Source organism: Luteimonas sp. Soil_C_5, assembly GCF_057656615.1.
Genome location: NZ_JBDGKA010000005.1, coordinates 111,275 through 168,945 on the forward strand (window position 1 = coordinate 111,275; position 57,671 = coordinate 168,945).

The 57,671-nt window shown below is 68.9% G+C and carries 49 protein-coding genes (1 of these 49 cut by a window edge); 27 read left to right on the plus strand and 22 right to left on the minus strand.

Annotation, left to right across the window (positions count from 1 at the left end):
• The 4 genes from AC3A5K_RS14855 to argS form a co-directional block, all read right to left on the minus strand.
• Positions 1-414, minus strand: partial view of a methyltransferase family protein gene (locus tag AC3A5K_RS14855; RefSeq protein WP_487618327.1) — the 5' portion only. The gene continues 150 nt to the left of window position 1, outside the view; the window shows 414 of its 564 coding nt (coding positions 1-414); the start codon lies at positions 412-414; its stop codon lies beyond the left edge, outside the window.
• 38 nt (positions 415-452) lie between these two features.
• Positions 453-812 carry a hypothetical protein gene (locus AC3A5K_RS14860; RefSeq protein WP_487618328.1) on the minus strand — a complete coding sequence of 120 codons (360 nt, stop codon included), beginning with the start codon at positions 810-812 and terminating at the stop codon, positions 453-455.
• Positions 813-1,071: 259 nt separating this feature from the next.
• On the minus strand, positions 1,072-1,854 hold the full coding sequence (locus AC3A5K_RS14865; RefSeq protein ID WP_487618329.1) for an SPOR domain-containing protein: 783 nt from the start codon (positions 1,852-1,854) through the stop codon (positions 1,072-1,074).
• Positions 1,854-3,554: an arginine--tRNA ligase gene (argS, locus tag AC3A5K_RS14870; protein ID WP_487618330.1), complete on the minus strand. Its 1,701-nt coding sequence runs from the start codon at positions 3,552-3,554 to the stop codon at positions 1,854-1,856. The genes AC3A5K_RS14865 and argS overlap by 1 nt, the downstream gene beginning before the upstream one ends.
• Positions 3,555-3,668: 114 nt before the next feature.
• Between argS and AC3A5K_RS14875 the strand changes: the two genes are divergently transcribed.
• On the plus strand, positions 3,669-4,445 hold the full coding sequence (locus tag AC3A5K_RS14875; RefSeq protein WP_487618331.1) for a sulfite exporter TauE/SafE family protein: 777 nt from the start codon (positions 3,669-3,671) through the stop codon (positions 4,443-4,445).
• Positions 4,446-4,465: 20 nt separating this feature from the next.
• On the opposite strand, the gene folE is transcribed toward AC3A5K_RS14875, so the two are convergent.
• Positions 4,466-5,074 (minus strand): GTP cyclohydrolase I FolE, encoded by a 609-nt coding sequence (gene folE / locus AC3A5K_RS14880; RefSeq protein ID WP_487618332.1) that lies wholly within the window; start codon positions 5,072-5,074, stop codon positions 4,466-4,468.
• Positions 5,075-5,140: 66 nt separating this feature from the next.
• A complete protein-coding gene (locus AC3A5K_RS14885) occupies positions 5,141-5,521 on the minus strand; it encodes a hypothetical protein (RefSeq protein WP_487618333.1) in 381 nt (126 codons plus the stop codon).
• Between the two features lie 244 nt (positions 5,522-5,765).
• Here AC3A5K_RS14885 and AC3A5K_RS14890 point away from each other — a divergent pair, with 244 nt between their 5' ends.
• Positions 5,766-7,622 carry a DUF885 domain-containing protein gene (locus AC3A5K_RS14890; protein ID WP_487618334.1) on the plus strand — a complete coding sequence of 619 codons (1,857 nt, stop codon included), beginning with the start codon at positions 5,766-5,768 and terminating at the stop codon, positions 7,620-7,622.
• A gap of 85 nt (positions 7,623-7,707) precedes the next feature.
• Here AC3A5K_RS14890 and AC3A5K_RS14895 read toward each other — a convergent pair whose 3' ends face one another.
• Positions 7,708-8,892, minus strand: a complete 1,185-nt coding sequence (locus tag AC3A5K_RS14895; protein ID WP_487618335.1) for an alpha/beta hydrolase — start codon at positions 8,890-8,892, stop codon at positions 7,708-7,710.
• Positions 8,893-9,097: 205 nt separating this feature from the next.
• On the opposite strand from AC3A5K_RS14895, the gene dbpA reads away from it, so the two are divergent.
• Together dbpA and AC3A5K_RS14905 are read left to right on the plus strand one after the other, a co-directional pair.
• Positions 9,098-10,477, plus strand: a complete 1,380-nt coding sequence (gene dbpA / locus AC3A5K_RS14900; protein WP_487618336.1) for an ATP-dependent RNA helicase DbpA — start codon at positions 9,098-9,100, stop codon at positions 10,475-10,477.
• An 817-nt stretch (positions 10,478-11,294) separates the two neighbouring features.
• Entirely contained in the window at positions 11,295-11,609 is a 315-nt protein-coding gene (locus tag AC3A5K_RS14905; protein WP_487618337.1) for a hypothetical protein, read from the plus strand.
• Between the two features lie 241 nt (positions 11,610-11,850).
• Here the strand turns inward: AC3A5K_RS14905 and AC3A5K_RS14910 are convergent, their stop codons facing one another.
• The gene (locus tag AC3A5K_RS14910; RefSeq protein WP_487618338.1) at positions 11,851-12,399 is read right to left on the minus strand and encodes a YaeQ family protein; all 549 of its coding nucleotides are present in this window, start codon (positions 12,397-12,399) and stop codon (positions 11,851-11,853) included.
• Between the two features lie 253 nt (positions 12,400-12,652).
• Between AC3A5K_RS14910 and AC3A5K_RS14915 the strand changes: the two genes are divergently transcribed.
• The gene (locus AC3A5K_RS14915) at positions 12,653-14,737 is read left to right on the plus strand and encodes a putative bifunctional diguanylate cyclase/phosphodiesterase (RefSeq protein ID WP_487618339.1); all 2,085 of its coding nucleotides are present in this window, start codon (positions 12,653-12,655) and stop codon (positions 14,735-14,737) included.
• 189 nt (positions 14,738-14,926) lie between these two features.
• Here the strand turns inward: AC3A5K_RS14915 and AC3A5K_RS14920 are convergent, their stop codons facing one another.
• Positions 14,927-15,667 carry a hypothetical protein gene (locus AC3A5K_RS14920; RefSeq protein ID WP_487618340.1) on the minus strand — a complete coding sequence of 247 codons (741 nt, stop codon included), beginning with the start codon at positions 15,665-15,667 and terminating at the stop codon, positions 14,927-14,929.
• A gap of 163 nt (positions 15,668-15,830) precedes the next feature.
• Between AC3A5K_RS14920 and AC3A5K_RS14925 the strand changes: the two genes are divergently transcribed.
• From AC3A5K_RS14925 to AC3A5K_RS14935, 3 genes are all read left to right on the plus strand, one after another.
• Entirely contained in the window at positions 15,831-16,391 is a 561-nt protein-coding gene (locus AC3A5K_RS14925) for a DUF1190 domain-containing protein (protein ID WP_487618341.1), read from the plus strand.
• Entirely contained in the window at positions 16,391-17,572 is a 1,182-nt protein-coding gene (locus AC3A5K_RS14930; protein ID WP_487618342.1) for a glutathionylspermidine synthase family protein, read from the plus strand. The genes AC3A5K_RS14925 and AC3A5K_RS14930 overlap by 1 nt, the downstream gene beginning before the upstream one ends.
• A gap of 327 nt (positions 17,573-17,899) precedes the next feature.
• On the plus strand, positions 17,900-18,373 hold the full coding sequence (locus AC3A5K_RS14935) for a hypothetical protein (protein WP_487618343.1): 474 nt from the start codon (positions 17,900-17,902) through the stop codon (positions 18,371-18,373).
• Between the two features lie 114 nt (positions 18,374-18,487).
• On the opposite strand, the gene AC3A5K_RS14940 is transcribed toward AC3A5K_RS14935, so the two are convergent.
• The 3 genes from AC3A5K_RS14940 to AC3A5K_RS14950 form a co-directional block, all read right to left on the minus strand.
• Positions 18,488-18,880 carry a barstar family protein gene (locus AC3A5K_RS14940; protein WP_487618344.1) on the minus strand — a complete coding sequence of 131 codons (393 nt, stop codon included), beginning with the start codon at positions 18,878-18,880 and terminating at the stop codon, positions 18,488-18,490.
• Between the two features lie 107 nt (positions 18,881-18,987).
• Positions 18,988-19,542: a YdeI/OmpD-associated family protein gene (locus AC3A5K_RS14945; protein WP_487618345.1), complete on the minus strand. Its 555-nt coding sequence runs from the start codon at positions 19,540-19,542 to the stop codon at positions 18,988-18,990.
• A 255-nt stretch (positions 19,543-19,797) separates the two neighbouring features.
• Positions 19,798-20,067, minus strand: a complete 270-nt coding sequence (locus AC3A5K_RS14950) for a hypothetical protein (protein ID WP_487618346.1) — start codon at positions 20,065-20,067, stop codon at positions 19,798-19,800.
• Positions 20,068-20,249: 182 nt separating this feature from the next.
• Here AC3A5K_RS14950 and AC3A5K_RS14955 point away from each other — a divergent pair, with 182 nt between their 5' ends.
• Together AC3A5K_RS14955 and AC3A5K_RS14960 are read left to right on the plus strand one after the other, a co-directional pair.
• A complete protein-coding gene (locus AC3A5K_RS14955; protein ID WP_487618347.1) occupies positions 20,250-20,690 on the plus strand; it encodes a DUF3597 domain-containing protein in 441 nt (146 codons plus the stop codon).
• Positions 20,691-20,892: 202 nt separating this feature from the next.
• The gene (locus tag AC3A5K_RS14960) at positions 20,893-21,762 is read left to right on the plus strand and encodes a type II toxin-antitoxin system RelE/ParE family toxin (protein WP_487618348.1); all 870 of its coding nucleotides are present in this window, start codon (positions 20,893-20,895) and stop codon (positions 21,760-21,762) included.
• 87 nt (positions 21,763-21,849) lie between these two features.
• Here AC3A5K_RS14960 and AC3A5K_RS14965 read toward each other — a convergent pair whose 3' ends face one another.
• Entirely contained in the window at positions 21,850-22,347 is a 498-nt protein-coding gene (locus tag AC3A5K_RS14965) for a hypothetical protein (protein ID WP_487618349.1), read from the minus strand.
• A gap of 76 nt (positions 22,348-22,423) precedes the next feature.
• Here AC3A5K_RS14965 and AC3A5K_RS14970 point away from each other — a divergent pair, with 76 nt between their 5' ends.
• The 9 genes from AC3A5K_RS14970 to AC3A5K_RS15010 all read left to right on the plus strand — a co-directional run bounded on the left by AC3A5K_RS14970 (position 22,424) and on the right by AC3A5K_RS15010 (position 35,389).
• The gene (locus AC3A5K_RS14970; RefSeq protein WP_487618350.1) at positions 22,424-29,467 is read left to right on the plus strand and encodes a YadA-like family protein; all 7,044 of its coding nucleotides are present in this window, start codon (positions 22,424-22,426) and stop codon (positions 29,465-29,467) included.
• A 94-nt stretch (positions 29,468-29,561) separates the two neighbouring features.
• Positions 29,562-30,005 (plus strand): outer membrane protein assembly factor BamE, encoded by a 444-nt coding sequence (locus tag AC3A5K_RS14975; protein ID WP_487618351.1) that lies wholly within the window; start codon positions 29,562-29,564, stop codon positions 30,003-30,005.
• A gap of 264 nt (positions 30,006-30,269) precedes the next feature.
• Complete coding sequence (locus tag AC3A5K_RS14980; RefSeq protein WP_487618352.1) at positions 30,270-30,914, plus strand: glutathione S-transferase family protein; 645 nt, start codon at positions 30,270-30,272, stop codon at positions 30,912-30,914.
• A 202-nt stretch (positions 30,915-31,116) separates the two neighbouring features.
• Positions 31,117-31,443, plus strand: coding sequence for a nuclear transport factor 2 family protein (locus AC3A5K_RS14985; RefSeq protein ID WP_487618353.1), 327 nt, complete (start codon positions 31,117-31,119; stop codon positions 31,441-31,443).
• Between the two features lie 54 nt (positions 31,444-31,497).
• Positions 31,498-32,298: a helix-turn-helix domain-containing protein gene (locus AC3A5K_RS14990; RefSeq protein WP_487618354.1), complete on the plus strand. Its 801-nt coding sequence runs from the start codon at positions 31,498-31,500 to the stop codon at positions 32,296-32,298.
• Positions 32,299-32,313: 15 nt separating this feature from the next.
• A complete protein-coding gene (locus tag AC3A5K_RS14995) occupies positions 32,314-32,448 on the plus strand; it encodes an AraC family transcriptional regulator (protein ID WP_487618452.1) in 135 nt (44 codons plus the stop codon).
• A gap of 180 nt (positions 32,449-32,628) precedes the next feature.
• Complete coding sequence (locus tag AC3A5K_RS15000; protein WP_487618355.1) at positions 32,629-34,218, plus strand: GMC family oxidoreductase; 1,590 nt, start codon at positions 32,629-32,631, stop codon at positions 34,216-34,218.
• A 39-nt stretch (positions 34,219-34,257) separates the two neighbouring features.
• On the plus strand, positions 34,258-35,049 hold the full coding sequence (locus AC3A5K_RS15005) for an alpha/beta fold hydrolase (RefSeq protein WP_487618356.1): 792 nt from the start codon (positions 34,258-34,260) through the stop codon (positions 35,047-35,049).
• A gap of 82 nt (positions 35,050-35,131) precedes the next feature.
• Positions 35,132-35,389, plus strand: a complete 258-nt coding sequence (locus AC3A5K_RS15010; protein ID WP_487618357.1) for a hypothetical protein — start codon at positions 35,132-35,134, stop codon at positions 35,387-35,389.
• Positions 35,390-35,545: 156 nt separating this feature from the next.
• On the opposite strand, the gene AC3A5K_RS15015 is transcribed toward AC3A5K_RS15010, so the two are convergent.
• From AC3A5K_RS15015 to AC3A5K_RS15050, 8 genes are all read right to left on the minus strand, one after another.
• Positions 35,546-36,418: a hypothetical protein gene (locus tag AC3A5K_RS15015; protein WP_487618358.1), complete on the minus strand. Its 873-nt coding sequence runs from the start codon at positions 36,416-36,418 to the stop codon at positions 35,546-35,548.
• A gap of 129 nt (positions 36,419-36,547) precedes the next feature.
• A complete protein-coding gene (locus AC3A5K_RS15020) occupies positions 36,548-38,386 on the minus strand; it encodes a UvrD-helicase domain-containing protein (protein ID WP_487618359.1) in 1,839 nt (612 codons plus the stop codon).
• Positions 38,383-40,698: an AAA family ATPase gene (locus tag AC3A5K_RS15025; protein ID WP_487618360.1), complete on the minus strand. Its 2,316-nt coding sequence runs from the start codon at positions 40,696-40,698 to the stop codon at positions 38,383-38,385. The genes AC3A5K_RS15020 and AC3A5K_RS15025 overlap by 4 nt, the downstream gene beginning before the upstream one ends.
• A 54-nt stretch (positions 40,699-40,752) precedes the next feature.
• The gene (locus AC3A5K_RS15030) at positions 40,753-41,049 is read right to left on the minus strand and encodes an excalibur calcium-binding domain-containing protein (protein WP_487618361.1); all 297 of its coding nucleotides are present in this window, start codon (positions 41,047-41,049) and stop codon (positions 40,753-40,755) included.
• 55 nt (positions 41,050-41,104) lie between these two features.
• Positions 41,105-41,938, minus strand: coding sequence for a restriction endonuclease (locus AC3A5K_RS15035; RefSeq protein WP_487618362.1), 834 nt, complete (start codon positions 41,936-41,938; stop codon positions 41,105-41,107).
• Positions 41,939-42,081: 143 nt separating this feature from the next.
• Positions 42,082-43,665 carry a hypothetical protein gene (locus AC3A5K_RS15040; protein ID WP_487618363.1) on the minus strand — a complete coding sequence of 528 codons (1,584 nt, stop codon included), beginning with the start codon at positions 43,663-43,665 and terminating at the stop codon, positions 42,082-42,084.
• Positions 43,662-45,350, minus strand: coding sequence for an Hsp70 family protein (locus tag AC3A5K_RS15045; RefSeq protein ID WP_487618364.1), 1,689 nt, complete (start codon positions 45,348-45,350; stop codon positions 43,662-43,664). The genes AC3A5K_RS15040 and AC3A5K_RS15045 overlap by 4 nt, the downstream gene beginning before the upstream one ends.
• A 200-nt stretch (positions 45,351-45,550) precedes the next feature.
• Positions 45,551-46,456 (minus strand): AraC family transcriptional regulator, encoded by a 906-nt coding sequence (locus AC3A5K_RS15050; RefSeq protein WP_487618365.1) that lies wholly within the window; start codon positions 46,454-46,456, stop codon positions 45,551-45,553.
• 173 nt (positions 46,457-46,629) lie between these two features.
• Here AC3A5K_RS15050 and AC3A5K_RS15055 point away from each other — a divergent pair, with 173 nt between their 5' ends.
• Together AC3A5K_RS15055 and AC3A5K_RS15060 are read left to right on the plus strand one after the other, a co-directional pair.
• On the plus strand, positions 46,630-47,607 hold the full coding sequence (locus AC3A5K_RS15055; protein ID WP_487618366.1) for an aldo/keto reductase: 978 nt from the start codon (positions 46,630-46,632) through the stop codon (positions 47,605-47,607).
• Between the two features lie 209 nt (positions 47,608-47,816).
• Complete coding sequence (locus tag AC3A5K_RS15060; protein WP_487618453.1) at positions 47,817-48,794, plus strand: aldo/keto reductase; 978 nt, start codon at positions 47,817-47,819, stop codon at positions 48,792-48,794.
• 340 nt (positions 48,795-49,134) lie between these two features.
• On the opposite strand, the gene AC3A5K_RS15065 is transcribed toward AC3A5K_RS15060, so the two are convergent.
• Positions 49,135-50,043: a LysR family transcriptional regulator gene (locus AC3A5K_RS15065; RefSeq protein WP_487618367.1), complete on the minus strand. Its 909-nt coding sequence runs from the start codon at positions 50,041-50,043 to the stop codon at positions 49,135-49,137.
• Between the two features lie 154 nt (positions 50,044-50,197).
• Between AC3A5K_RS15065 and AC3A5K_RS15070 the strand changes: the two genes are divergently transcribed.
• The 6 genes from AC3A5K_RS15070 to AC3A5K_RS15095 all read left to right on the plus strand — a co-directional run bounded on the left by AC3A5K_RS15070 (position 50,198) and on the right by AC3A5K_RS15095 (position 57,561).
• Entirely contained in the window at positions 50,198-51,253 is a 1,056-nt protein-coding gene (locus AC3A5K_RS15070) for an SDR family oxidoreductase (protein WP_487618368.1), read from the plus strand.
• A 43-nt stretch (positions 51,254-51,296) separates the two neighbouring features.
• Positions 51,297-52,610: an NTP/NDP exchange transporter gene (locus AC3A5K_RS15075; protein ID WP_487618369.1), complete on the plus strand. Its 1,314-nt coding sequence runs from the start codon at positions 51,297-51,299 to the stop codon at positions 52,608-52,610.
• A gap of 121 nt (positions 52,611-52,731) precedes the next feature.
• Positions 52,732-53,631, plus strand: a complete 900-nt coding sequence (locus AC3A5K_RS15080) for a helix-turn-helix domain-containing protein (RefSeq protein WP_487618370.1) — start codon at positions 52,732-52,734, stop codon at positions 53,629-53,631.
• 139 nt (positions 53,632-53,770) lie between these two features.
• The gene (locus AC3A5K_RS15085) at positions 53,771-54,376 is read left to right on the plus strand and encodes a (2Fe-2S)-binding protein (protein WP_487618454.1); all 606 of its coding nucleotides are present in this window, start codon (positions 53,771-53,773) and stop codon (positions 54,374-54,376) included.
• The gene (locus tag AC3A5K_RS15090) at positions 54,376-55,365 is read left to right on the plus strand and encodes an FAD binding domain-containing protein (RefSeq protein WP_487618371.1); all 990 of its coding nucleotides are present in this window, start codon (positions 54,376-54,378) and stop codon (positions 55,363-55,365) included. The genes AC3A5K_RS15085 and AC3A5K_RS15090 overlap by 1 nt, the downstream gene beginning before the upstream one ends.
• A 3-nt stretch (positions 55,366-55,368) precedes the next feature.
• Positions 55,369-57,561: a xanthine dehydrogenase family protein molybdopterin-binding subunit gene (locus AC3A5K_RS15095; RefSeq protein WP_487618372.1), complete on the plus strand. Its 2,193-nt coding sequence runs from the start codon at positions 55,369-55,371 to the stop codon at positions 57,559-57,561.
• Positions 57,562-57,671 lie beyond the last annotated feature (110 nt).

Here is a 57,671-nt window from a genome sequence, read left to right on the forward strand (position 1 = left end):
GCTGCCGAGCGCGCAGACGAAGCCGACGAAGGTCACCAGCAGGCCGGTGTAGGACGGATGGCGCAGCTGCCGGTACGGACCGCTGCGGATCAGACGGTGGTCGGCGGCGATCGCCACGTCGACCGTGAAATGTTCGGCGAGCACGCGGATCGCCCACCAGCGCAGCAGCATGCCCGCCAGCATCAGCGCGCAGCCGCCCCATAGCAGCGCGGGCTGCCAGGCCGGCGGGAAACGGCCGGGCGGCCAGATCGAGATGAGCATCGCCGCGGTCACGCAGCCGCCGATCACCAGCACCAGCCGCGCCAGCGTGCCGGCATCGCGGCTGCGATCTGCGGCGCGGTGACGCAGCCCGATCCACAGCTCGCTCAGGCACCACAGTGCACTCAGGGCGGCGAAGACGAGGATGCCGGCCATGGGCGGGCTCCGGAACAGGGACGTCGAGCGTTGCAGGCTCAGTGTGACGTGGGGGTGCCGGCGGGCGGCTTGCGCGCAGGTGGCTCGCCTTCGACGGGTTCGGTCCGCGCGCGCCGGCGACCCGTGGTCGATTTGCCGCGTGTCCGCGCCTTCGTGGCGCGGTGTTTCTGCAGCATGTCCTCGGCCAGCACCACATCCTCGGACAGGATGCCGGCCGCGCGGGCCACGGCGATCCGGGCCGCAGCCCGGTTCTCGTCGGGATTGGCCTGCAGCAGTTCGCGGATCGCCTCGCGCAGGGCCGCCTGGGCGGTGTGCTTGAGCTTGAGATCGCTGCCCTGCTGGAACAGGGCCAGCAGAACGTCGACGACGGGTTTGACGAAAGCAGCTTCGATGGCCATGGCGGGTCTCCCTTGGCCACCCATTCTCCGCAGCGGCATCGCGCCGGCTGCGACCGCATTGCGACGTGCGCCACGGAACGACAGGCGGGCGTTCGCGGCGGCGCGCAGCGTTCATGTGCAGCGCGGCCGCGTCGTCATCGATGGACGCGCGGGCGAGAACGGATTGAAGCGGAACGGCGCCGCAGGTGCGCCGCGTACGACGCACGCAACGCGGCCGGCGATGAATCGCGCGCCCGCGAACGGGCGTCGCCGTCCGGCGTTACTGGGCCTTGATCGCCATGGCCGGCAGACCGCCGTTGCCGAGCTTCTGCTTGGCTTCGGCCAGATCGGTCGCCGTGCCGTACGGCCCCATGCGCACGCGGTAGACGGTGCGGCCGCCGGCTTCGCCGGATTCGACGCGCGCGGTCAGGCCGAGCAGCGCGATGCGCGCCTTCAGCGCTTCCGCATCGCCCGAGGCGCTGAACGAACCGGCCTGCAACAGATACCGGGCGTCGCTGGCCACGGGCGTTGCGCGCGCCGTCGGTGCCGGCGTGGCGGGCGTCTGCGCCGGCGTGGTGCGCTCTTCCGACAGCGGCGTCGGGCCGATCGGGGCTGGCGTCGAGGTGCCGCCCGCCAGGTCGGCGGCGTCCGGATGCCGCGCCTGCAACGCCTGCTGCGCGGCCTCGGCCTGCTTCTGCCGCTCGGCCTCGGCGCGTGCGCTCGCCGCCAGTTCGGCGTCGCTCATCGGCACTTCCTGGTCGGGCAGCATCGTATAGAAGTCGTAATCGGTGGTCCGGCCCGAAGGCTGGCCCGCCGGACGCGGACGCTCGTCGGCAGGCGCCGGCAGATCGGCATCGTCGGACGTCGCCACCGCGGGCTGCGCATCCGGATTGGGACGCGGACGGAAGAAGCCGTCGTCGGCGTCGGGCTTGAACAGCCGCGGAAGCGCCAGCACCACGCCCAACGCGAGCACGATACCGATGACCATCCACGCCCAGCCGGGCAGGCCGCCGGAGCTGCCGCCACTGCGTCGGGCCTGGGATTTGCCGCGTCTTGCCGCCATTACATCGCCTCCGGAGCCTGCACGCCGAGCAGCGCGAGACCATTGCGCAACACCTGCCGAACGGCAGTGGCCAACGCCAGGCGCGCGTCGCGCACCTCTGCATCGTCGACCAGGAACTGGTGATCGTTGTAGTACGTCTGGAAGGCCTGTGCCAGCTCCAGCAGGTAGGTCGCGATCAGGTGGGGTTCAAGCTGCGCGCCGGCCGCGGCCACGATCTCGGGCCAACGCGACAGGTCGATCAGCACGTCGCGCAGCGCGACATTGCCGAGGTCCAGCGGTTGGGCCAGGCCGTGCTGCAGATCGAACGTCTGGCCGGCCTCGTCGAGCTTGCGCAGCAGGCCGCAGATGCGCGCGTGCGACAGCTGTACGTAGTACACCGGATTGTCGAGCGACTGGCTGCGCGCGAGGTCGATGTCGAACACCAGCTGCGAATCCGGCTTGCGCGCCACCAGGAACCAGCGCGTTGCATCGCGCCCGGCTTCCTCGATCAGGTCGCGCAGCGTCAGGTAGCTGCCGGCGCGCTTGCTGAGCTTCACTTCCTCGCCGCCGCGCATGACGGTGACCATCTGGTGCAGCACGTATTCCGGCCAGCCCTGCGGGATGCCGGTGTCGAGCGCCTGCAGACCGGCCTTCACCCGGGCCAGCGAGCCGTGGTGGTCGGCGCCGAGTTCAGTGATCGCGCGCGTGTAGCCGCGCTGCCACTTCGACAGGTGATAGGCCACGTCCGGCACGAAGTAGGTATAGGTGCCGTCGGACTTGCGCATCACGCGGTCCTTGTCGTCACCGAAATCGGTGGTGCGCAGCCACAGCGCGCCGCCTTCCTCGTAAGTGTGGCCGTGTGCCACCAGTTCACGCACGGTCTCTTCCACCTTGCCGTCGGCGTACAGCGACGATTCGAGGAAATACACGTCGAAGCCCACGCCGAATGCGGCGAGGTCCGCGTTCTGCTCGCGGCGCAGCCAGGCGACCGCGAAGCGGCGGATCGCGTCCAGATCGTCGGCATCGGGCACACCGGCCACGACGTGGCCGTCGACCTCGACCGTCGCACCGTCGAGATACGCGCGTGCGACCTCGGCGATGTAGTCGCCGTTGTAGGCATTCTCCGGCCAGTCCGCATCGCCCGGGCCGCAGCCCTTCGCACGCGCCTGGGTGGAGCGGGCGAGATTCTCGATCTGCACGCCGGCGTCGTTGTAATAGAACTCGCGCTTGACGTTCCAGCCGTTGGCATCGAGGACGCGCGCGATGCAGTCGCCGATCACCGCCGCGCGGCCGTGGCCGACGTGCAGCGGACCGGTCGGATTCGCCGACACGTACTCGATGCCGGCCGTGCGCGCGCCGCCGCTGGTGTTGTGTCCGAAGCTGTCGCCCTGCGCATGCACGGCCAGCAGCTGCTCGCGCCAGGCGGCCGGCGTCAGGCGGAAATTGAGGAAGCCGGGTCCGGCGATCTCCACCGAGGCGATGTGCGCGTTGTCCGGCAACGCATCCACCAGCGCCTGGGCCAGCGCGCGCGGATTCGATTTCGCCGGCCGGGCCAGCAGCATCGCGGCATTGCTCGAGAAATCGCCATGGCTGCGCTCCTTCGGTCGTTCGACGACGAAGGCGGGCGTGGCGAGGTCGGCGGGCAGCGTGCCCTGGTCACGCAGGCGGGCAATGGCCTGGCCGACGAGCGATTCGATCAGGTCGCGGAGCGGGGAATTCACGGGCGGCGGTGTCGCGGTTCAACGGCCCGACATTGTACGCGAGCCGTCGTGCCGGGCTTTGCGCGACGCTGGCGACCGCTATCATGGCCGCCCCCTGCATCTCTGGCCGCCCGCGTGGACGCGCTGCTTCCCGAACTGGCCTGGCTGGTCTGCATCGCCTTCATGGCCGGTCTGGTCGACGCGGCGGTGGGCGGCGGTGGCCTGGTGCAGCTGCCCGGTCTGTTCACGGCGTTGCCGCAGCACACGCCCGCGGCGCTGCTGGGCACCAACAAGTTCAGCTCGCTGTTCGGCACCGCGGCCGCCGGCTGGCGCTATGCGCGCAATGTGCGGTTTCCGTGGGCGCCCGTGCTGTTTGCAGCCGCGACCGCGTTCGTGTTCTCGTTCCTCGGTGCCACCGCGGTGAGCCTGCTGCCGCGCGATGCGGTCCGGCCGCTGATCCTGGCGCTGCTGATCGCGATGCTGGTCTACACGCTGGTCAAGAAGGATTTCGGCGCGCTGCACCGGCCGCGCGATGTCGGCCGCCGGGAACTGGGGCTGGCCCTGCTGATGGGCGCGGCGATCGGGTTCTACGACGGCCTGTTCGGCCCCGGCACCGGCAGCTTCCTGATCTTCCTGTTCATCCGCTTCTTCGGGCTGGATTTCCTGCGCGCCACGGCCGCATCGAAGATCGTCAACATCGCGACCAATCTGGCCGCGCTGTCGTACTTCGTGCCCTCGGGCCATGTGCTGCTGGCATTCGCGGTGCCGATGGCGGTGGCCAACATCGGCGGCGCGTTCGCCGGTACCCGCCTGGCGCTGCGCGGCGGCACGCCGGTTATCCGCAAGCTGTTCGTGCTGCTGGTGATCGTGCTCATCGCCAAAATGGGCTGGGACACGATCAGCGGCGCCTGACGCAGGCGCGACACAACGGCTCAGCGCCGGTTGCCGACCTCGATGAAGCGCAGGAACTCGGCGCGGGTGCGGGCGTCATCGCGGAAGCTGCCCAGCATCGTGGAGGTGATCATGCTCACGCCGCGCTTGTGCACGCCGCGCGTCGTCATGCACTCGTGTGCGCCTTCCACCACCACGCCCACGCCCAGCGGCGACAGCGCGCGCTGGATGCAGCCGGCGATCTGCGCGGTCATCTTTTCCTGCACCTGGAAGCGCTTGGAATAGGCCTCCACCACGCGTGCCAGCTTGCTGATGCCGACCACCCGGCCCGAGGGCAGATAGCCGACGTGGACCTTGCCGATGATCGGCGCCATGTGGTGTTCGCAATGGCTTTCGTATTCGATGTCGCGCAGCACGATCATCTCGTCGTAGCCGGCGACTTCCTCGAATGTCCGCGCCAGATAGGCGTCGGCATCGACCGCGTAGCCGCTGAACCATTCGCCGTAGGCCTTGGCGACGCGCCGCGGCGTATCGAGCAGGCCCTCGCGCGTCGGATCCTCACCCGCCCAGCGCAGCAGGGTGCGCACCGCGGACTCGGCATCGTCCCGGCTCACGCCATGGCGGCTGTCGTCTTCGGTGGTTTCGGACATGGATCGCGACTCGCGGCTGCAGGGCGCGCAATGGTAGCGCGCGTATCGCCAGGCCGCCTCGACCGGTCAGCTGTGCTCGTAGCCGGTGGTGCCGTGGCGACCGTCGTCGGCCGCCCGGGTCTGCTGCAGTTCGTGACGGGACCACGCGTCTTCCACCGCGCCGCGGGCCTCCACCCAACCCAGGCGCGACTGGTCACGGGCGCCGTCCCATTCCCGCTCCAGCTGGGCCTCGACGTCCTCGAAGCGCAGACCGGCGTGACGCCGCTGGCTGCGTTGGCCGAAGCGGTAGGCAGGCACATAGTCCTCCCAGATCCGCCCGGTCGAGTAGTAGGGCGCCTGGACGAGGCCATCCTTGAAGCGGCGTGCGAGCACCTCGTCGCTGTCGGCCCGTTCGGGGCCGCGGTTGGACGGACTCAGCTGCTGCTGCTGTCGATTGATGGGGGCCATGGAAGGTGTCCTGCGTCGCAGCGCATCGTGGAACGGCGGGAGCGCTGGACGCGACGCTGCTGGGTTAGGCGGCACGTTACGGAGCCGATCGTGCGCCACGGGTGAAAAATGCGAGGGTCGGACTTGGTGTGCAGCCCGTGTTCATTGCACCGCGGCGGGCGTCCCGGCCCGTGACTCCCAGCAGGGGCGTCGGCGGCGACTTCCCCTGCACAATGCGGTTCTTGATCGTTCATGGAGTCGTCGAATGCGTCCCACCCTCGCCTGCAGCACCCTGGCACTCGCGCTGGCACTGGCCGCGTGTGCGCCCGCGTCCACCGATGCGACCGCCACCGGCAACACGACCGCGCAGGCGGAGAACGAGTCCGCCCGGCTCAACGCCTGGTTCGACAGCCAGTACGAGGAACTGCTGCAGCTCAGCCCGCTGCAGATGACGATGCAGGGCCGCAAGGACCGCTACGACGAGCTGGACGACGCCTCGCCCGAGGCCGACGCCCGGCGCCTGGCATGGCTGAAGACCTCGGCCGAGACGATGGAATCGACCTTCGACCGCGATGCACTCGACGACGAGACCAAGCTGTCCTGGGACCTGTGGAAGCGCCAGTACGAAAGCGCGCGTGACGGCGAGGCCTTCATCGCCGACGGCTACGTGTTCGACCAGATGAACGGCATGCACAGCTTCCTGCCGACCTTCCTGATCAATTTCCACAAGGTCGAGACCGAGCAGGACTATCTGGCCTACATCGCCCGCCTGAACGCCGCGCCGCGGCTGTTCGACCAGCTGATTGCGCGGGGCCAGACCTCGGCCACCCAGGGCATCCGTCCGCCGAAGTTCGCGTTCGAAGGCGTCATCGACCAGTCGCGCAAGGTGATCGCCGGCGCGCCGTTCGACGACGGCGAGCCCAGCGCGCTGTGGGCCGATCTCAACGCCAAGGCCGATGCCCTGGTCGAGGCGGGCACGATCGATGCCGCGCGCGCCGATGCGCTCAAGGCGCAGGCCCGCACCGCGCTGCTCGAGCAGGTCGCGCCGGCCTATGGCCGCGTCATCGCCTGGAGCGAGAGCGAACTGCCGAACGCGCTGGAGAATCCCTCCGGCGTGGGCGCCACCCACCCCAACGGCGCCGCGTACTACGCCTGGCAGCTGCGCGAGAACACCACCACCGGCATGAGCGCGGACGAAGTCCACCAGCTGGGCCTCGACGAGGTCGCGCGTCTGCGCGGCGAGATGGAGGCGGTCAAGACGCAAGTCGGCTTCGACGGTGACCTCACCGCGTTCTTCGAGTTCATCAACACCGATCCGCAGTTCCGCTTCCCCAACACCGATGACGGCCGCCAGGCCTATATCGACGGCGCCAGCGAGGCGATCGCCAACATCAAGCAGCATCTGCCCGAGTACTTCGGGCTGCTGCCGAAGGCGGATCTGGTGGTGCGCCGGGTCGAGGCCTTCCGCGAACAGGACGGCGCCGCCCAGCATTACTTCCCGGGCACGCCCGACGGCTCGCGTCCGGGCATCTACTACGCGCACCTGTCGGACATGGGCGCGATGCCCAAGACCGAACTCGAGGTGATCGCGTACCACGAAGGCCTGCCGGGCCATCACATGCAGATCTCGATCGCCCAGGAACTCGAGGGCGTGCCGACGTTCCGCACCCAGATGTTCACCACCGCCTACACCGAAGGCTGGGGCCTGTATTCGGAATGGCTGGCCAAGGAGATGCCGGGCACCTACGAGGATCCGTACTCCGAGTACGGCCGCCTGATGTCGGAGATGTGGCGCGCGATCCGTCTGGTGGTCGACACCGGCATGCACGTCAAGGGCTGGACCGAGTCGCAGGCGGTCGAATACTTCCAGCAGAACGCATCGATTCCCGAGGCCGCGATCCGCTCCGAAGTGCGCCGCTACCTGATCATGCCGGGCCAGGCCACGGCCTATAAGGTCGGCATGATCGAGATGCAGCAGCTGCGTGCCAAGGCCGAGACCGAGCTGGGCGACGCGTTCGACATCCGCGGCTTCCACGACACGATCCTGGGCGGCGGTGCGATGCCGCTGGACCTGCTGGAACGTCGCGTCGACCAGTGGATCGCCACCCGGAAAGCCGGCTGACGCCAGCGTCCAAGCGTGGTGCGCGAGGCCCGGGCATGCCCGGGCCTCGCCGTGTCCGGCGCAGGGACAGGGAACGTCGCCGCGCTCAACGTGGCGGGACGTCTCCGGCGCGTTCGGCGATCGGCAGGGCGTACTGGACCAGCGAGACCAGGGTCTTGCCCGGCTCCTCGTTCAGCACCTCGTGCGCGGATTGCTCGAACCACACCAGCCGTTTCGACGGCGCCTGTACCTGCCCGAACCAGTCCGCGGCCACACTCGATGACACGTTGTAATCGTGGCGTCCGAGGAACAGCAGCAACGGCACTTCCAGCCGGTCGATCTCGCGCAGGTCCAGGGCCAGGACCTGCGACAGCAGCCGGTCCATCGAGAACCGGTTGGCCGTCCAGACCGCGGCGAGGTCGGCATCGGTGTATTCCGGCGACAGGGCGATCGCGGCGGCCTCGGCCTGGCCGCCGGTCCGGTTGTGGACCATGCCGCCGTACTGGTTGAGCCAGCGGCGCTGCACCATCAGGTCCGCCAGCGCCACCGCTTGCGTGCCCTCGGCATAGGGCGCGATCGACCGCAGCTCGGCCATGGCCTCCGCATTACCGTCCCGCTCGGCCTGTTCGAACGCGAACGCCCAGCCCCGGCGTTCGCTTTCCGGCGCGTCGGTCAGCTGGCCGACACCGATGTAGGCGTGCAGCCACTCCGGGCGCGCCTGCGCCAGCTGCAACCCCAGATAGCTCCCCCAGGAGTGGCCGAGCACGAAAATGCGCTCCTTGCCGAACTCCTGACGCAGCCAGGCCGCCATCTCTTCGGTGTCTGCGACCATCCGCTCGAGGGTCATGGTCGGTCCGATCAGCTCGGGATCGTGTTCCCGATAGGTCTTGCCGGCGCCGCGCTGGTCCCACTGGACGACGGTGAAGTATTCCTCCCATCCACGCTGGAAGTACCAGCTGATCGGCATCGAGACCCAGCCGGGTCCCCCGTGCAGCATCAGCAGAACCGGGTTGCGCCGGTCCTGGCCACGGATCGAGACCCACTGGTCGATGTCGCCGATGCGCACCGTCTCCAGCCGCTCGATGCCGTGATCGGCCACGACACGGCGCATGTCGGCAACGATCGCCGTCGCCTCGGCCCGGTTGCCGGGCGTGGCGGCCGTGGCCGGTGCCGCGAGGCCGGTCAGCATCCACAGCGCCGCGACGAGTCCACCGGCCTGCGCAACCAGCGTGGACCGCCAGTGTGCGGGTCGTCGCGCCGCGTTGCGTTCGATCGTCCTGCCCGTCTGCATGCTGCGCTCCCGTTTCAGCCGGGTGCGATTCTAGAAGCCGGGTGCGCTGCGCTTCCACATCTGCCGTCCGAAGGGTGGCAACGGCCGGCGTTACCCGCATGGACGGCATATCCGCGCGCTAAGAAAGCTTGTTCACGAGCGGCGAATGCGCTGGCTCCAGGGCCGCCGATGACCGGCCGGCCGCGCCACCTGCGATCATGCGCACATGACCGCATCCACCGACTTCTCCAGCCTCGCGCTGACGCCCGCCCTGCTGCAGGGCGTCGACGCCCTCGGCTACACCGCGATGACGCCGATCCAAGCGCAGGCGCTGCCGCACATCCTCGAAGGCCTCGACGTGCTGGCCCAGGCGCCGACCGGCAGCGGCAAGACCGCGGCCTTCGGCCTCGGCGTGCTGCACCGGATCGATCCGGCGCTGATCGAAACCCAGGCGCTGGTGCTGTGCCCCACGCGCGAGCTGGCCGACCAGGTGGGCAAGCAGCTGCGCAAGCTCGCGCTGGGGATTCCGAACCTGAAGCTCTCGCTGCTGTGCGGCGGCATTCCGCTGGGACCGCAGCTGGCCTCGCTGACGCATCCGCCGCATGTCGTCGTCGGCACGCCCGGCCGCATCCAGGAACTGGCGAAGAAGAAGGCGCTGCACCTGCGCCATGTGCGCACGCTGGTGCTGGACGAAGCCGACCGCATGCTCGACATGGGCTTCGAGGAATCCATCCGCGACATCGTCAAACGCGTGCCGCCGACGCGCCAGGGCCTGCTGTTCTCGGCGACGTTCCCCGATGCCATCCGCGATCTCGGCACCGCGATGCTGCGCGAGCCGGTGCAGATCGGCGTCGAAGGCGGCGCGCCTGCGCCGAAGATCGAACAGATCTTCCATGAGGTCGAGCCGTCGCGCCGTGCGCCGCAGCTGGCCGCGCTGCTGCTGCGCCATCGGCCCGCCTCGGCGGTGGTGTTCTGCAACACCCGCGCCGACGTCAACGAAGTCGCCGGCTCGCTGGCGCACTACGGCTTCAACGCGCTGGCGCTGCACGGCGACATGGAGCAGCGCGACCGCGACGAGGTGCTGGTGCGCTTCTCCAACCGCAGCTGCAACGTGCTGGTGGCCAGCGACGTCGCCGCGCGCGGGCTGGATGTCGAGGACATCGGCGCGGTCGTCAACTACGAGCTGCCGCATGACGCCGATACCTACGTGCACCGCATCGGCCGCACCGGTCGCGCGGGGCGTTCGGGCCTGGCGCTGAGTCTGGTCACGCCGCGCGAAATGCCACGCACCGCGCTGGTCGAGGCGCAGTTCGGCGCGCTGCGCTGGGACAAGCTGCTGCCGCTCAGCGGCAAGGGCAGCGACGTGCCGGTCGCGCCGATGGTCACGCTGCGCATCGATGCCGGACGCACCGACAAGCTGCGTCCGGGCGACATCGTCGGCGCGCTGACCGGCGAGGCCGGGCTGCACAAGGATGCGATCGGCAAGATCGACGTCTTCGCCACGCGCAGCTATGTCGCCATCGCCCGCGGCCAGGCCGACCGCGCGCTGCTGCGCCTGCGCGAGGGCAAGATCAAGGGCCGCCGGTTCCGCATCGCGCGTTTCTGAGTGGGTGATGGCGGCGGAGTGTCCGCCGCCAGCGCGGTGATGATCCGCCGACGCTGCGCCGTGCCACTTCGCGCGGTGTCGGGGCCGCCCAATCGGCGATGCGGCACGCCCGATGCTCCGATCAGAATGCGGCCGCTGCGTGCGCGGACCGTGTCTGCGCAGGTGCACCTGCCGCGCACGGGGCGTCGATCTTCTTTGTTTCAAGGCGTCCGCGGATTCCCGCATGTCGTTTCCACGATGTGACCCGCGGTCCGGCGCCGCGCACCCCGCCTGATCCGTGCACAGCGTCCGCGCGCTGCCGCGCAGCGTTATGCCGTGCGCGGCGCAGGGGCGCGTCTGACACCGGATGCCCGCCACCGGGCCTCGCCGGCCGAGCGCCTGCTGCAGCGCAGAATGCGGGCGGTGCCGCGCTGGGCTAGCGTCGGGCAGGCGACGACAGGGGGGAGCCCGGGCCCAGGCCGGTTCCGGTCGTCGACATCGAACTTCGCGTTTTGTCGTACCGCCAGCGGGGATCCGCTCCTGGCGCACACAGGTCGAAGGGAACACCGCATGGAGACCCGGTCCCGCACCGCGGTATGTGACGCGCTGTCGGCCGTCGCGCAGGGCTGTGCCCGCGATACGCGCCGTCGGCAACCGGCATCGCCGGACGGCACCCGCGCAGGGCCGCGTCATCGCGCACGGATGCCGTGCGCATGCCCCTGATGTCGAACGCCGCGACGCGCGCTGTACCGCGCCGCGCCGCGCTGCCGGCACCCACCGGGTGCCCCGACCTGTCCTGATTTCCGCCCCATTCCGATCCGCCGAAGGAGACGCGCGCATGACCGCACACCAGGATTCGACCCCGCCCGTGAACGCAGGAACGCCGCAGACCATCGCCCCACCGGTCCGTGACCATCGCACCGCGGTCTGGCTGCTCGCCGGGGCAGCTGTCGTGGTGGTCGTGGGCCTTACCGGATGGCGCATGGCCTCGCCGGCGTCCGTCGCAGGGACGCCGGCATCGTCGGCGCCTGCCACCGCGCAATCCGGCTACGCCGCGACCGCGATGGCGGCTGCCGGCAAGACCGGCACGGCGCCGGCGGCCGAAGTGGCCGTCGCCGAGCCTGCGGATCCCGCGGTGCCGGGGCGTCCCTGACAGCTGCACTGGATCGACGCGTGCAGACGCGTCGATCCAGTGGTGATCGCGCGGCGCGCTGCGCTCGCGCCCGAACCCGGTGTTCGATCAAGGCCGCTGTCTTAATTAGAGCAGGGGCGCTGCCGGTTGCACTCGCTGACACCGGGCCGTGCCTGGCGGTCGGTCCAGGGCCGCGGACACCGTGCGGCCATGGCCACATGCCGAGGCCCGTGCGGACCCGCAGGTCCGCGCGCGTCGTGCGTCAGGGCTTCGGCGCCTGCAGCACGCGCGGGGTCAGGGCGGCGCTGGCCTTCTCGCTCATCAACTGGAGTTCGCCGTCCTGGATCAGCGCGGTCAAACGCATGCCGCGTTCGAGCAGTGCGGTCGCCGCTTCCAGCGCATCGGGGTCGAGGTCGATCACGGTCAGGTTCTTCACCCGCGACAGCGCGGCCGCGTTCTTCTCCCACCAGATCGCCGCACTGCCGCCGCTGTAGCTGACTACGGCGATCTCGCGCGCGCGGCCGGCCGCCTTGCGGATCCGGGTTTCCACGGGCTGGCCGAGGTCGATCCACTGCTCGATGTCGCCGGTGTAGTCGCGGCGCCACAGGTCGGGTTCTTCCTCGTTGCTCAGGCCGCGTCCGAATTCGAGACGCTCATCGGCGAACAGCACGAACGCGATCAGCCGCGCCATCAGCCGCACCGGCGTTTCCGACGGATGCTGGGCCAGCGTGAGGTTGTGTTCCGCGTAGTACTGCCGGTCCATGTTGCTGACCTGCAGCTCGGCTTTGTAGATCGTCGCGTTGGGCGCCATGGGCCGGGCCAGCTCGAAGGGCGGGCAAGTGTATGCCCCGGGCGTCCTGTCTGCGTCCCTGCACGCCTGGTTGCTGGCCAGGACGCAGGGGGATCGCGCATCACACGGCGATTGCGACTGTCTGCATAAATTGCCGGGGTGGACACAAACTGCGCAGCCTGCTTCCTGTAAAACGCTGCGACGGCGTCCGGTGCAGCGCCGTTCGGGTCGATCGGGGGTGCACAGGGACGCAGCCTAGGACAGGGGGGCTGTGATGCAAACAGGATTGGTCGGGTCGTATGCGTGGCCTTTGGTCGCGACGTCGCTCGCAGTCGCGGTCGCGGCGTCGTATACCGCGCTGACGACGCTCGGGCGCATCCGCGCCGCCACCGATGCCACGGTGCGCGGCGGGTGGCTGGCGGGCGGGGCGCTGGCGATCGGTGTCGGCATCTGGTCGATGCACTTCATCGGCATGCTGGCGTTCCGGCTGCCGATTCCGATGGGCTACGACCCGTGGATCACCGGGATCTCCTTCGCCATGTCGGTCGGTGCATCGGGCTACGCCCTGTGGCTGGTGACGCGCGGGCCGCTGACGCGCCGGCGGCTGGCCGTCGGTGCGGTGGTCATGGGGCTCGGCATCGCGGCGATGCATTACGTGGGCATGGCGGCGATGCGCATGCATCCGGCCATCGAGTACCACGCGGGCTGGTTTCTGGCGTCGATCCTCATCGCGATCGCCGCGGCCGCCGTCGCCCTGGCCATCGCCGACCGCATCCGCGAAGGCGGCTGGCGCCAGCATCTCGACCATGCACTCGCCGCACTGGCGATGGGCACGGCGATCGCCGGCATGCACTACACCGGCATGGCGGCCGCCCGCTTCGAGGACGGCGCCGTCTGCGGCGCGGCGCTGCGCAATGGCCTGACGCCCGACACCTTGGCCACGTTGATCGTCGTGCTCACCGTCGCCGTGCTGGGCACCGCGATCACCGTCAGCACGCTCGACCGCCTGCTGCAGGAACGCACCGGTCGCCTGTCGGCCTCGCTGCGCGATGCCAATGCGCAGCTCACGCATCTGGCCCTGCACGACACGCTGACCGGCCTGCCGAACCGGCGTCTGCTGCTGGAACGGGTGGACGGCATGATCGAACGCGCAGTGACCGACGGCAGCACCTTCGCCACGCTGTTCATCGACCTCGACGGCTTCAAGGGCGTCAACGACACCTTCGGCCATGCCGTCGGCGACCAGCTGCTCACGCGTGTCGCGCGACTGCTGCGCGCGCTGCCCGGCGATGGCGGCACCGCGGCGCGGCTGGGCGGTGACGAGTTCGTGCTGGCGGTGTCGGTGGCCTCGCGTCTCGATGCCGCGCAGACCGCCAACGACGTGCTGCGCCAGCTCGGCGGTGCACTGCATCTGGACGGCTACGACGGCGTGCGCGTCAGCGCCAGCATCGGCGTCGCGGTGTATCCCGAAGACGGCGCGACTGCGCCCGCGCTGCTGACCCACGCCGATGCCGCGATGTACCACAGCAAGCAGACCGGCCGGAACGTGGTCAGCCTGTATCTGCCCGGCATGTCCGAGAACGCGCAGGACCAGGGCCAGCTGGCGCACGAGCTGCGTCGCGCCATCGAGCGCGGCGAACTCGTCCTGCATTACCAGCCGCAGGTCGACGGCATCGACGCGCGCGTGGTCGGCGTCGAGGCGCTGGTGCGCTGGCGGCATCCGCGGCTGGGCCTGCTCACGCCGGACCGCTTCATCGCCGTGGCCGAGCGCATGGGTCTGATCGTCGAACTCGGCCACTGGGTGCTGGAGGAGGCCTGCCGCCAGCGCGCGGCCTGGATCGCCGACGGTCTGGACGTGCCCAGCATCGCGGTCAACATTTCGCCGGTGCAGTTCCGCAGTGGCCAGCTGATGGCGCAGGTCGAAGCGGTGATGCGCGACCACGCCATGCCGCCGCGTGCGCTGACGCTGGAGATCACCGAATCGATGGCCATGCAGGAGCCCGACCGCGCGGTCGAACTGCTGGAGCGGCTGGACCGCGCCGGCGTGCGCATCGCCATCGACGATTTCGGCACCGGCTATTCCAGCCTCGCCTACCTGGCCCAGCTGCCGGCGCACGAGCTGAAGATCGACCGGCGCTTCGTCGCCAACCTGGACCGCGGTCCGCGCGATGCCGCGATCGTGCAGTCGGTCATCCTGCTCGCCGATCAGTTGGGCATGGATGTCGTCGGAGAAGGCGTGGAGACCGCCGCCCAGGCGCAGCGGCTGATCGCGATGGGCTGCCGCCGGCTGCAGGGCTATCACTTCGGCCGGCCGCAACCGGCCGATGCGTTCCGCGCTGTGGCGGACGCCGTGGTCTAGCGAAGCGAATGCGATCGGCCGCACCGGCGGGTCGCCACGGTGCGAAGCCGGTCCGGGCTGCCGGCGATCGCCGTGCCCGACGTCTGCCCAGGCATCGCGCGCGCGTCGATGCGCGGTCTTACGGGCGCCAGTGCGCGTGCGTTAACGCCAGCCGCGCGCGCGGCGACGGCATGACGTCGGAAGCGTCGTCTATCGCGTCGCGGTGAGCGCCGGCTCGAATCCGAAGCCGTTGCCGATGTCGGTGATGCACACCGGCGCCTTCGATTGCAGACGCATCGGCTGCTGCGGGCCCGGGGCGTCCGAGATCGTGCCCGCCTGCGTCCACGCCCGACCCGTCAGGTAGTTCACGCTTTCGGTCAGGGTCGCGCCCGATGCCCGGTGCACGCTGTTTTGATCGAAGCCCACCAGCCGCATGCAGTCGCCTTCAAGCCGGAACGTGAAGGTCCGGTTGCTCATCGTCCAGGACCCGGCGCTGGCAAAGCTGTCGAGCGAAACCACCCAGGTGCGGTTCGCGCGGATGGCGACCGCGGCGCTGGCATCGCCGCCGAGGTAATCGTCCATCACCGGCGACTCCGGGCGCGGCACCAGGGTGTGGTCGACCATCACCCGACGCCAGCGGCCGTCCGCCTCCGCCACCAGCGCCAGCAACATGCGCGGATTGGTGTCGAAGCGCGGCGGTCCCATCCCGTCGTTGTCCACCACGTTGGCGGCCGCGTCCATGCGCAGGACCAGCAGTGCGTCCTCGCGCGCATCGGTGTCCAGCCGGCCGCGGGCCAGATGTTCCACGCGCCAGCCCGGCGGCACGAAGGCTTCGGGCGTGGCCGCGCGTTCGGCGATCCGCGGCACCGTCACCTCGGGCAGCTCGAAGGCCTGCGCGGACGCGGCTGACACGCCGCACGCGGCGACCACAACGAAAAGAAACTGGCGCATGCGGACTCCCGATGTTGGGCTGGCATTGTCGTACAGCCGCGCCGGCGCGTCCGCCGTCCGTGCAGGTGCTGCAGACCGGAGGCCACCGGCCGTGCATCCGTTTCTTTGCCCATGCATCCGCGGGCGGGCATCATGACGGGCTGCCAGAGACCGGATCACGCGCATGAAGCGATCGAAGACCACTGCCCTGCTGCTGATGGGCGCCGCGCCGCTGCTGTTCACCGCCTGCGAGCCCAGCGCCTCCATCCAGCCGCCGCTCGATACGGTGCAGGAAGGCCTCTACACCTCGGTCGACCGCTGCGCCGAAGCCACTGGCGATGCCTCGACCTGCCAGGCCGCGTCCGAGCATGCCAAACAGCAGGCCGCCGACGCCGCGCCGCAGTACGCCACGCGCGCCGAATGCGAGCGTGACTATCCGGCCGAGCAGTGCGCCGAACAGCGCACGACCGCCGGGCATTCCTTCATCGGTCCGCTGATGGCGGGCTTCTTCCTGTCGCAGATGATGGGCGGCAACCGCGCGGGCATGGCCCAGCGCGCGCAGGCGACGCCGGCGTTCCGCGACAACACCAACGGCTGGCTGCGTTCGACCGGTGCGCCGGCGGCAGGCGCCGCTGCGGGCCGCGCCGGTCTGACCCCGGTGGCTGCAACGCCCGACCGCGCGACCACCGTCAATCGCGGCGGCTTCGGCGCCCAAGGCCGCAACCGCAGCAGCGCCGGCGGCTGATGCGCCGCGTTCCGATCGTCGAGCGCGGCGACTGGCGCGCGCGCGCTGCCGACTGCGGGTTCCGCTTCCACACCATCGACGGCGAACGCTACTGGGACGAACGCGCCTATTACGCGTTCACCCTGCAGCAGATCGAACGCGACCTCGAAGATCCCAGCGTCGAGCTGCACGAGATGGCGATCGCGCTGGTCGACGAGATCGCCGGCAGCGATGCGCTGATGCACCGGCTGGCGATTCCCGAGCCGTTCCGCGACTGGATCGCAGAGAGCTGGCGCCGCCGCGACGGCCATCTCTACGGCCGACTGGATTTCGCCTACGACGGGCAGGGCCCGGCCAAACTCTACGAACTCAACTACGACACGCCGACCTCGCTGTTCGAGGCCGCGTTCTTCCAGTGGCAGTGGCTCGAGGACCAGCGCGAGTCCGGCCGCCTGCCGGCCTCGGCCGACCAGTTCAATTCGATCCACGAGGCGCTGGTCGAGCGCTTCGGCACGCTGTCGTCGCAGCTGCCGCCGCCGCTGGTGTTCGCGGCGATGCGCAGTTCCGAAGAAGACCAGGGCACGGTCGAGTATCTGCGCGACTGCGCGGCGCAGGCGCATCTGCACGGCGCCGCGATCGCGCTGGAAGACATCGGCCTGTCGGATGACGGCCGCTACACCGATCCGGACGACATCGTCATCGGCTCGCTGTTCAAGCTGTATCCGCTGGAAGACCTGTTCGAGGACGACTTCGGCCGCGCGCTGCCGACGTCCGGGCTGCGCCTGCTCGAGCCGCCGTGGAAGGCGCTGCTCAGCAACAAGGGCGTGCTGCCGTTGCTGTGGGCGCGCCATCGCGGTCATCCCAACCTGCTGGCCGCCGAATTCGACGACGGCAGCGCCCTGCCTGCGGGCTGGGTGCGCAAGCCGCTGCATTCGCGCGAGGGCGCCAATGTCGCGATGCATCTGCCCGACGGCCGCTGGGTGGAAAGCGCGGGCCCGTATACCGGCGCGTGCATCCGCCAGGCCCTGCATCCGTTGCCCGAGTTCGACGGCCACTACCCGCTGATCGGCAGCTGGGTCGTCGGCGATGCCGCCTGCGGCATCGGCATCCGTGAGGACGACGGTCCGATCACCCGCGACACCGCGCGCTTCGTGCCGCACGCCATCGTCGAGGACGGCGCGCAGAGCGTGTTCTACGCCTGAGTGCGGCGCGGGCCGGTGTCGCCCGCGCACGCGCTGGAACGGTCCGCCGTCGCGGCATTGCCTGTTCGATGCGTCGTGGCGCGCGTCTAATGCCCCGCGTCCAGTGCGGGTGCAGTCTGCATCCGCTGCACGGCGCCGCGCATCCGGCGGCGTGGCAGCCTGTGTCGGTGCGCGCCGCACACCCCGATCCGACGCGTGCCAACGGCCGATGAAGCAGGAGCGCACCCCTCGGGTTGACCCCAGGTGCCATGCGCCGCGACGCCCGGCACAGTGCACACCGGGCTGCGCATGGCCCGCGATCCTCCCCCAACTTCTGGAGCAGATGGCATGAGCGACGGCACTTCGGGCGTCTCCGGCAACGACGGCAGCAGCGCTTCCAACGACGCGCGCGGCACTGCCGCCGAGGCCGCCGCCCAGCACGATCTCGACACCGCCGGCAATGCCGCCAGCGAAGCCGGCACGGCATCGAAAGCCGCGGTCGATGCCGCCGCTGCCGGCGATGTCTGCAATGCCGAAGCCGCGACCACCCGCGCAGAGGCCGCCGCGGTCGATGCAGAGGCCGCTGCCGCCGCACTCGCCGACATCGCCGAACAGACGCCGACGCCGGCCACCCAGGCGATGGCGGCCTTCGGTGCGGACTACGCCGCCGAAGCACGTTCCGCGGCCGATGCGGCGCGCAGCGCGCTCGATGGCGTCCAGGCGGACCAGGGTCTGGGCGCCTGCGTCGCCGAAGCGCCGACCTCGCCGACCCAGGGCCTGGCGCTGGGCACCATCAACCAGCTCGGCGCGATCTGGTCGTAAGCGTCGACGGCCCAGCTGTCGCGCGCACATCTGCACGCGGGCCTGGGCTGTTCGCCGACACAGCAACGCCACCACCTGCGTGCAGGCGTTCCAGCATCTCCGGCGCGCACTGCGTCAGCGCGGCAACAGCGTGATGTTCGGATGCGCTGCGATGATCGACAGCACGATGTCGAAATAGGTCTGGCCGGTGCCGGCATCCAGCGCCTCGAGTTCGGCCTGGAACCGCGCCCGGTCGAAGCGTTCGGGCGCGTCCAGCTTGCCTTGCAGATACTGCCGCGTGGCCGCGACGCCCAGTGCCGCGCGGCTCGCCTCGAAGTTCGTCCAGACCAGCGTCACCGGCGCATCGCCGTCGAGCGCGCCGTAGCCGCCGTAGAACAGGTCGTCGAGCGCGTCGAGGCTCGGTCCCAGCTGCCAGTCCTCGTTGGCCATGCACACCCGGTTGATCTCGTCGTAGAACGAGGCGATGTCGTGGATGCGGCGGCCGTCGAGGGTGAGGGTGGTGGGCATGGCGTGGGTCATGTCGGGTGCAGCACCGCACGTTAGCGGGCAGGGCGTGTCCGGGCTGGCGACGCGTGTCGAGCGCGACGCCGCCAGCGGCGTGCATGCCGCGTCGCTCAGTCCGCCGCGGCCTCGGGCGCGCCGATGTTGCCCGCGCTGTAGAGGCCCGAACGATCGAAGCAGCAGGCTCGGCGCTTGCCCGAGCCCAGCATGTCGCAGGCGGTGGCGAGGCGCTTCACGCGGGTCTCGGCTTTCTTGCCGGATGTGATCCAGTGGATCCAGTCGCGACGCTGCACCGCGGTCAGCGTGGCCCACTGCGTCTGCGCCGCCGGGTGCGCGGCAAAGGTCTTGCGCACGTCGGCGGGCACTGCAGGCTCGGGCTCGACCGCCACGGGGGTGAACACGAGGGCGACCGAGGCACCGGCCGTCACGCCGGCGGCTTCGGCCAATGCAGGCTCGACCTGCGTCCAGTGACTGCCGGCGCCGTCGGGCGACAGGGTGGTCTGGAACGGCTGGCCGTCGAATGTGCCCTCGACCGTGGTCATGCCGCGCGACGGCAGCTTCGCGCTGGCGGCAGCGGGCAGCACCAGGAACGTCCAGGTCGCGCGCGTCAGCGTGGCCGGACGCAGCAGGCGGGCGGTGCAGCGGATCGGGGCGGCGGATCGGGGCACCGATCGATAATAGTCCGCACGGATGTCGCGGCAGCGCTACCGGTCATCACGTGCGAGTCGGTCGCCCTGCACCTGTGCTCATAGACAAGCGCACCACAGCCACTACCGCCCCCGCGCGGCCAAGTGACACGTGCCGGCTCCCGGACAGGAGTGCACAACCGCGCTCCTCCGCGTCTGAAGCTGCGCGCGCCCGGTGATACAGCTTGGGGCATCAGGTGTTATTGGTGATCGCAGTGGTGCTGTATCCCGCAGAGCTCAGCCGAAGCGTTCTGGCGCATCCTGCAGCTGCAGCGTCGTCGTCGGTTCGATGTCGGGCAGATCGATGTCGATCGGCTTGCGCGCCACCCACGCCATGATCATCGTGAGCACGAACATGCCGACGAAGATCGCGGCAGCAAGTCCCACCAGAACCTTGAATGCCCGGTGGGTCCAGGGCGGGGGCCGGCGTGGATAGCCGCACTGCGCGCACGTTCTGGCGCGTTCGCTGATTGGCTGGCTGCATTCTTCGCATTGGATCAGGGCCATGGGCACGTCCTGTGGATGAAGGAAGCGCGTTGCGCGGGGACTCCACCGCGGCAAGCAGGGACAGCCTAACGCGGTGTGACATCCGGGCCGTGCACAGGCGACCGTCCCGATGCACACGCTTTCATTCGATCTTTCCGTCCCGGCCCACAGACTCGACCTCCCGTCACCCGGAGGTTTACCGCATGGGCCTGTTCTCCAAGATTTCCGATCGCATCTTCGGGCGCAAGACCGCGCCTGCCCCGGCGCCGGCCGCATCCAAGCCCGCGGCCGTGATCTTCACCGGCAGCGAGCACGACCCCAAGGTCTCGCCGACCGCGCGCAATCCCGCGCCCGCCGCCGCCCCGGCCGCTGCGCCGAAGGCCGAGCCGGTCGACGTCGAGGCCGTGCTCAGCGGCATCGCCGAGACCAAGGGGGGGCCGAGCGACTGGCGTCACTCGATCGTCGACCTGCTGAAGCTGCTGGACCTCGATTCCAACCTCGAAGCCCGCAAGGAACTGGCCACCGAGCTCGGCGTCAACGCCGGCGCCCATGGCAGCGCCGAGCAGAACATCGCGCTGCACAAGGCGGTCATGCGCAAGCTGGCCGAGAACGGCGGCAAGGTGCCGGACGCCCTGAAGGACTGATCCGCCGCGTGGTGCCGCAGAACGCGCCCCGGTCCCTGCGGCCGGGGCGCGTGCGTTCGGGACGGACAGCCCGGTCCCGTCGTAGATGCCTGTGCATCTGCGCGCAAGGGAACTCGCCCCACGCCGCGTTACGATGCGGCACTCCCCCGGTTCCGCTCAAATCCCGCATGAAGGCCCGCACCCCCGACGCATCGCCGGTGGCATGAGTACGACGTCGCGTCACGCGGAGCGCCGGGCCGCGCCCCGGATCGAACGTCTGCAGCCCTGGATTTCCGCCGTGCTCAGCGCGCTGCTGCACGTGCTGTTCGCGTGGCTGCTGCTGACCTCGCAGCCGATGGTGTTCACGACGCCGCAGGGCTCTTCGGCCGGCAGCCCGATGGTCGTGGAATTCGTCGGGGTCACGCCGCCGCAACCCGTGACCGCGCCGGTGCCCAGCCCACCGCTGACGACCCCGCCCGCCCGGCCTGCGCCTGCACCGTCACGCGTGGTGACCACACGGGTCGAGGAACCGGCCGAGCCGTTGCCCCCCGACGAAACTCCGCCTGCGGACATCGTGGCCGAACAGACCCCGCCACGGCCCGCGCCCCCGGCGGTGCCCACGCCGCCGCAGCCCGCGCAGTCGCAGGCTGCTGCCAGCCCGCCGGATGCGCAGCGTCGTACCCGTGTCTGGGGCCAGCCGCCCGGCATGCTGCCCGAGGCCACCGCGCCGGTGAACGCCGGCCGCGAACGCACCGCGCGCATCGGCCGGGGCCGTGGCCGCGATTCCACGTCCGACCAGCCCAGCCTCGAAGTGGGCGGCTACCAGGTGATCTACGACACCACCAGCGAGTCGCGCCTGCGCGAGTGGCGCGACGAGGGCGTCACCGAACTCTTCATTCCGCTGCCCGGCACCCGCGACTACATGGTCTGTCCGCTGGAAACGGCGCTGCGCCGCGAGTCCAGCGACTGCCGCATGCTCGCGCCCGAGGATCCGGAAATGGCCAACGTCCGCGACTCGCGCGAAGTCATCGGCTTCCATCGCGTCTACCGCCGCGGCGAAGTGGTCTGGCGCGGGCCGGGGCCGTACCGCTGAGTCGGGAGCGGCGTGCGCGGCGCCATTCGCCGGCATCCGATGGCGCCTGCGGGCAGGCAGGCTGTCCGCGTTCCGCCCGTCAGGCCGTTACAGGTCAGCCTGCGAAAACCGCTCGTTGAGGGTGTAGACGAGCCGCCCGATTGCAGGCGTGAGGCACTCGTTGAACGTGGCCGGATCCGGACAGCGCGCGTCGACCTCGGCCGCGCGCTGCCGCAGATCCGCGGTCGCGAGGATGGCGCGTGCCTCCGCATAACAGACGGCCGCCGGTGATCCCTGCCGCAACGGACCGTGGCGGGCGATGCAATACGTCATCGCACTCGCCAGCCCGGCGGCACTGACCGCGTGGATCGCCCGCGGGGCCGACGGTTGCGGGGGCGCTGCGGCCGCCGGACTGGCGCACAACACGGCCATGACGGTCAGAACGACACCGGTCAGACCGGTGCGTCGGGCGGATACGCGATGCATACGAAGGCCTCTTTGCGTCAAGGAGTGACGTGAGGGGGGCAGTCCTGCCCCGCGCTCGGATCGACACTCGTGTTGTGGAAACGTTAACAAATGAAGTGTGACCGAGTTGGCATCAAACATGCTTTGGTTCCGCGACATCCGTCACAGATAAATCGTGACATCGCATCGGGCCATCGGTCCGCACGGAGATCGAGCAATGAACAGGGTATTTCGGAAAGTCTGGAACGCGCGCCTCGCAGCATGGGTCGTGGCGTCGGAATTCGCCACCGGCGATGCGCCGACACGCGCGTCGGGCGTAGACGCGACGCGTCGCGGCCCGCTCGCGGCCGGCGTGCTCGCCCTGTTCGTGTCTGCAGCCTGCCTCCCGCTCGCGGCGCAGGACTTCACCGTCACCGACGGCACCACGCGCGCCCAGATCGGTGCCGAAGGCACGGTGACGTTCCGCGGTGACACCAATATCGGCGTCCGTCAGACCGGCACCGACGACGAGGCGGTCATCGAGATCACGCTGGCCCCCAACCTCGAGGTCACCCGCGTCATCACCGGCGACACCCGTCTCGACACCAATGGCGTGGCCATCGGCAACGTCGTGCTGGGCGCGAACGGCCTGACCCTCGGCGCGGGCGCGCCCAGCATCACCACCGCGGGCATCCAGGCCGGCGGCCTGGTGATCGGCGGCGTCGCGCGCGGCACCGCCAACGACCATGCCGTGAACATGGCCCAGCTGCGCGAGGTCGAAACCCAGGCGGCTGCCGGTTGGAACGTGGCCGTCGGCGGCACGACGCGCAACATCGGTCCTGACGACACGGTCACCATCACGGGCGACAGCAACGTGCGCGTCACCCTCGGCGGCGCCGACGATGCGGCCAGCCTGCAGCTCGGCCTCGCCCCCGACGTGGCGGTGACCAGCCTGACGGCCGGGGCCACGGTCGTGTCGAACACCGGCGTCGCCATCGGCAGCATCACCCTCGGCGCGACCGGCCTTTCCGTGACCGGCGGCCCCAGCGTCACCACCGCCGGCATCGACGCCGGCGGCCTGCGGATCGCCAACGTCGCCGACGGTGTGGTGGGCGCTGACAGCCAGCAGGCGGTCACCGGCCACCAGCTCTACATGCTGCGCGAGGAACTCTTCGCCGACGGCATCGGCGTGAAGTACTTCCATGCCAACTCGACTGCCCCCGACTCCGTCGCCGAAGGCCAGGAATCGGTCGCGATCGGACCGCGGACGATCACCCAGGGGGCCAGCAGCCTGGCCGCGGGCGAAGGCGCCCGCACGTTCGAGGGCGCCGCGGCCAGTGTCGCCATCGGCCAGGACGCGCGCGTTGGCACCCCGCGCGAAGGCAATCTGCGCGGCGGCGACGGCGAAGCCTCGGTCGCCATCGGCCGCAACGCCTTTGCGGCTGGCAACAGCGGCCTGGTCCTCGGCGACGGCGCGCAGGCCAACACGGTGTTCGCCGACCACGCGATCGTGATCGGCAGCGGCGCCCAGACGAACGGTCCGACCAGTGAGCAGGTCATGGCGATCGGCCGGGCGGCGACCGCCACCGGCACCAGCACCACCGCGATCGGCCACCAGGCCAGCGTCAGCGGCGTGAACACCGTGGCGCTCGGTCCGCAGGCTGCCGCAGGCGGTCTCGAGACCGTGGCGATCGGCCAGCAGGCCAGTGCGCAGGGCACCTCGACGGTGGCCTTGGGCCGCAGCGCCGTGGCCACCGGCACCGGCACCCTGGCGATCGGCGACAGCGCACGCATCGATTCCACCTCGGTGAGCAACGCCTTCGCGATCGGCACCGGTGCGCAGATCGAAGGCGCCTTCGCCAGCGGCGCGCTGGCCGTCGGTCACGCTGCACGCGCCAGCGGCGGCAATGCCACGGCCGTGGGTGCGTCAGCCTTCGCCTCCGGCACCAGCAGCGTCGCACTGGGCAGTGCCACCGCCAACAGCGGCAGCGCGATCGCGGTGGGTACCGGTGCCTTCGGCGGCTCGCAGGACGGTATCGCAGTCGGCACGGGTGCCGGTGTCGGCACTGCAGGCAACGCCGGCAACGACCGCACTTCGCACATCGCCATCGGCACGCGCGCGGGCAACGGCGTTGAAGGCAACCAGACCGTTGCGCTCGGTTATGAGGCCGGCAGCAACGTGAGCGGCGACTACAACATCGCCATCGGACCGGAGGCCGGCAGCGGCATCACCGGCGACGAAAACGTCTCGATCGGTCTCCGTGCCAACTTCGGCGCGGGCGCGATCGACCGCGCGACCGCGGTCGGTTCCGAGACCCGCGCCGAACGTGACGGCGTCGCCGTCGGGTTCAACGCCACGGCCACTGGCGTCGGCGGCATCGCGGTGGGTTCGGAATCCACGGCCGAGGCGGACGGCGTCGCCCTGGGCCGCAACGCGCGCGCCAGTGGCGGCAGCGTGGCGCTCGGCATCGGCTCGTGGGCCGACGCGGCCGATGCAGCGGGCGCGAGCTTCCTGACTGGCCAGACCTCGAGCGCCGGGACCGTGGTCTCGGTCGGCGACAGCGGGATCGGCGGTCGCCCAACGCTGCAGCGGCGAATCGTCAACGTCGCCGACGGCGCGCAGTCGCACGACGCAGTCAACGTCAATCAGCTGCGCGCCGCGCAGGGCGCGACCGCGAACCTCATCAGCTCCACACTGTCGGTGAATCCGGACGGCAGCTACGGTGGCTACGTCATTGAACTGACCGACGACCAGAACAACCCCCAGCGCTACACCACGGTCGAAGGTGCCTTGCGTGCTGTGGTGAGGGGCGAGGTCAATACCGCCCTGCCTGCGAACGCAGTGGTCTACAACGCCGACGGTTCGATCACCCTCAACGGTCCCGCGACCGCGACCAACCAGGCGGTCAACCTGGGCCAGCTCAACGCCGCGATCGACGAGAACACACCGCGCTACTACAGCATCAACTCCAGCCAGCCGAGCAACCGCGACAACATGGGCGCCACCGGCGCCGACGCGATCGCGATCGGTCCGCAGGCCGACGCCGACGGTGACGCGTCGCTGGCCGTCGGTTACCAAGCACGCGCGCAGGGCGACCAGTCGGTCGCGCTGGGCTTCAACGTCGCCGCGCTGGCGGCGCACACCACCGCGATCGGCAACGGCAGCCAGGTCTACGACAAGGGCGGCGTGGCGATCGGCGAGCGCGCGGTGTCGCGTGGCGATAACTCGGTCGTGATCGGTACCGGCGCGCGTGCCGACCGCCAGACGCCCGAAGCCTCGGTCGACAATGCGGTCGTCATTGGCACCGCCGCAGAAGTGACGGCAGAGGATGGTGTGGCGATCGGAACCCGTGCGGTGGCGTCGGGCGTGCGCGCTGCCGCCCACGGCGTGGAGGCGCTCGCGAACGCCGCCGATGCACAGGCGTCCGGTACCCGCGCGCTGGCAAGCGCCACCAACGCCCAGGCCAGCGGCACCGACGCGCACGCGGATGGCATCAACGCGATAGCGGCCGGCACCGACAGCCGGGGCCTGGCCAGCAACAGTGTGGCGATCGGCACCGGGGCGGTCTCGGGCTTCGCGCCGCTGCCCGGCCAGGAGAGCAGCAACGTCAACACGATCGCGATCGGCAACGGCGCGCAGGCGACGTTCCAGGACGCGACCGCGATCGGTCATGCATCGCATGCGACCATGACGGCTGCAGCGGCCTTCGGCGATAACGCCAACGCCGGCGGTGTCGCCGCGCTCGCGCTTGGCCGCAACGCCGCCGCCAGCGGCAACCAGTCGATTGCGCAAGGCGATGACGCCCGTGCCAGTGGCCTCTCGGCGATCGCCCAAGGCACGGCATCGCGCGCAAGTGGACAAGGCGCCGCCGCGCTCGGCCGTGGCGCGCAGGCGACGCAGGCCGCCGCGACCGCTGTTGGTGACGACGCGCGTGCAAACGGTCTCAACGCAACCGCCGTCGGTACCGGCACGCGCGCCAATGGCCAGACGTCGGCCGCGTTCGGCAGCGGCGCACAGGCGCAGGCGCTCAACTCCCTCGCGCTCGGCGCGCTGAGCAATGCGGCGGCCGAAGGCGCGTCCGCCATCGGCAGCGGTACCCAGGCCACCGGCCTGCGTTCGCTGGCGCTGGGCCAGAACGCGGTGGCCGCGCACCAGCGCTCGGTCGCGCTGGGTGATAACGCGGTGACCGCGATTGCGGTCGAGACCGAGTCGACCGAGATCGATGGCCGGACCTACGACTACGCCGGTACCGCCCCGATCGCCACGGTGAGCATGGGCCGCTTCGAGGAAGAGCGGACCCTGACCCACGTCGCGGCAGGCCGCGTGAACGCGCAGAGCACCGATGCCGTCAACGGCAGCCAGCTCTTCGCCGCGCACCAGGCCACCGAGGCCGTCGCCGACGACGTCGACACGCTGGGGTCCAGCGTCGCAGGCGCGCTCGGCGGCACCTCGACCTACGATGCGAATACGCACCAGGTCAGCCCCGGCCTCACCGTCGGCGGCACCAGCTACCAGACCGTCCAGGGCGCACTGACCGAAGCCGCGCGCGGCTGGAACGTCACTGCGCAGGGCGCGAACGCGACGGCTGTGGGCATCGAGAGCGTCACCGGCAACAGCGTCGACCTGCGCAATGTCGACGGCAACATCGTCGTGTCCAAGACCACGGGCAACAACGACGTCGTGTTCGACCTGGCCGACCAGATCACGGTCACGCGCGTCACCGCCGGAAACACGGTGCTCGACACCACAGGCGTGGCGGTGACCGGCGCGGGTGGACGCATCGGCCGGTTGAATGGCGACGGCCTGACGGCCACGCTCGGCGCCAACCAGACCCGGGTCACCGCGTCCGGCGTGTCCGCGACCAACGGCACGCACACCAGCACGCTGGCGCCGACGGCGATGACCGTGGGTGGTGCAGCCCCGGTCACGGTCAGCGGCGCCACCGGCACCATCAACGGTCTGCAGAACCGCACCTTCGATCCCAACAACTTCACCAGCGGCCGCGCCGCGACCGAGGACCAGCTGGCCCTCGTGCGCAATGCGGTGGAAGCCATCGATGGCGGCTGGGTCGTGACCGATGCCAACGACAACCGCGCTGCCATCGGCCCCGACGGCGTGGTCACGTTCCTTGGCGATACCAACCTGACGGTCGCACAGACCGGCGTCGACCAGGCCGGCGTGGTGGCCATCACGCTCAACCGTGCGCTCGACGTCGACAGGGTCAACGTCGGCGAGCATGTGTTGGACGGCACCGGCCTCACCGTGACCGACGGTGCCGGCAACGCCAGCGTGGTCGGTTCGGGCACCGTGGCCGTCACCGGCAACGGCGGCACGACCTCGATCGGCGGGACCGCGATCACCGTCGGCGGCGGTGCGAATCCGCTGACCGTTGATGGCGCGGCCGGCACGATGACCGGTCTGAGCAACCGCACCGTGACCGCCCCCGCGTTCGCCGACGGCTCCGGTCGCGCAGCGACCGAGGAGCAGCTGCAGCAGGTCAACCAGTCGGTCAACGCCGGGTGGAACGTCGCGGCCGACAGCGGCACTGCCGCCAACATCGGGCCGAACGGCACGGTGACTTTCCGCGGCGACACCAACATCGCCGTCAGCCAGACCGGCGTCGACCAGAATGCCGAAATCGCCGTCACGCTCAGCCGCGATCTGGCCCTCGACAGCGTAGAACTCGACGACACCCGCATCGACACCACCGGCGTGGCCGTCGGCACGAACGTCCAGCTGGGCAACACCGGTCTTGTGATCCAGAACGGCCCCAGCGTGACGACCAGCGGCATCGATGCCGGCGGCACCGCGATCATCAACGTCGCCAACGGCGTCGACGACACCGACGCGGTCAATCTGAGCCAGCTCCGTGACACCGTGGCCGCTGGCCGGACGCGCTATTACGGCGTGAACTCGAGCGGCGGCGGCAACGAGAACGGCGGCGGTGCAACGGGTGACGATGCCATCGCTTCGGGCAAGGACGCGTCCGCGCAAGGCGACGATGCAGTGGCCATCGGTCGTGGCAGCGCAGCGGACGAGGCCGGTGCAATGGCGCTCGGCACCCAGTCCCAGGCGCTGGCGGTGAACAGCCTCGCGATCGGCGCCGGTGCGATCAGCACCCACGCCAACAGCATCGCGCTGGGGGCGGGATCGGCGACGACCGTAGGCGCGCGCAGCGGCTACCAGGGCGCGTACGTCGGCACCAGCAGTTCCACCGGTGAGCTCAACGTCGGAGGACGCCAGATCACCGGCATCGCGGCAGGTTCGGCGGCGACCGATGCGGTCAACGTCGCCCAGCTCGATGCGGGCGTTGCGCAAGCCAACAGCTACACCGACAGCCAGGTTGGCGCGGTCAACGGCCGCATCGACCAGCTCGACAGCCGCGTGACGACGATCGAGGGCGATCTGGTCGACATCCGGGGTGACATCACCGACATCCAGGGCGACATCGTCGACATCCGGGGTGACATCACCGCCATCGGCGACCGCGTCGACAGCATCGAAAACGTAGTGGCGGGTGTCGACACGCGCATCGACGGGCTGGAGACCGGTGCGAACGGCGCGTTCCGCATCAGCCAGGGCGAACCCTACGTCGCGCCCGTCGCATCGGGCAGCAACGCCACCGCCGGCGGCAACGGTGCGGTCGCCAGCGGCAACAACGGTGTCGCGATCGGCAACCAGGCCGTCGCCAGCGGCGCGGGCAGCACCGCGCTGGGCCAGGGCGCCACCGCCTCGGCCGCAGACAGCACGGCGATCGGTCGCGGCGCCGCCGCCAGCCACGGCAACAGCGTTGCGCTGGGTGCAGGGTCGGCAACGACGGTCGGTGCGCAGGCCAGTTACAACGCGGCCTATGTGGGCAACAGCCGCTCGACCGGCGAAGTGAACGTCGGCGGACGCACGGTGACTGGTGTCGCACCCGGTATCGCGGGCACCGACGCCGTCAACGTCAACCAGCTCAACGCCGGCGTCAACCAGGCGATCACCGCGTCGAACCAGTACACCGACGGCCGGATCGCGCAGGTCGAAGAGGACATGTGGTCGCTCAATCGTGGCTATCGCGGCGCGACGGCCTCGGCGATGGCGATGGCGGGTCTGCCGCAGGCGTACCTGCCGGGCAAGAGCATGCTGTCGGCCAGCTTCGGCGGCTATCAGAGCGAATACGGCATGGCCGTCGGTCTGTCGGGCATCACCGACAACGGCCGCTGGGTCTACCGCGCGCAGGCCAGTGGCAACACCGCCAGCGAGTGGGGCTTCTCCGTCGGCGCCGGCATCCAGTGGTGAGTCCGACGTCCGCCTGACAGGGCCCGGCGCATGCGCCGGGCCCCCGCATCCATCCAGGGGCGCCGGTGCGCGCCCCCAGCCGAGAACCGAACCCATGATCAACCGTTTCCTTGCCCGCCAGATCGGCGTGGCCCTGCTCGTCACCGTCGCTACCGGCGTCCTCGCCGGTTGCGGCACCCGCTATGTCAGCCGTGACATCTCGCCCGAAGGCGTCGCTGGCGAGGTGGTCTTCCCCGATCCCGCCTATGCGGTCCTGGTCGGCGGCACCATGCCGGATCTCGACGCCCTGCGCGCAATCGGCCCGGGCGTCACCAAAGACCAGCTGTATCAGGCGCTGGGCCGCCCGCACTTCCGCGAAGGTCTGGTCGGCGTGCGTGAGTGGGATTACCTCTTCCAGTTCCGCACCGCTGACGGCCCGGTGTCATGCCAATACAAGGTGATCTTCGACAGCGAGTACCGGGGTCAGAGTTTCCATTGGCTGCCGGCTTACTGCCTGCAATCGATCGAGGCCGCTGCCGACGCATCCGCTGCCCCCTGATCCACTGACGGCCGGCGTTGTGCCGCGTGCATCGCGCCGGCCGTTTGTTTCTTATGACGCAGTGTGTGTGTCCTGCACTGCGAGGGCGGATCTGCGGATTGCGTCGTCCGGGGTGTCGGCGGAGCCATCGGGAAAACAGGCGGTGTCTGCCTGGATCCGGAGCGTCGCTTCATCCGGTCCGACCATGACCTCCGCCTGCAGATGGGCGCAGACTCCGCTGATCGGGGCCGCTTCAAGGCCTGAACAACGCGAGACCGTCATTCCATGACTGACCGCCTGATCGTCTGGACCTACGACTGGTTGCCGCAGGGCCCGCGCGGCTTCGTGCGGGATCTGCGTCTGCGCTGGGCGGCCGAGGAAGCCGGCCTCGCCTACACGGTGCGCACCGTGGCCTTCGACGGACGCCGCACCAACCATCTCGATCGCCAGCCCTTCGGCCAGGTGCCCTATCTCGACGACGGCGACATCCGCCTGTTCGAAAGCGGCGCCTGCCTGCTGCACCTCGCCGAAAAAAGCGACGTGCTGATGCCGACCGATCCCGTCGGCGCGGCCGACACGCGGCAGTGGGTGATCGCCGCGCTCAACTCCATCGAGATGGTCACCGTGCCGTGGTGGTTCTCGACCGTCTCCGGCCAACCGGACACGCCGCTCACCGGATGGATGGACACCCGCCTCGCCCAGCTCGAGACCGTGCTCGCGACGCGCGAGTGGCTGGCCGCCGACCGCTTCACCGTCGCCGATCTGCTGATGGCTGACGTGCTGCGCATCAGGATCCTGCGCGCGCACGGCATACGCCCCGCAACCGAAGCCTATGTCGCGCGGCTCCTCGCGCGCCCGGCGTTCCAGAAGGCGCATGCCGACCAGCTCGCGCATTTCGCGTCGGCGGATGCGGCGCGCGCATCGCAGTGAGTGCATCGCGCTGGAACCGTGTCGGCCGTCCAGCCGCCGCCTGATCCGCACCGCGCGCAACGTGCTGCGCACCCGATGCAATCACGACCGTCGCTTGCCTGCCGCACCCCCCCATCAGGTCACTTACTTTTCCGTGCGTTCTTGTCGCAGTGCGGGCCCGGGACCACCCTGTCTGTCCCGCCTTCCACATCGAGTGCCCGCCATGACGCCACCGCTGCCGGATCCCATCGCCCGCTACTTCCGGATCAGCAACGGTGCCGATGCCGCCGGCCTGGAAGACTGCTTCACCGACGACGCGCAGGTGCACGACGAACGGCAGACCCACCGCGGCCACGCCGCCATCCGCAGCTGGCACCACGCGGCGCGCAGCAAGTTCGCCTACACCGTCGAACCGCTGGGCGCCGTCCAGCAGGGCGATCGGCACACCGTCACTGCCAACGTCGTCGGCAACTTTCCCGGCAGCCCGGTCCAACTCGATCACGTGTTCGAGCTGGCGGGCGATCGCATCCGGTCACTGGAGATCGGCTGACCGTCCGTCCGCGCGTCTTGCAGCCGGACGCGCGCAGCAGGATGCTTCAACACCATGGACACGCCGCCCGCGCATCGCCACTGCGACACGGCCGGGGCTGGCGCATTGCCGCCCGGCCTGGCGGCGCTGACCCGCGCCATGGACCTGCCGCAGGCGCCGATCCTGGCGACGCGGGGCGCCGGTCTGTCGGGCATGGCATTCCTCGAGCTCGGCAGCGGTGAAGCCGCGTCCGGCATCGCAGCGCCGATCCGCGACGATGCCTTCCTGATCGCACTGCAGCTCCGGCCCTGCACGGACTTCGATCTCTACGCCGACGGCCGCCTGGTCCGCCCACGCGATTTCGACGTCGGCAACGTCGCCATCTTCGACCTGCGCGAGAACCTGGCCACCGAACGTCGCGAAGCCTTCCACGCTATCGATCTCTATCTGCCGCAGACCGCGCTCGCTGCCGTCGCCGAAGACGCCGGTGCCTTGCGTATCGACGCCCTGCGCCACGACACCGGTGCGGCCTTCCGCGATCCGGTCGCGCGCGATCTGCTGTCGTCGATCCGGCCGGCGCTGGCATTGCCGGCACAGGCCAACCAGCTGTTCCTCGATCACGTCGCCTTGGCGCTGGTCACGCATGTGGCCCACGCCTATGGCGGCATGCGCCCGCGCCCGGCCGCGCAGCCCGGCACGCTGGCGGTGTGGCAATTGCGCCGTGCACAGGATCTGCTGCGCGCCAACCTGGCCGGTCGCGTCACGCTGGCCGAATTGGCCGGCGTCTGCGAACTCTCCATCCGTCATTTCACCCGCGCGTTCCGTGCGTCCACCGGCACCTCGCCGCACGGCTGGCTGATGCGTCTGCGTGTTTAGCGCGCGCAGGTTCTGCTGGCCGACGTGCGTGTGCCGCTGGGTGAGGTCGCGCTGGACTGCGGCTTCGCCGACCAGAGTCACCTCACCCGCGTCTTCCAGCAGCGCGTCGGCATGAGTCCGGGCGCCTACCGGCGCCTGCGCCGCTGCTAGGCAGACCGAAGCAGCCACCGCGATCTCGGCATCGATGCAACGAGGTATCGCGCCGCGATGCCGGAATCTGCACGTCCCATCGCGCTGTGGCCCGAACGTTCAACGCACGTCCCGCGCGTGCAGGATCGCCGCGCGCGCCATCCGCAGCATGGCGTCCTTCGCACACCGCAGAGGACGCCCATGGGCAGCACGCGCCACCAGACCGACGACGCCCCGCGCCCCGCCGCGCCCACGTCTTCGCACTACGACTTCATCGTCTGCGGCGCCGGTCCGGCGGGCTGCGCGCTGGCAGGACGACTCGCAGAAAACCCCGACGTCAACGTGCTGCTGCTCGAAGCCGGCGGCAGCGACGATCGGCCCGAGATCCAGACGCCCGGCCAGTGGCCGGCCAACCTCGGTTCCGAGCGCGACTGGGGCTTCGTCGCCGAACCCAACCCGCATCTCAACGGCCGCGCCATTCCGCTGAACATGGGCAAGGTGCTCGGCGGCAGCTCCAGCATCAACGTGATGGTGTGGGCGCGCGGCCACCGGGAAGACTGGGACCACTACGCGGAACAGGCCGGCGACGACGGCTGGAACTACCGCAGCGTGCTCGACATCTACCGCCGCATCGAAGACTGGCGCGGCCTGCCGGACCCGGAACGGCGCGGCCACGGTGGCCCGGTGCACGTCGAGACCGCACGCGATCCGCAGCCAGAAGCCCTGGCCATGGTGGAAGGCGCGGCATCGATCGGCCTGCCGGTCTTCGCCAGTCCCAACGGCGCGATGATGGAAGGGCGCGGCGGCGTGGCGATCGAAGACCTCATCATCAAGGACGGCCAGCGCGCCTCGATGTTCCGCGCCTACATCTGGCCCAGACGCCACCAGGCCAACCTCACCGTGCGCACGCACGCGCTCGTCCATCGGCTGGTACTGCGCGGGCAGACCGCCGTCGGCGTGGAGGCGATCGTCGATGGCCGCCGCGAGGTCTTCATGGCCGGGCGCGAAGTCATCCTGTGCATGGGCGCCATCAACACGCCGCGCGTGCTGATGCAGTCCGGTATCGGCGACGAAGGAGAACTGCGCCCGCACGGCATTCCGGTCGTGCAGCACCTGCCCGGCGTGGGCCGCAACCACCAGGACCACGTCGCCTTCGGCTGCCTGTTTGAATCGCATGCACCGCTCGCAGTCGGGCATGGCGGATCGGAGGCCACGCTGTACTGGAAGACCAATGCCGCGTTGCGCCTGCCCGATGTCTTCCAGTGCCAGCTGGGGTTTCCCGTGCCTACGCCGGAAACCGCGCACCTCGGCGTGCCCGCCCATGGCTGGATGGTCTTCGCCGGGCTGTCGCATCCCAAGAGCCGCGGCTCGCTGCATCTGCGCGGCGCCGAGGTCGGCGATGCCATCCGCATCCAGGCCAACACGCTGTCGCATCCCGATGACCTGCGTGCGGCCCGGACCACGATCGACATCGCGCGCGAGATCGCCCTCGCGCCGGCGTTCAAGTCGCTGCTCAAGCGCGAGGCCATGCCCGGGCCGCGCACCGGCGCCGATATGGAGCGCTACATCCGCGATTCCGCCATCACCTTCTGGCACCAGGCCTGCACCGCGAAGATGGGCCGCGATGCGATGTCGGTCGTCGACGGCCGGCTCAAGGTCTACGGCATCGACCGCCTGCGTGTCGCGGACGCCTCGATCCTGCCCGACGTACCCAGCGGCAACACCATGGCCCCCTGCGTCGTCATCGGCGAACGCGCGGCGGATCTCATCCAGGCCGCGCACGGTCTCTGACCTGCGCAGGCGTCCATCCCCATCGATTGGAGGACCACCATGCACATCGCATTTCCCACACTGCTGGCCAGCACCCTGACGCTGGCTGTCGGCGTCGCCGCCCACGCCGCTCCGCCTGCCGCGCCGTTGCCCGCCGACGCGGCCCGCAACATCGTGCTGGTGCACGGCGCCTTTGCCGACGGCAGCGGCTGGCGCGGCGTCTACGATCTGCTGGTCGCCCGCGGCTACCACGTGACCATCGTGCAGAACCCGCTGACGTCGCTGGCCGACGACGTCGCCGCCACCCGCCGCATCCTCGACCGCCAGGACGGCCCCACCGTGCTGGTCGGCCATTCCTGGGGCGGCACCGTGATCACCGAGGCCGGCGTGCACGAACGCGTCGTCGGGCTGGTCTACGTGTCCGCGCTGTCGCCCGACGCCGGCGAAACCACTGCCGATCAATACACCGGCTTCGCCGCCACGCCAGAGTTCGTCATCGAGACCGCGCCCGACGGCTTCGGATTCGTCAGCCTGGCGAAGTTCAAGGCCGGCTTCGCGCACGACACCAGCGACGCCGATGCCGCGTTCATGGCGAATGCGCAGGTGCCGATCAATATGCGCGCCTTCGCCACTCCCCTGCAGCACGCGGCGTGGCGCACCAAACCGAGCTGGGCGGTCATCGCCAGCGAAGACAAGGCGTTCGACCAGGCGATGCTGGTCCACATGGCGCAGCGCATCGGCGCCGACGTCACCCAGGTGTCAGCCAGCCACGCGCTCTTCATGACCCAACCGGACGTGGTCGCCGACGTGATCGGCCGCGCCGCACGCGAATCGGCATCGAAGCAGCGCTGACCTGCACGCGCCGCAGCGATCAATGCGCGTGCGGCGCCGGCGCAGGCGGGCTATCGTGCCGTCCTGATCACGCAGACCGCTCATGAAGAAGACCTACGACCCGCCGCTCACCGAGAACTCGAACTCGCCCCTGTTCCGCGTCGACCGGAACGTCCGCGTGGCCCATGAGCGCCTCGCGTCCGCCATCGACATGAAGCGGCACCACACCAGCCACAGCCTGGCGCAGGAAGTGATCAAGGAAGCGCGCGACGCGCTGCGCAAGGCGGACCACCAGCGCGAACTCAAGCTCAAGGAAGTCGCCCAGGCCGATGCCGAGTTCCGGGCGCGCCGTCAGCGTTGATCCGCGTGCAAGTGAAGCTGGCTCCGATCTCGTGACCTGAGCGGGCATGCGTCAGATCAGAGCGCGCGGACGTGCCTGGTCGATGTGAACTGGAACGGTGACGCGTGCAGGGAGACGCCCGGTGCGCAGTGCCACGACGCAAACGCGCGTCGTCGGTTACGGCATCGCATCTGCCGGGCGCGCCGCGGCGCCGGTGAACACACCGCCGGCCACGTCACCGGCCTGCCAGCCGCGGTCGGCGTCCAGTCCCGTCACCCACCAGGTGTGCGCATCGATGCGCAGCGGCCCACGCACGCGCTCGTGGAAACGCGTCGGCAGCATCACACCGTCCACGGCGCGATAGCCGGTCATCGTCGTGTCCACGTGCGCGCCCTGCGTGGTCGGAAATCCGTTCAACGTCAGATGCACCCGCCACAGCAGATGCGTCTGCGCATCGAACCACGCGATCACCGAATCGTTCGCGGCCTCGCCGAAACCCGGCGCGATCTCCACCCGCACGCGCTGGTAGCGCTGGCCGGCCGCGTCGACATCGGCCATGCGCGTCACCTGCGTCGCACGCGCGGCCAGGAACGACGGCCCGAAGTGGAACAGCTCGAATGCATCGGAGGTCATCGCCGCCGCCTGCAGTGTCTCCGGGTCGGTCACGCGCACGCCGTCGTAATACACCTCGACGCTGCCGGGCCTGCGCACCACCTGCTTCACGCCCTTCGGCCCTTGCGAGCGGATCGCGTGCAGGCCCTGCGCCGGCGCGTAGCGTGTCTCGGTCGTCACCCGGTAGCCCGCATCCGTGACCACCGGCTGGATGCGCTGGATCAGCGATTCCCACCGCCCGTCGCTTGCGAAATTCAGATCCCCGGCGCGCTTGCGCAGATCACCGCCATGCGCGGCCACACCCTGTGCGAGCACCGCTGCGCCCTCCAATCCGTCCGTCGCCGCGTGCGGCGCCTCCGCACGCGGAAACCCGGTCGCGCACCCGGTCAGCCAGAGGCCGGCCACCAGCATCACCACACTCCGGAGCACGATGCGCATTGCAGACGCTCCTTGGATCGGAATGCAGGGGTTGCGGCGCTTGGCGGTCAGTAGATCACAACGCGGCGGGCGCGGAGGTCCAGTTAAGTGAACCTGACCCCGTTCCGATAGCCGACTATGGTAGGTGCCTCATGGGCCGACGATGATCTCATCGTCCGCCAGCCAACCTGAGCGCAAAGCAAAGTCTCTGACTCGTTCCGGCTCCTTCGTGTAAGCAACGAGCGCCAAACTCTTCTCAGCGCGACTCGCGACCACGTAGAACAGCCGCCTCGTCGATTCGACGATCTTCCCCTCGTCTTTACCGCCAAACAGATCGCCATACTTGAAGGAGAAGCCCTTCGCTTCGAAGTCGTCCATTACGACCATCACGCGCTCAAACTCAAGCCCCTTGACGCCCTGATGTGTGTCAAATCGCGCGCGTCCTTCGAGGTATTCGCGTAGTGGCGCGATCTGGGAAAACGGGGCGGAAAGCAGTTCGTCGATAGCTTCTATGCGCGCTCGAGTCTTCGAATCCTCTTCGCCTTCGCCCGCTTCCGCGTTCGTCGCCACTGCTGCCCAAGTCGATAGTCGCTCTGGAATCTCCAAGAGCTTGGACCTCGCAACCTCTCGGAGAACGGCAATGAGCGGCGGATCTTGATTCTCAGCCATCAGGCCAGCAAGTGAGTCGACAGCGGCTTGAACTTGAACTAGGTAACCGCGCCCTGGATTCTCTGCAAGCGCCTCAGGCGTCATGAGCGGCGAATGCGCTTTCAGAAGCCGCATGAGCCCGAAGCGATCGCCGGCCTGATGCGCTTCGACAAGAGGCAGCACCTGATCTGTGAAGAACAAGGCTACAGTCTGTGTGCGCTGGAGGAGACTTTGGGAGTCAAGCGCATACAGAGCACTGAACACTTCGAAGCAACCAAGCCGCCTGGCAGCCATCTTGTGTTCAAGCGTGAGCGTCTTCACCCCATCGGGGTCTGACCACGCTTTGTCGGTGGTGATCTCGGCCATCCGCCTCGCGATCTCAACCTCTGCACCGCCTACGTCGGGATGCTCGGCTGGAAGGATGAAGAGACGGACGAAGCCCCTGATCGCATCCGACCTAGGCCTCTGTTCTTGCTGGTCCGTAGCTCTCCGCACCGCATTCAAAAGCTCGATGACGCGCGACGGGCAGCGATGGTTCATCACTTTCTTAGGCGTGCGCCATGCGGGCGGCAGGCCCGTGCCCAGATCCTCCTTTCCGTCCGCATAGATGCGCTGCATCATGTCTCCGATCAGGCCCATCGCAAACGCGCCCGAATGCTCAGCGTCGACACGGAAGAACGCGTCCACCAACGCAGCGTTCGTATCTTGACTCTCGTCGATCAGAAGAATTGGGTAGCGTCCGACGAAGATGCTACGCATGCGATGCTTTTCGCTCAGAAAGTGAGCGGTGATCTTGATGACCTCTGCATGGTTAAGCGCATCACGCGTGTGGTTCGCGCCGGTTGGACTGTAGATGAACCTGCGAATTCCTGGCAGAGCTCCCAGCCGCGCCTCATTCGCCGCGATCTTGGCAATTCGTTCTTCCCTCGCCTTCCCTGCTCGACCGTTCGCGTCCTTCTGACGAAGATCGGCGATCTCGGCAGCGAGATAATCGGTAAGCCATGCGCGGATATCCGTATTGAGCCCTTCGATCAGAGACCAGGCGAAGCTGTGAATCGTCCGAACGTCAAAGAGAGGGTCGAACTGCACGCGCCGCTTGATCTCATCGCATGCTGCATTGGTGAAGGTGATGATTGCGATGCGCTGACCGCGCTGCCGAAGCCGAGCACCCCAAGCTGCTTGCACATGGCTTAAAGCAGAAACGAGAGAACGCGTCTTTCCTGAGCCAGCGCCAGCGAAGAGAAAAAAGCTCGTGAGGGCGTCGGGGTCGAGGCAGGCGGCGATTTCTGCATCGGCCGCCGCGTCCATCTCATCATTTGGAGCTTCGGCTGCGCCACTCATGCCTGCGCCGCCTGCGCCTGCCTTGTGTCCGCACCGTCAGGCGGCGAAGTTTTTCCGGCCATGTCGTCCTCTTTCCGGCGAAGCTGCTTGATCAGCCAAGCAAGACCCAAGTCGATGTAGACCGGCAGCTCCAGATTCTTCAAATTCTTATCCTCCAAGATGTTCATCGCCAGCTCCGCTTTATCGCCTGCGGCTAGATCAGCGTGAACCTTGGTCGATAGCTCTTGCACTGTTGTGCTTCCGACGATCGTGTCGCGAAATTTCGCTGCAAGCCCAGGGCCCGACAGCGTCTTGAAGAACTCGATGTTCCGATAAACCAGCGCATCTTCGAATGTGTTGGCGATGGCTTCCGCGTCGACATCTGCTCCGAAGGTGATCTTTACGGGCTGTTGATAGGCAACCCGAACGCCGAACCCTGTTTCATCCAGCGTCGCGAGTGAGCCCTCAGCCATGTCGAGTAGCGCGTCTAAGCCCTCTTCTTTCGGGACCCATGTCTTCAATGTGTGGTTGCGCGAATTCTGCGCGTCGCCGCGCTTTGGAAGCAGCTTTTCTCCCGCCGCGGACTTGGCATCTAGATCGGTGATGACCAAGGTGTTGAGACCAAGATCAGTGAGCAGCGATTTCAGGCGGTGCGCATGACTGCCGCCGATCTCAAGCCATGTTATGTAGCACCGCGTCAGATACTTGTATGCATCCCGGCTGCGGACCATGTGGGGCACGATGATCCGCTCGGCGGGCCCCTCAACCAAGATCGCGCCATCCGCGAAGAAGAGATCGCAGTGCGTCACCTTCAGATAGCGGCGGACGAATCGCTTCGTATCTTCATCGTCGCCAAAGGTGCGAGACAAGCCTACAACGCGAGAAATCGGGACTGCACCTTTGACGGCATGGACAGGCATGCGGCGGAAGTAGCGCAGTGAAGCGAACTCTGCCTCGTGAGCGACATGGCTCGAATGCGTGCTGACTACCATTTGCGTCTGAAACTCTTCCGATTCGCCGAGAAGTTCGTGCTTTCGGAGCACGCTGTAAGCGTGCGCTATGAAAACCTGCTGCACTTGCGCATGCAAGTGCGCTTCTGGCTCTTCCACCAACACAAGATGCAACCTAGGCACGTGGGATTCGTTCTCAGCTTTCTTCCCGGCCTTGCCCCTCCGCATCCACTTGTCGCGAAACCCCATAAGGGCGAACACCATAGAGACCAAATTCTGGTATCCAAGGCCATTCGAGTCTTCTGGAAGGCGGCTGATCATGCCTGCGTCGGCAAGATGCGTGGGGACCTCGTAATTCAGCGCCGAGCCGTGCCTGAGTGCGTCTAGCGGGCGCAAATCAGCTGCGAGAGAAAGCTTCGGATCGGTCAGGCCCGGATAGCCGATCCCTTCAAGCTCCTCGATCGCTGACGCAAACGAATCGGCCAGCTGCTTACCGAACTTGACGCGAGCTGCATGGATCGCTTGCAGGGCGACCAAGTCATCGACTTCTGGTTGGTCGAAGGGATCAAGGTGCTGAGCGTAATAACCGCGCAGCTGTGCAGAGAGCTTGGTGCTAACGCGTGGTGTGATTTCAGGATCATCGTCGCCCTTCCCGCCCTTGCGGACAGGCATCCCCAGTCCGCGCTGGGCACTGATCTCGTCGATCCTAATGAGCCCCTTGAAGGGATCGTCAGATAGCGGCTCGCTGTCGGGCGGGAGCGCCTGAGGGAACGCTTCACCCTCCTTCGGGTCTTGAAGCGCAGAGGGGTCGAGGAGATAAGACTTCACTTCAAACAGCGCGTTGAGGCGCTTTGAAAGGAACTCGACCATCGACTTAGGCCAGAGCGAAAATGGTTCCGACTCGTCTTCCTCGCCGGGTTCCATAGCGGCCAGAACAGCCTTCACAGAATTTCTTGCTGCTAGATACTCTCGCTTGTAATCCTCGATCTTCTTTGGCTCGAAGCGAAGCCGAACCCCGATCGCAGATCCATCCCAGTCGAGCGTCGGGAGAATCTTCTGAACGAAGTGAACCTGGTTGTCGGGCACTGAAAGCCAGACATCTACCGACGGCGCAACGCTGCCCCAATCGAATTCTTCCGCCTCATCTCCCTCAGTCTCTGCTTCCCAGGCTTGTCCAAGCGCGTTGATCGCAGCCCAGTGGCTGAGAGTGAAATCGTTGATTGACAGCTCGCCATGATCAACAAGGAACCGCCTCAAAGCGACCATCGCTGAGGATTTTCCGCTGTTGTTCGCGCCCACAAATACGGTGGCTTGCTTGGCGATGTCGATACGAACAGCCAGCAGTTTGCGGAAGTTGGAAATTTCTACAAATTCAATGCGCACCTAGAGCTCCATTAATTACGTAAGTTGGCATCGCGAGAATGGGGTCAGGCTCACTTACCCACACCACTGCGACTCGCAGGGCACGCCATCGTTATCTCCGTCCATCTTCGTATCCGGGCAATTGCGGATGAAGAACGTCGCCTCGTTGCAGGACCGCATTTGCGAACAGTGCTGACGCCCATCGCAACTAAAGCTCTGCGCAGGTTTGGGCAGCACCCGTTCGGTCGTCGTTGGCCTGTTTGCTGAAGTCACGGCGATAGGCACAGCCGTTTCGACTTCCGGCTGATTGAAATGGCGATAGCCGCCCCACGCGGCGGCGGCGATGAGCAACAGCAACATCAGAGTGCGCATGGCGGGTTCTGCCTGGGAGATGAAGGGAATAAAGACGATGTACCAGCGACGTCGCTCATCGCGTGCCGCGGCAGATGGGAAACGCGGTGCAGCCCCAGAACGTACTCGCGTTGCGGCGGTTGGTGCGTTCGACCATCGCGGTGCCGCAGCGGGGACAGTCGGGGATCGATGCCGTTGCGGGTGCTGCTGTATGGAACGCGGGCGCGATGCGCAGCACGTCGGCCGCTGGCTGCACTGATGCGGCGGGGCGCGTATCGGCCTGCACGCTCTGGATCATCGCCAGCAGGGTTGCGCCATCGATCAGGTCGATCGGCTTGCCGGCTGCGAACCGGGCGGCGTCACGGGTGAAGCTGCCGACGGTCGCGATGCGCACGTCATGCGCGCTGTAGTGGGCCAGCAGGCCGTACATCTCGCGTACGACGTTCACCGGCACCTGGCGGCGACGCCACTGCTTGCACTGCACCAGCGTGCGTCGGCCGTCCTTGCGCAGGATCAGGTCGATGCCGCCGTCGGGGCCGCCCAGCCCGGTTTCCGCGACGGCGTAGCCCTGCCTGCGGAAAGCTTCGCCGACCAGCCGTTCGAAATCACGCCAGCCGATGGCGGCCAGGCTGTCGAGATCGCTCCGGGTGTCGAGCAGGCGACGGCGCCTGTGGGCGTTGGCGAAGGCGACCAGCGCGCACAGCGTGCAGGCGGCCAGAAAGATCCAGGCGACCGGCGCAAGCGCGTCGCCCTGCTGGGCGAGGGCCTGCGCGAACGGGCCGTCCTGCCGCGCGAAGAGTGCGGGCATTCCATAGCGGATGCCGGCATAGCCGATGCCGCCGACGACCAGTGCAACCGGCCACGGCAGTGTGATCAAAGCGTCGAAAAAGCCACGACGTCCGCGTTCCATGCGAATCCCCCTTCCCTGTCGCCGACCATAGCGCGAAGGGCGGTTCTGTGAAAGCGGTCACAGCCGCGATGTCTGGCGGGGCGCTGCGTGGCAAACGCAGTTGGCGCTTGCGCCGCCTGCGGAGATCGCCGTGCGTGCGTCGCTCAGCGACGCCAGCGCACACGGTGCCGGTGGAACCACAGATCGAGCGCCCACAGGAACAGCGCACTGAGCACGGCGAAATCACCGAACGCCAACGACGGCAACGCGGACCGGGCGAGGACGAAGCTCAGCACGACCACCCAGACGAAGTGGCGGAACCTGCCCACGCGGCGACGCGCGTAGCGCGCCAGCGCCGTGAACACGGCGACGAACGCAATGATGCTGCCCGGCACGGACGCGCCCAGGGCGTGGAGCGTCACCAGCGCCAGTACCGTCAGTACGGGCACCCACAGCAGTCTGAGCAGTGGCGCGAAGGTGACGGCACCTTCCGGTGCGCCTTGCCAGCGGAGGTAAATCTGGAACCCGATCCGCGCCCACCACAGCGCCGCCAACCCGAGGGTGGACGCGGCGAAGACGTACAGCGCTACCAGCCCCAAGCTGCGCTCGCTGTTGCTGAGCCAGGCGAGCAGTACGGCCAGCAGCGTCAGCACAGCGCCGTAGACCGCGCAACGCAGCAGGGCGGCGTAGGCCCTCATCCGCGTCATGCGCTGGGTGTCGCTGACCTGCAGCCAGAATGCGACCTGATCGCGGTTGATGTCGTCCGGCAACGGATACAGGCCGTAGCCCAGCGTCTGCAGGAACGCACGGAAGCGTGATGTCTCTTTCGGAATAACGCTGCGGCACAGTGCGGCGAGGGCGTTGTATGGACTCCGCAGCACCTTGAGCATGCGCTCGACATCGCGCTCGTTGACGCGCTCGTTCGTCGTGGTCGTCATGCGGCGAGCCAAGGCATCCTCCCGACCGGGCACCAGTTCCCACGCCAGCTGCATGCGTTCGCCGAGCACCTGCAACGCGTACGCATCCTGTCCCGAGCCGACTTGGTCCAGCCCGAAGAACTGCAGCAGCCCATCGAACGCATCGCGCCCGATCGGCGGCAGCTGCGTGTGCAGGCTTGCGATGAGGTAGGCACCGACGCGGGGTTTGACCTCCAGCGACCACAGCTCGCGGCGCTGGTGCAGCCATTCCAGCAGGCTGCGTTCGTCGCGGACACAGGCCTGCTCGATGATCGCCGCGCACAGGGCGTCGATGTCCAGTCCGGCTGTGGCGTCGACGGGCGGGAGCGGCGGCGGCCCGCTGCGTGCAGGCCGGGTGTCTGCAGCCGGCGTGTGCGGCCAGCGGACGTCAGCGTCGTGCGGGTCCTCGTCGCCGTTCTCCAACGACGACGCCGGTGTGGATGGCGCGCCGGTGGCGGCGAGCAGGGCGTCCAGCGTCAGCACCGTGCGATAGGCGCCGTCCGGCATGTCGTCTTCCGGCATGTCGTGTTCAGCCGCGTCCGCAAATGCGTCCGTCGTGGATGCGACGACGGTGTCGCAGCCGTTCGCGTCGTCCTCCACGTCCTCGGTATCGGCAAACGTGTCCCGATACCGCGACCACGCCAGTGCGGCCTGATAGGCCTCGTGCAGCTGCTGGAACCGGTGGGGATCGCTGTCCGGGCGGGTGGTCTTCAGCCGCGCCGCGTAGGCGCGCTTGATCGTGCGTTCGTCGGCGTCGTGGGGCAGTTGCAGCCAGTCCAGCGCCCAGCTCACCCCTCGGCCTCGATCGACTGCAGGCCCTCTGCGAGACGGCTGCGGTGGTCTTCGATCAGCCGCAGATCCTGCGAGTCCAGCACGTTGCGGAAATGCAGCAGCCAGTCCTGCACCCGCTCGCGGTGATGCAGGTGTTCCTCGTAGATGCGCTCGGCGCGTGCGATCAGCGCCAGGTTCTGCTGCTGGTCGCGCGGATGGATCTTCAGCGCCGACAACGCCGCCAGCCGCTCTGCAATCTGGCTGGGATCCAGCAGGCCGGGATTCTGTTCCAGCACCAGTTCGTGCCGCTGGCCGCTGGCATGTACGCGGGCCTCGACCTGCAGCAGCCCGTTGATGTCGTAGGTGAAGCGCACGGTCACGCCGTTCTGGGCGACAGGCAGCTTCGGATCGATCGTGAGCTGGAGCGCGCCCAGCTTGATGTTGTTGGCCACCAGTGGGCTCTCGCCCTGGTAGACATCGATAGTCAACTGGCGCTGCCCTTCGTTGACCGGATAGAACTCGTCTTCCCGGCTCACCGGCACCGCGCTGTTGCGCTGGATGATCGGATGGAAGAAGCCGCCGCGCGACTGGCCGTCGCCGCTCTGCTTCGAGACCTGCGTGCCCAGGGTGTAGGGGCAGACATCGGTGAGGATCACTTCGCTGAGGTGTTCGTCGCGCGCCTTCAGGCCGGCGGCCACGGTCGCGCCCAGCGCGACGGTCTGGTCCGGGTTGATGTGGCGCAGCGGCAGGCGGCCGAACATGCGCGTCACCAGGCGCGACACCATCGGCATGCGTGTGGCGCCGCCCACCAGCACGATCTCGTCCAGCTTGTCCGGCGTCAGCCGTGCATCGCGCATCGCGCGTTCGATCGGCGTGCGCATGCGCTGCATCAGCGGCTCGGCCAGCTGGGCGAAGCGTGCTTCCTCGATCTGCCACTGCACGCTGCGCCCGTCGAGCTGCAGCTGCACGTCGGCCTGCTGGTGGCCGGTGAGCGCGCGCTTGGCGGCCTCCAGGCGCCGCCGCAACTGGCCGGCCTCGCGCCGGGCGAGCTGCGTCATGTCGACCGCGCTGTCGCGCGCGAAGGTCTCGACCAGAAGCTCCAGAAAATCCTCGCCGCCGAGGAAATTGTCGCCGGCGCTGGCGTGCACTTCGACCACGCCGTCGAACAGTTCCAGGATCGAGACGTCGAAGGTGCCGCCACCCAGATCCAGCACCAGGAAGCGGCCTTCGCCGTCGCGCTGCTGCAGGCCGTAGGCCAGCGCCGCCGCGGTGGGTTCGTTGATCAGGCGCTCCACGCGGATGCCGGCCAGTTCACCAGCCGCGCGCGTGGCCTTGCGCTGCGCATCGGAGAAATAGGCCGGCACGCTGATCACCGCTTCGGTGACGGTCTGCCCGGTCGCGGCTTCGGCATCGGCGATGAGCGCACGCAGCACCAGCGCCGACAGTTCCTCGGGCCGGAACGTGCGGTCGCCCAGACGCGTCTCGCGCGAGGTGCCCATCCAGCGCTTGAAGCCGGCGATGCTGTGTTCGGGATGGCTGACCAGACGATCACACGCCGCCTGGCCGACCAGCACGCTGTCGCCATCGACACTGATCACCGAAGGCGTGAGCAGGTCGCCGTGCGGATTGGGGAAGAGCCGTCCGCCGTCCGGAGTGGAAATACCGCTGAGCGAATGGGTGGTGCCGAGGTCGATGCCGACGATCATGGAAGCCGCAAATCCGTTTGCAAAGCGCGGATTCTAGAGCATGCAGCGCGCCGCCAATCGGGCATGGCGCGCCGGTTTCTGGGTACGTGCGCATCGCTTCGGATCGCGGGGATCCGCGACCGGACCGTCGACGCTTTCCGCGAGCCCACCCGCGAACGCACGCGACGGTGCGAGGCGGCGGCTGCGTCAACGTGGGTCTGTCAGGACGCGCGCATGCGCCGGACGTCGCGCTGCGGGGGTTCGCCGAACAGGCGCGCGTATTCGCGGCTGAACTGCGACGCGCTTTCGTAGCCGACGCGATGGCTGGCGTGGCTGGCATCGACGTGTTCGTTGAGCATCAGCTGCCGCGCCTCCTGCAGCCTGAGCTGCTTCTGGAACTGCAGCGGGCTGGTGCCGGTGATGGCGCGGAAATGCTGGCGGAAGGTGGTGGCGCTCATGTGCGCGCGCGTGGCGAGCTCGTCGACCTGCAGCGGTTCGCGGAAATGCAGCTTGAGCCATGCGACTGCGCGCGCGATCTGCTGGCTGGGCGAGCCGGTCGCCACCAGTGCCTGCAGATGCGCGCCATGCGGCCCACGCAGCAGGCGGATGCAGAGTTCCTGCTGGACCAGCGGCGCCAGTGACGGCAGCAGCGCGGGTTCGTCGAGCAGATCGACCAGGCGTACCAGCGCATCCAGCAGCGGGACATCGAGCGCCTCGACCGAGATGGCGCGGCGCGTGCGCTCGTCCGGGCGACGGATGCCGTCCATGCCCGCGGCCAGCTGGGTGAGCATGTGCGGATCGAGCGACAGGAACAGGCCGAGGAAGGGCTGTTGCGCGTCGGCGCGGGCGACATGCGCGATGACCGGGGCATCGATCGTCGTCAGCATCGATTGCCCGGGCGCGTAGTCGATGACCGCCTCGCCCAGCAGCACCTGTTTGCTGCCCTGCGCCACCACACCCAGGCCCAGACCGTAAACGCAGTGCAGGGGCTTCGTCGGGCCGCTGCGCCGATGCAGCGACAGCGGCGGCAACGCGGTGACGTGGTCGCCGTCGTTCCGGGCAACGCGCGCGATGGCCGCGGCGAGCCGGGCCGTGGACGACGCGATGTCAGCTGCGTGCGTGTGCATCGTGGATTCCGGCGGTCGTGGGATGCAGGGGAGCGTACACCCCGGCTCCGACGCCATCCGCCGCGTCGCCCGCGATCCGTCGGTTCGGGCAACAGGTCCGCCGGATCCGGCAAACGCCGTGGCGGCCGCAGGTCGAGACTGGTGGTCCGTATTCCACGCAAGGCACGCATCCCATGCGACACATCACGATCGGCGGGCTGGATGTTTCCCGCATCGGACTCGGCGCGATGTCGATGTCCGGCTATTACAACGTCGGCGAAGGCAGCGAAGCGGAGTCGATCCGCACCATCCACCGCGCGCTGGACCTCGGCGTGACCCACATCGACACGGCGGAAATCTACGGCCCGTTCCTCAACGAGTCGCTGGTGGGCCGCGCGATCAAGGGCCGGCGCCACGAGGTGGTGCTGGCGACCAAGTTCGGTCTGGTCTCGCATGCCGGCGGCGGTCCGGGCGTGTTCGACAGCAGTCCGGCGAACATCCGGGTTGCGGTCGAAGGCTCGCTGCAGCGCCTGGGCACCGATCACATAGATCTGTATTACCAGCACCGCGTGGACCCGGCGACGCCGATCGAAGACACCATTGGCGCGGTCGCGCAGCTGGTGGCCGAGGGCAAGGTGCGCCACATCGGCTTGTCCGAAGCCGGCCCGGCGACGATCCGCCGCGCGCATGCGGTGCATCCGATCACCGCGCTGCAGACCGAGTACTCGCTGTGGAGTCGCGATCCCGAAGCGGACCTGCTGCCGCTGCTGCGCGAACTGGGGATTGGCTTCGTGCCGTATTCGCCGCTGGGCCACGGCTTCCTGACCGGCGACATCCGCTCTCCGGATGATCTGGCCGACGACGACTGGCGCAAGACCAATCCGCGTTTCACCGGCGAGAACTTCCAGCGCAATCTGCGCATCGTCGACGCGGTGAAAGCGGTGGCCGACGAAGCCGGCGCGACGCCGGCACAGATCGCGCTGGCCTGGCTCCTCGCGCAGGGCGACGACATCGCGCCGATTCCCGGCACCAAGCGCGTTGCACGCGTGGAAGAGAACACCGCCGCCGACGGCATCACGCTCGACGCCGCGCAGATCGCGCGTCTCGATGCGTTGACGCCGGCGGCTGGCGAGCGACACACGGCCGAAAACATGGCCGTCGTCGGACGCTGACGCGATCGATCCGATCGACGACTTTCAATCACTGAGGATTCATTCGCATGCAGCCACACAACCGGTCCGGCGTCAGCCGCCGCGACTTCATGACCCGCATGTCGCTGGCGGTCGCGGCCGTTACCGTTGGCGCCTCGTCTGCGCACGCGGGCGTCGCGCAGGCCGACGTCGTCTCAGGCAAGTCTTCGACGCATGCGGGGCATGCGGCCATGCCGACGCGTCGGCTCGGCGCGCTTGAAGTGTCGGCGCTGGGCCTCGGTTGCATGAGCATCAGTGCCAACTACGGTCCGCCGGCCGACCGTGCGCAGGGCATCGACGTGATCCGCCGCGCACACGCACGCGGCGTCACGTTCTTCGACACCGCCGAGGTCTACGGGCCATACACGAACGAGGATCTCGTGGGCGAAGCGCTGGCGCCGATCCGCAACGAGGTGGTCATCGCGACCAAGTTCGGATTCGACATCGACGCGGACGGACTCGACAGCCGGCCGGCGCATATCCGTCGCGTCGTGGAAGCGTCACTGCGACGCTTGCGCACAGACCGGATCGATCTCTACTACCAGCATCGCGTCGATCCCGCGGTGCCGATCGAAGACGTCGCGGGCGCCGTGCGCGACCTCATCGCAGAGGGCAAGGTGCTGCACTTCGGCCTGTCGGAAGCGGGCGAGACGACGCTGCGACGTGCGCATGCGGTGCAGTCCGTCGCCGCCATCCAGAGCGAGTACTCGCTGATGGAACGCAGCCCGGAGCGTAACGGCGTGCTGGCCACGTGTGGCGAACTCGGGATCGGCTTCGTCCCCTGGGGGCCGTTGGGCATGGGCGCCCTGACGGGCACGCTGACGCCGGCCACACGCCTGGATGCAGACACCGATCTGCGCGCAGGATTCGAGCGCTTCACGCCCGAAAGCCTGGCCGCCAACCGCCCGATCGTCGACTGGCTGCAGGCGTTCGCCGCGGACCGCGGTGCCACTGGGCCGCAGATCGCCTTGGCCTGGCTGCTAGCGCAGCAGCCGTGGATCGTGCCGATCCCGGGCACCCGCAATCCTGTGCATCTGGACGAGAACCTCGGCGCGATCGGCGTGACGCTGTCGCGAGCGGATCTCGATGCGATCGCTGCGCAGCTGTCCCGGATGACGGTGCACGGCGGCCGGATGAATCCGGCGCAGATGCGCGTCGTCGAGGATTGAGCGGGGATCTGCCGGCCCGGGGCGATGCACGCGGCGGCCACGCTGAAGCAGTCGTCATTCCCGCGAAGGCGGATGTGCTTTTCAACAGCCAAGTGGCTGGTCCATCCAGTGCCTTTGCTTCTAATGGCTTGAGAGCCGCTGGATTCCCGCCTGACCAGACGTGCGTCTGTTGAGAGCCGCGGGAATGACGGACAAGGACAGACCTGATCCGTGTTGCCCCGGGCGTCGCAGTGTGGATGCCGTTCGGTGCGCGTCATTCTCAAGGCGTGCCGTCGTGCATTCTTCGAATACCGCGTACGTGCGCTGGCGACCGCGCATGTCGCGATGCAAGGCGGCCCGCTTATTGCGCAGACCCGCCGGCCGTTTCCTTGAGAAAATCCACGAACGCCCGCAGCGGCGCGGGCATGTGGCGGCGGTCGTTGTAGTACAGGTAGGCGCCTTCGAAGACCTGCCACCAGTCCTCGAGTACCGGCACCAGTTCGCCGCGGTCGAGCGCCGGGCGCAGGTGCTCTTCGAAGGTGTAGATGATGCCGACGCCCGCCACGGCGGCGCCGACCTCCAGATCGTGCGAGGACGACAGCAGCGGACCCTGCGGCGGCACGCGGATGGTGGTGCCGTCCTGTTCGAACTCCCACACCGCGAGCTTGCCGCTTTCGAAGCGGTGGCCGATGAGGCGGTGCGCGAGCAGATCGCGGGGATGGACGGGCGTGCCATGCGTCGCCAGATAGCCGGGCGCGGCCGCGGCGGCGAAGCGCTGGCGCCGGGGACCGATGGGCACGGCGATCATGTCGCGGGCCAGGCTCTCCTCGTAGCGCACACCGGCGTCGTAGCCGGCGGCGACGATGTCGATGTGGGTGTTGTCCATCGTCACTTCGACGCTGACGCCCGGGTACCGCGCGAGAAAGGCGGGGATGAGCTGCGGCAGCACGAAACGCGCCGTGGGCACGGGCACGTTGAGACGCAGGCTGCCGACCGGCTGGCGCGCGTTGTCGTCGAGATCGTTGAAGGCGGCGTCGATCTCGTCCAGCGCCGGGCGCAGGCGTTCGAGCAGGCGGGCGCCGGCCTCGGTCGGGGTGACGCTGCGGGTGGTGCGGTTGAGCAGCCGCACGCCGAGCTCGGCTTCGAGCCGGCGGATGCTGTCGCTGACCGACGAGGCCGACAGCCCGCGCCGCTGGGCCGCCACCCGGAAGCCGCCGGCCTCGACCACGGCTGCGAACAGGGCGACGTAAGTCAGGTTGGGCTGGCGCACGTGCGGAGGTCCTTGTCGGCTCGATTGTGCGGCTGACCGTACACCGCATCCGTCTTTATACGGCTTATCGGGGGCGATCAGGACGTCGACACTCCAGTGACCGCGGCAGACCGGCCTGCCGGCCCGCGGACCACCATATCGAGAGGGTCGCACCATGACGAAGATTCGAATGACGCCGCAGGCAAGCGGCGACCGCACGCAGCGCAGCGGGCTGCTGGCGCTGGGCCTGCTGCTGGGCGGCGTGTTCCAGGTCGGCAACGCCTTCGCGCAGAGCGCGCCGAAGCCGGATTGGAACACCACCGACATCCCGTCGCAGGCCGGCCGCATCTTCCTGGTGACCGGCGGCACCAGTGGCATGGGCTTCGAGGACGCCAAGGCGCTGGCCGGCGCCGGCGCACGCGTCGTCATCGCGGCCCGCAACCCGGCGCGCGGCGAGGACGCCATCGCGCGCATCCGCGAGGCGCATCCCGTGGCCGAAGTGGAATTCGAAGCGGTGGACCTGGCCGATCTCGCCTCCGTGCGGGCGCTGGGCGCGCGTCTCTCCACCTCGCTGCCGCGCCTGGATGGCCTGATCAACAACGCGGCGATCATGGCGCCGCCCGAGCGCGTGACCTCGGCCGACGGCTTCGAGGCGCAGCTGGCCACCAATTATCTGGGCCATTTCGCGCTGACGTCCGAAGTGCTGCCCCTGCTGCGCAGGAGCGACGCCCCGCGCGTGGTCACGCTGTCGAGCATCGCGGTCGCCCGCGGCCGCATCGATTTCGACGATCTGCAATCCGAACGCGCCTACGACCCCTATGCGGCCTACGCCCAGTCGAAACTGGCAGGCCTGATGTTCGCGTTCGAACTGCAGCGGCGCAGCGAGGCGGAAGGCTGGGGCATCCAGAGCTTCGCCGCCCATCCGGGTGTCGCGGTGACCGAGCTGGTGGCACGTGGTCCGGGTCTGGACAGCGAATTCGGCCGCAACTGGGCGCAGGACCGCGAGGACTATCACTCGCCGGCGCAGGGCGCGCTGCCCACGCTGTATGCCGCCACCGCGCGTGAGGCGCAGCCGGGGCAGTACTACGGCCCCACCGGCGACAACGAACGCCGCGGCCCGCTGGGCCTGGCGACGGTGCCGGCCGCGGCGCGCGATGCGGACACCGCGGCCCGCCTGTGGACGGTCAGCGAAACCCTGACCGGCGCACGGTTCCCGTCACGCGATCGCTGATCGCAACACGCGCGCTTCCGCCGCCACATGTAGTCCGGGCCGCATGCACATGACACGCACCACGCCATCCATCACCCGTCGTCCGCGTCTGTTGCAGGACGTGCTCAACCTCCGCCGCGGCGAGGTCGGGCCGGTGCTGATCGCCGCGCTGTTCTTCTTCTGCGTGCTGACCGCGTTGCTGCTGCTGCGGCCCGCGCGAGATGCCTTGGGCATGGCGCGCGGCATCGAGAGCATCCGCTGGCTCTTCATCGGCACGGCGGTGGTCACGCTGGCGGTGAATCCGATGTTCGGCTGGCTGGTCAGCCGTCTGCGGCGCCTGCAGTTCATCAGTGCGACCTACGGGTTTTTCGTGGCCAGCCTGGTCGGCTTCTGGGCGCTGCTGATGTTCGCGCCGGATGCCGTGGGCGAACGCAGCGGGCAGGTGTTCTTCGTCTGGTTCAGCGTGTTCAACCTGTTCGTGACCATGGTGTTCTGGGCGCTGCTGGCCGACCGCTTCACCAGCGATCAGGGCAAGCGTTTCTTCGCGCTGATCTCGATCGGCGGCACGCTGGGCGCGATCTTCGGGCCGTGGCTCACGTCGCAACTGGCCGAGCCATTGGGCACGCCCAGCCTGTTGCTGGTGGCCGGTGCATTCCTGCTGCTGGCGCTGGTCGCCGCATGGCTGCTGGTGCGCGTGATGCCCGACCGCGCGGCCGATGCCACGACCGCTGTCGTCACCGAGGCCGAGCGCATCGGCGGCAGCGCGTGGGCGGGTCTGCGTGCAGTCGTGCGCTCGCCCTATCTCAGCGGGATCGCCGGCTACGTGCTGCTGATGACGGTGATGGCGACGCTGGTCTACTTCACCCGCCTGCAGATGGTGGCGGGTGTCGCCGACGGTACCGACGCGCGCGCTGCACTGCTCGGCAGCATCGACATGTGGACGCAGGTGGCGGTGCTGGTGCTGCAGCTCACGCTGACCGGTCGACTGATCCGGCGCTTCGGCCTCGGCGTGGCGCTGGCGATCCTGCCGGTCGCGACCGCGCTCGGCTTCATCGGTCTGGCGATCTATGGCTCGTTCGTGGTGCTGATCCTGCTCGAAGCGACCAACCGCGCCGTGCAGCGCGGCATCGCCCGACCGGCGCGCGAAGCGCTGTTCACCGTTGCCAGCCGCGAGGACAAATACAAGGCCAAGGCCTTCATCGACACCTTCATCTACCGCGCCGGCGACGTGGTCGGCGCGCAGACCGAAGGCCTGCTCGGCCGGCTTGGACTGGCGATGGGCGGACTGGTCAGCGTAGTACTGCCACTGGCCCTGGTATGGGCGGCACTCGCGCTGTGGCTGGGCCGTGCGCAGGCGCGCGAAGCGGCGGCCACGTAGATGTGCGCCGGCAGCGCGATCGACAGGGAGATCCGCGCGGCGTTCGCGTCTCGCGGGCCGCGGCGGACACACGTAGAGTCTGTCCGCGTCTGCAACAGTCTGGTGTCCACCGGAGACGATCATGCGGATCACGCCCCCGCTTCAAGGCGATCCCGCTGCAGATGGCAGCGGTCCGCGCCAGGCCGGTACCGTCGAGCTGGACAGCGCCGCGCTGGGCTGGTCCAGCGTGCACGTGGTGCGGGTCCGCGATCCCTGCATCTGCGATCACCTGGAGGTCTTCTCCCCGGACCACCAGAGCATCGTGCTGATCAAGCATCCGGGCGAGCCCATCGGCGCCGCCAACATCGAGCGTCGCCGCGCCGGCCGATGGCTGGGCGCGCGCTATCGGGAGGGCGATCTGGGCTTCACCGCGCCCGGCGAGGGTGCCGTGATGCGCTGGCGCAACCGCACCGAACACACCAGCGTGCAGGTGCGGCTCCACGCGCGTCTGATCGAGGAGGCCGCGGACGTAATGGGACGCGACATTCCCGCGGCCCGGTTGAATCGGCTGTCGCATCGCGACCCGACGATCGGCGCGCTGGTCCTCGCGCTGGAGCAGGCGGCCGCGCACGGCGCCTCGACGTTCTATGCCGACGCGGCGGCGCACTTTCTCGCGGCCCATCTGGTCGGTGCGCCCGAGGCGACGCCGGGGCGCGCACCGCCGGGACGGTCGCAGCCGATCGAGCGCATGGATGCGTTCCTGCGCTCACGCCTGGCGGACGATTTCACCCTGGCCGAGCTGGCGCGGCATGTCGGCGTGAGCACTTTCCAGCTGATCCGGCTGTGCAACAGCCGCTACGGCGAGACGCCGTTCCGTCGCCTGCAGCGGCTGCGCATCGAACACGGGCGCGCGTTGCTGCAGACGCGTGGATCGCGCATCACGGACATCGCCCTGGAATGCGGCTACGCGAGTCCGAGTGCGTTCGGCAGCGCGTTCCTGCGGGCCACCGGTCTGTCGCCGAGCGCCTATCGCGCGCTGTGACCGCCATCGCGGCGGTGACGCAATGCCGCGCGCATCGGCGCAATCCTGCAAGAGCAGGCCGCGTGGACCGCGGTTACAACCCTTGATCGATCGACCAACAGGACGCATGCGCATGTCCGAACACGAAGACACCGACGGCCTGCCGTCTTTCCGGGTCACCCGACGTGAGGTGCTGGCCGGCGGCGTGGCGACGTTCGCACTCGCCTGGTGGCCGGGCGGCCTCGCGGCACAGCCCACCGGCGCCGCGTCCGGCGAGGCGGTCGCGGAGGCGCTTTCGAGTCCGTTGTCGACCGTGATCAACGGCGCCCGCCTCGACGTGGAGGTGGACAACCGCGCATCGCTGCTGGATCTGCTACGCGAGGGCCAGGGCCTGTTCGGCAGCAAGAAGGGCTGCGATCACGGCCAGTGCGGCGCCTGCACCGTGCACGTCGACGGTCGCCGCGTGCTGGCCTGCATGACGCCGGCGGTCCAGGTACACGGCCGCGCGGTCACGACGATCGAAGGCATCGCGGGCGACGGCGATCTGCATCCCATGCAGGCGGCTTTCATCGAACACGACGCGCTGCAGTGCGGCTACTGCACGCCCGGACAGATCATGTCGGCCATCGCCTGCGTCCACGAAGGGCATGCGGGATCGGCCGACGAGGTCCGCGAGTACATGAGCGGCAATCTCTGCCGGTGCGGTGCGTACCCGGGCATCGTCGCGGCCGTGCTGGCGGCCGCCCCCAAGATGGCGCGCAGCTGATGCGCCCCTTCGCACACGTGCGCGCCGCCTCGCTGGAGCAGGCGATCGCAGTCACCGCCCGCAGGCCCGACGCGCGGTTCCTGGCGGGCGGGACGACGCTGTTCGATCTGATGAAGTTGAACGTCGAAGCGCCATCGACCGTCGTCGACATCACCGCGTTGCCGGATCTGCAGGACATCGCGGTCGGTCGGCGCGGCGTGGTGGTCGGTGCGCTGGCGAAGATGGCGGACGTGGCCGACCACCGCGAGATCGGCGCGCGCTATCCGGCGCTGGCGGAGTCGCTGGGCAAGGCGGCGTCGCAGCAGTTGCGCAACATGGCGACGGTGGGGGGCAACCTGCTGCAGAGGACGCGCTGCGCCTATTTCCGCGGCGGCGCGTCCTATGCCTGCAACAAGCGCGAACCCGGCAGCGGCTGCGCGGCGATCGGCGGCGCGGATCGCAACCTGGCGCTGTTCGGCACCAGCGCGTCGTGCATCGCCAACTATCCGGGCGACTGGGCGGTGGCGCTGGTGGCGTTCGACGCCGAGATCGAAGTGCTGGGTCCGCGGGGCCTGCGCAGGATTCCGGCGGAGACGCTGTATCGCGAGCCCGGCGCGACGCCGCACATCGAGACCGTGCTCGAGCCAGGCGATCTGGTGATCCGCATCCATGTGCCGGCATCCGCCGCGCTGCGCGCGTCGACGTATCACAAGATCCGCGACCGGGCCTCGTACGCGTTCGCGCTGGTGTCCGCAGCGGTCGGCGTGGATGTCGCCGGCGGCCGCATCCGTGACGCCCGCATCGCGCTGGGCGGTGTCGGCGCCCGCCCCTTGCGGGTGCGCGAGGCGGAAGCCGTGTTGAAGGGCCGGGTCTTCACGCGCGCGCTGGCGATCGAAGCGGGTGAAGCGGCGATGCGCGGCGCGCGAACCAGTGCCCACAACGCATTCCGCGTGCCCCTGGGTGTGCAGACCGTGGCCGACGCGATCGGCATCGCAATGGAGAGGACCTGAGTCATGCAGACGCGCTATCCCGATACGCGCCGCGTGGATGCCGAGGACAAGGTCCGCGGTCGTCCGATCTATGCGGCGGACCGTCTGCCCGCAGGCCTGTTGCATGCGGTGATCGTCAGCGCGACGATCGGACGCGGGCAGCTGGTGGCCCTGCACGTGGATGCGGCCGCCGCGATGCCCGGCGTCGTGCAGGTACTCACACACCGCGACCTGGGCGATGTGCGGCCGCCCGGTTTCGTCATGGGCGGCGGCTTCGGGGTCCAGAGCATCCAGCCGGTGCTGGAGACGCGCATCGCCTACCGCGGACAGCCGATCGCCGTGGTCGTGGCGGAGACGCTGGAGGCCGCATCGGCCGCCGCGCATGCGGTGCACGCCGAGTACACGACCGAGCCGCACCGCGTGCAGATCGACGACGCGCCGGAAGCGGACATCGTCGCCCAGCAGGGCTCGCCGCTGCCGCAAGCGATGTTCGCCGACCGCGTGGTGGGCGATGCCGACGCGGCCTACGCCGCGGCCGCGGTCCGGATCGACGGCCGTTACACCGCGCCCACCCAGCACCAGAATCCGATGGAGCTCATCGCCACGGTCGCCGAATGGCGCGGCGATACCCTCGTCATCCACGAAGGCACGCAGAACAGCGGCGCCATCCAGCACGGTCTCGCGCATCAGCTGGGCATTCCACCGGCGCGCGTGGTGGTGGTCTCGCCCCAGGTGGGCGGCGGCTTCGGCCAGAAGAATTCCCTGCAGGGACAGACCGTGCTGGCGGCCGTCGCCGCGCGCCTGAGCGGCCGTCCGGTCAAGCTGGTGGTGACGCGCGCGCAGACCTTCCACCACGCGAGCTTCCGCCCCGCGTCGCGGCATCGCGTGCGGCTCGGCGCAACGCCCGAAGGCAGGATCACCGCGGCGATCCATGAGGTCGATCAGCAGACCTCGCGTCACGATCTGTTTCCGGCGGTGTATGCGGACGTGACGTCGCGGTTCTACGGCGTGGCGAACTTCCGCGGGCGCGAGCGCCTGGTGCGCACCGACGTGCAGACACCCGGCTACATGCGCGCGCCCTACGAGCACACGGGCGGCTTCGCCTACGAAAGCGCGGTCGACGAACTGGCGCATCAGCTCGGCCTCGATCCCGTGCAGCTCCGGCTGGCCAACGACGCCACCGTGGATCCGATCACCGGCAAGCCGTTCTCGTCGCGCCACGTGCGTCAGACGCTGGAAGAAGGCGCGCGCCGTTTCGGCTGGGACCGCCGCTCACCGGCGCCCGGCTCGATGCGGACACCGGGCGGCGACTTGCTGGGCATGGGCGTCGCCATCGGTCTGTACAAGGGCGCGACCGCCGCCGCGGGCGCGATCCTCGAACTCCGGGCGGACGGCACGGCGACGATCGCCGTGTCCGGTCACGAAATGGGACAGGGCATCCGCTCCACGATCGCCAACTACGTCGCCGGGCAACTCGGCCTCGTACCCGGCGACATCACGATTTCCGTCGGCGAGACCGCGCAGGTCGTCCAGCATCTGACGGCGGGCTCATGGGGCACCGCGACCGCATTGCGCGCGGCCGGCGTCGCGGTGGACACGCTGGCCGGACAGCTGGGCGTGGCGGCCGGCGACGCGCTCGGTGCACTGCGTGAGCAGGGCCGTGCGCAGCTGCAGGTGGAGGTGCGCAGCCGCGCGCCGGGCCAGCCCGAACAGGCGGTGGACCGGCTGGAGACCGGCCAGGTCGCGACGGTCGGCCCGGTGTATCCGGACTTCGTGACCATGAGTTCGATCGCGCACTTCGTGGAAGTGCACATCGAGCCGACCACACGCCGCATCCGCATCCCGCGCGTGGTCAGCATCGCCGACTGCGGCGCGACGATCAGTCCGGTGACCGCGATCAGCCAGGTCCGCGGCGGCGTCGTCTGGGGCATCGGCGGCACCCTGTACGAGGCCAGCGAATCCGATCCGCGCTACGGCGGTTTCCTCAACGCCAGCCTCGAGGAGTACGTCACCGCGGTCAACGCGGATATCGGCGACATCGAAGTAGGCTTCGTGGGCATCCCAGACGCGCGCATCAACAGCGCAGGCGCGAAGGGCCTGGGCGAAGTGGTGATGGCCGGCGTCGCACCCGCGATCGCCAACGCCATCTTCCATGCGACCGGGCAGCGGCATCGCGATCTGCCGATCCGGTTGGATCACGCGTTTGCGGACGCCTGAGGACAGTGTCGGGCGTGCGCTACGACCGCTGTGACGGGCGAGTGTCGGCGTTCCAGCCGAGCGACGCGCCGAGATCACTCGACGCGCCGTGGCGCTCGTCTGCGCCAGAC

Bases quoted from the DNA above. Each gene is read 5' to 3' on its own strand.
- AC3A5K_RS14860 (WP_487618328.1), bottom strand. From the start codon at position 812: ATGGCCATCGAAGCTGCTTTCGTCAAACCCGTCGTCGACGTTCTGCTG.
- AC3A5K_RS14865 (WP_487618329.1), bottom strand. From the start codon at position 1,854: ATGGCGGCAAGACGCGGCAAATCCCAGGCCCGACGCAGTGGCGGCAGC.
- folE (WP_487618332.1), bottom strand. From the start codon at position 5,074: ATGTCCGAAACCACCGAAGACGACAGCCGCCATGGCGTGAGCCGGGAC.
- AC3A5K_RS14885 (WP_487618333.1), bottom strand. From the start codon at position 5,521: ATGGCCCCCATCAATCGACAGCAGCAGCAGCTGAGTCCGTCCAACCGC.
- AC3A5K_RS14890 (WP_487618334.1), top strand. From the start codon at position 5,766: ATGCGTCCCACCCTCGCCTGCAGCACCCTGGCACTCGCGCTGGCACTG.
- AC3A5K_RS14895 (WP_487618335.1), bottom strand. From the start codon at position 8,892: ATGCAGACGGGCAGGACGATCGAACGCAACGCGGCGCGACGACCCGCA.
- dbpA (WP_487618336.1), top strand. From the start codon at position 9,098: ATGACCGCATCCACCGACTTCTCCAGCCTCGCGCTGACGCCCGCCCTG.
- AC3A5K_RS14905 (WP_487618337.1), top strand. From the start codon at position 11,295: ATGACCGCACACCAGGATTCGACCCCGCCCGTGAACGCAGGAACGCCG.
- AC3A5K_RS14910 (WP_487618338.1), bottom strand. From the start codon at position 12,399: ATGGCGCCCAACGCGACGATCTACAAAGCCGAGCTGCAGGTCAGCAAC.
- AC3A5K_RS14915 (WP_487618339.1), top strand. From the start codon at position 12,653: ATGCAAACAGGATTGGTCGGGTCGTATGCGTGGCCTTTGGTCGCGACG.
- AC3A5K_RS14920 (WP_487618340.1), bottom strand. From the start codon at position 15,667: ATGCGCCAGTTTCTTTTCGTTGTGGTCGCCGCGTGCGGCGTGTCAGCC.
- AC3A5K_RS14925 (WP_487618341.1), top strand. From the start codon at position 15,831: ATGAAGCGATCGAAGACCACTGCCCTGCTGCTGATGGGCGCCGCGCCG.
- AC3A5K_RS14930 (WP_487618342.1), top strand. From the start codon at position 16,391: ATGCGCCGCGTTCCGATCGTCGAGCGCGGCGACTGGCGCGCGCGCGCT.
- AC3A5K_RS14935 (WP_487618343.1), top strand. From the start codon at position 17,900: ATGAGCGACGGCACTTCGGGCGTCTCCGGCAACGACGGCAGCAGCGCT.
- AC3A5K_RS14940 (WP_487618344.1), bottom strand. From the start codon at position 18,880: ATGCCCACCACCCTCACCCTCGACGGCCGCCGCATCCACGACATCGCC.
- AC3A5K_RS14950 (WP_487618346.1), bottom strand. From the start codon at position 20,067: ATGGCCCTGATCCAATGCGAAGAATGCAGCCAGCCAATCAGCGAACGC.
- AC3A5K_RS14955 (WP_487618347.1), top strand. From the start codon at position 20,250: ATGGGCCTGTTCTCCAAGATTTCCGATCGCATCTTCGGGCGCAAGACC.
- AC3A5K_RS14960 (WP_487618348.1), top strand. From the start codon at position 20,893: ATGAGTACGACGTCGCGTCACGCGGAGCGCCGGGCCGCGCCCCGGATC.
- AC3A5K_RS14965 (WP_487618349.1), bottom strand. From the start codon at position 22,347: ATGTTTGATGCCAACTCGGTCACACTTCATTTGTTAACGTTTCCACAA.
- AC3A5K_RS14970 (WP_487618350.1), top strand. From the start codon at position 22,424: ATGAACAGGGTATTTCGGAAAGTCTGGAACGCGCGCCTCGCAGCATGG.
- AC3A5K_RS14975 (WP_487618351.1), top strand. From the start codon at position 29,562: ATGATCAACCGTTTCCTTGCCCGCCAGATCGGCGTGGCCCTGCTCGTC.
- AC3A5K_RS14980 (WP_487618352.1), top strand. From the start codon at position 30,270: ATGACTGACCGCCTGATCGTCTGGACCTACGACTGGTTGCCGCAGGGC.
- AC3A5K_RS14985 (WP_487618353.1), top strand. From the start codon at position 31,117: ATGACGCCACCGCTGCCGGATCCCATCGCCCGCTACTTCCGGATCAGC.
- AC3A5K_RS14990 (WP_487618354.1), top strand. From the start codon at position 31,498: ATGGACACGCCGCCCGCGCATCGCCACTGCGACACGGCCGGGGCTGGC.
- AC3A5K_RS15000 (WP_487618355.1), top strand. From the start codon at position 32,629: ATGGGCAGCACGCGCCACCAGACCGACGACGCCCCGCGCCCCGCCGCG.
- AC3A5K_RS15005 (WP_487618356.1), top strand. From the start codon at position 34,258: ATGCACATCGCATTTCCCACACTGCTGGCCAGCACCCTGACGCTGGCT.
- AC3A5K_RS15010 (WP_487618357.1), top strand. From the start codon at position 35,132: ATGAAGAAGACCTACGACCCGCCGCTCACCGAGAACTCGAACTCGCCC.
- AC3A5K_RS15015 (WP_487618358.1), bottom strand. From the start codon at position 36,418: ATGCGCATCGTGCTCCGGAGTGTGGTGATGCTGGTGGCCGGCCTCTGG.
- AC3A5K_RS15020 (WP_487618359.1), bottom strand. From the start codon at position 38,386: ATGAGTGGCGCAGCCGAAGCTCCAAATGATGAGATGGACGCGGCGGCC.
- AC3A5K_RS15030 (WP_487618361.1), bottom strand. From the start codon at position 41,049: ATGCGCACTCTGATGTTGCTGTTGCTCATCGCCGCCGCCGCGTGGGGC.
- AC3A5K_RS15035 (WP_487618362.1), bottom strand. From the start codon at position 41,938: ATGGAACGCGGACGTCGTGGCTTTTTCGACGCTTTGATCACACTGCCG.
- AC3A5K_RS15045 (WP_487618364.1), bottom strand. From the start codon at position 45,350: ATGATCGTCGGCATCGACCTCGGCACCACCCATTCGCTCAGCGGTATT.
- AC3A5K_RS15050 (WP_487618365.1), bottom strand. From the start codon at position 46,456: ATGCACACGCACGCAGCTGACATCGCGTCGTCCACGGCCCGGCTCGCC.
- AC3A5K_RS15055 (WP_487618366.1), top strand. From the start codon at position 46,630: ATGCGACACATCACGATCGGCGGGCTGGATGTTTCCCGCATCGGACTC.
- AC3A5K_RS15060 (WP_487618453.1), top strand. From the start codon at position 47,817: ATGCCGACGCGTCGGCTCGGCGCGCTTGAAGTGTCGGCGCTGGGCCTC.
- AC3A5K_RS15070 (WP_487618368.1), top strand. From the start codon at position 50,198: ATGACGAAGATTCGAATGACGCCGCAGGCAAGCGGCGACCGCACGCAG.
- AC3A5K_RS15075 (WP_487618369.1), top strand. From the start codon at position 51,297: ATGCACATGACACGCACCACGCCATCCATCACCCGTCGTCCGCGTCTG.
- AC3A5K_RS15080 (WP_487618370.1), top strand. From the start codon at position 52,732: ATGCGGATCACGCCCCCGCTTCAAGGCGATCCCGCTGCAGATGGCAGC.
- AC3A5K_RS15090 (WP_487618371.1), top strand. From the start codon at position 54,376: ATGCGCCCCTTCGCACACGTGCGCGCCGCCTCGCTGGAGCAGGCGATC.
- AC3A5K_RS15095 (WP_487618372.1), top strand. From the start codon at position 55,369: ATGCAGACGCGCTATCCCGATACGCGCCGCGTGGATGCCGAGGACAAG.